Below are 57,671 nucleotides of genomic sequence, written 5' to 3' on the forward strand. Positions count from 1 at the left end.
GTGGGCGTCGGCGTGGGCTTCGGGACCTCCGTGTAGGTGTTGGTCACCGTGACAAGGGTGGCGCTGGCAGCGCCCTCCTTGATCGCGAAGGCTCCGTTGTCGATCTTGGTGTCGACCGTGTAGCCCTCGCGCTCAGCGCCGCCGTCAGCCTGCTTCTCCTTCTCGGTGACCTCGCACTTGGTACCCACCGGTACGGACGGGCCGTCGACGGGCGTGCCGTCGCCCTTCACCTCAAGGGTCCCTTCGGAGCCGTTCTCACACGTGTAGGCGATCTGGAAAGTCTCCTTGGAGAAGGCCTCCTTGTTGCTTCCCTCGACCTTCTTCACGACGGAGAAGGAACCGGTCTTCTGAATGACCTCGTTGTACAGGCCCACAGCCTGCACGGAGGAATCGACCGAGAACGTCACGGTCTCCGGCGTCTCAGTGCCGTTGACGGAGAAGGTCTTGCCTCCCCAGCCAAGGGCCCCGGGAAGGGCCGCTGCGGACGTGTCCTCCGTCAGCGTGATCTTGGTTCCCTTGGGGAACTCGCGCAGGGTGTCCCCGGCCTGCTGCTGGCCCGCAGCCACCTCAACGGTGTAGGGGTTCGACGTCGGCTTGTTGGCCCAGTTTGGGTATTCGGCCTCGGTCGTGCCGTTGGGGAGCTCGTAGGCGACGTTCACGCGGATCTTGGTGTCCGCAGGGACGTCGTTCTGGTGAGCGCCGGTGACGTACTTCTTGACCCCGAAGGATCCGAAGCCCTGCGTCAGCTGCACGTCGTAGGAGATCGGGTCCTTGTAGGCCATCTGTGCGGACACCGTGGTGTTCTTACCGCCGTTCAGGGTGGCGCTGTTGGTGTAGACCTTGCCCGGGACGATCTTGCCGCCCTCGGCCAGGGACTGGTAGACGATCTCGTAGTTCGCGTTCTTGGCGAAGTTGCCGTCCGTACGGGACAGGGTGATGGACGCAGTGGTCCCGTCGGCGCCGATGGTCGGCTTCAGGGTGAACTTCCCGTGGTCGGTGTTCATGGCTGTGCCATCGGCCTTGGCGACGTCGAAGTAGCCGTCGGCGCCACCGCCGAACTCCTCGGGGTTGACCCGCACGTACCAGGAGCCGAGATCCGAGTTGAGCTTCTGCCCGCCCCCGGAGACGTCGTTGAAGGTGACGGTGTTGACGTTACCCGCCTCCGCTCCCAGGTGGTTGGCGATGGTCGTACCACTGAACTGGATGTGCCAGGTCAGGCTGCTGGACTCGCGCTTGAGGGAGTTGGCGTACTTGCCAAGGTCCTTCTCAACCCATGCGATAGGGAGAATCCGCTCGTTGTTGGGGTGGAAGACCTCGACCTCGGTGCCGTTGGCGTCGAAGGTGGTCTTGTTGTCCTGGGTCACCTTCTGGGCCACGATCATCTGGTTGCCCGAGCCCTTGAGCTCGGTGGCGGCGCTGATCGCGGCGTTGAAGGTGCAGGTGAGGGTCTCGGTGGTCGTGACGCAGTCACCCACCTTGGTGCCGTTCCCGAGAACAAGATCGTCGTGTCGACCGATCTCGCGGTACCGGTACTCCGCCGGAAGGCCGATGCTGAAGGACTCGTCCGGCTGCGGATTGGCGGTAGAGGCGTCCCAGGCGAACTTCATGCGAACCGGGTCCTCGAGATGCGCAGTCTTGTTCGGAAACTCAGTTCCATCCTTGTCTGCGAGGATGAGCGGACTGAAGGACACCTTCACTCCGGTATTCTGGTTCGCGCTCGCATGAGGTGCTAATAGCGCGACAAAGCTACCCAGTGCGACCAGCAGTACGCCGGCGAGCAGGGTCGCCACGTACTTGCGATGCACAGAGAGGTGCTGTAGGTGCATTCGTTATCTCCATCTTCATGGGTTGACATTCCTGTGTTGTGGGGAAATACAGGAATCCGTCGAGATACTATGGGGTGAACCTTAATGGCGGACGCGCAAATTACGTTTCGTGACCATTGTGTTGCCGTATTGGTATATTCGTTGATCGGATGATTGTGCGCGCGTACCGGGCGTCGCCGTGTCCAGGAGGTCGGGCAGGCCTGAGCGCGGTCCGGTCGCCGGGGAGATATCTCCATGGACTGCGGCACGGTTCTGCGTTCATCGTGACGCCATGAGTTCCATGGTGGTGAGTCGTCGTGCGCTTGCGGGGCTGGTCGCGCTCGGTGGTGCCGGCGTGGTGCTCCGCCGCGATGGTGGCGCCTGTCCCCGGCCGGTGCGGGATCCGGGGGTTGAGACCAGGATTCGCAATGATGGTGATGACGTGGACGGTCGTCTGTGGGAGACGGTGGCGGCGAGCTGGCGGACGGACATGAGGCTGCGGTTCACCGGTTCCTTGAGCGGGGACTACCTCGACTACGACGGTCCTGAGGGGCTCGGTTCATCCCGCCAGGATTTTGCGGAGATGCCCAAGCTGGTGCATGAGGATGACAACTGTGTGGTGGTTCAGGCGGGGGCGGGGGTGTGCGCGCTTGAGCGTGCCGATGGGCGGGTGCGTTGGTCGGTGGCGTTGGAGGCTCCTCAGGGGGTGGTGGCCGGGGGCGTGTCGTGTGGATTGGTGTGGACTAATGCGGGTGCCGTGGATCTGGGGACCGGTGAGGTCAGGAGAGTGCCCGAGGCGGTGTCCCGGGCGGTCAACCTGGTGGCCGGTGAGGGCGTCGTCGTGACCGTCGTGCCCGGCTACGGTGGCAGAAGTGAGCTCGTCTGCCTGGAGTCCCGTGGCTGCTCGGAGAGGTGGTGCACCGGCATCGACGACCCGGGTACGGCGTCACTGATGCTCGACTACGAGGACAACGAGGTTTCCATCGGGCTGTCGGACCGCTACGACCTGGACAGCGGCGAGTACAACCTGGTGCTGGTGGACGTCCGACGCATCGGGCCCCGGGAAGGGGTCTTCGTCGTCGTCGACACCGAGGCCGGCAGGAGGATGCGGGTAGTGGTCGACGACGACGGGACGGCGGTCGCGGTCCGTGCGTTCGCGCCGCAGGAGGGAATGAAAGACGCGGGCTACCGGGAGGAGCATACCTCCGGCGAGGAGCTGTGGTCGGTGCCGTTGGAGGCCCGCCCGGGCGCGGTCGTGGCCGTCGACTCCGCCCTGGGAGAGCTGGGGTCCTCCTTCTGGGTCATGGACCTGGACGATTCCGGTGCGCTGCACCTGGCGCACTGGAGGCCTGGCCCCGCGTGAGCGCGGAGCCCCTGCCGACGATAGGTGCCGGTGACCGCACGTTAATCGGCTCCGCCCCCGCGGCGGGCCCGGCAGCGCGATCGGTACCCTGCCGGGGATCCTTCAGGCTCTGTGGCATGTTGACGCGGGATGACGGAGCGTCGTCTAGCGTGTGTCGCGGCCTGATCGGGCAGGCTGGCTCCCGCACCCCGCGGGCGCTTGGCGGCCCGTCCCCTTGTGCAGAACAGGAACGACGTTGACAAGCCTCGACACCTTCCACTCCCGCTCCATCCTCGACGTGGACGGCCGCGGTTACGAGATCTACCGCCTCGACGCCATCCCCGGCATGGAGCGTCTGCCCTACAGCCTCAAGGTGCTGGCCGAGAACCTGCTGCGCACCGAGGACGGCGCCAACATCACCGCTGACCACGTGCGCGCCCTGGCCGCCTGGGACCCGGCCGCTGAGCCCGACACGGAGATCCAGTTCACCCCGGCCCGCGTCGTCATGCAGGACTTCACGGGTGTGCCCTGCATCGTCGACCTGGCCACCATGCGTGAGGCGGTCGCCGACCTCGGCGGCGACCCCGAGGTCATCAACCCCCTCAACCCCGCTGAGATGGTCATCGACCACTCCGTGCAGATCGACTCCTTCGGCCTGCCCGGCTCCCTGGAGCGCAACAAGGAGCGTGAGTACGAGCGCAACGCCGAGCGCTACCAGTTCCTGCGCTGGGGGCAGGGGGCACTGTCCAACTTCCGCGTCGTCCCGCCGGGCACCGGCATCGTTCACCAGGTCAACATCGAGTACCTGGCCCGCATCGTCTTCACCCACGAGGCCGACGGCGTCACCCAGGCCTACCCCGATACCTGCGTGGGCACCGACTCCCACACCACCATGGTCAACGGCCTGGGCGTCCTGGGCTGGGGCGTGGGCGGCATCGAGGCCGAGGCCGCCATGCTGGGCCAGCCCGTGTCCATGCTCATCCCCAAGGTCGTGGGCTTCAAGCTCTCCGGCGCCATCCCCGCCGGCGCCACCGCCACCGACGTGGTCCTGACCATCACCGAGATGCTGCGCGCTCACGGGGTGGTGGGCAAGTTCGTCGAGTTCTACGGAGAGGGCGTCGCCGAGGTGCCGCTGGCCAACCGTGCCACCATCGGCAACATGAGCCCCGAGTTCGGTTCCACTGCTGCGATCTTCCCGATCGATGAGGTGACTCTGGACTACCTGCGCCTGACCGGCCGCTCCGAGGAGCGCGTGCGCCTCGTGGAGGCCTACACCAAGGCCCAGGGCATGTGGCACGACCCGGCCCGCGAGCCCGTCTACTCCGAGTACCTCGAGCTGGACTTGTCCACGGTGGTGCCCTCGATCGCCGGCCCCAAGCGCCCCCAGGACCGCATCGTCCTGTCACAGGCCAAGGAGTCCTTCCAGGAGGTCCTGCCCACTTACGCCTCCCAGCCATCCAAGCCGACGCCGGTGACCCTGGCCGACGGTACTGCCACCGAGCTCGACCACGGGTACGTCGCCATCGCCTCGATCACCTCGTGCACCAACACCTCCAACCCCTCGGTGATGATGGCCGCCGGCCTGCTGGCCCGCAACGCCGTGGCCCGGGGCCTGCGCTCCAAGCCCTGGGTGAAGACCTCCACCGCCCCGGGAAGCCAGGTCGTCACCGACTACTACGAGAAGGCCGGGCTGTGGCCCGCCCTCAACGAGCTGGGATTCAACGTCGTCGGCTACGGCTGCGCCACCTGCATCGGCAACTCCGGGCCCCTGCCGGCCGAGGTCTCCCAGGCGGTCAACGACGCCGACCTCGCCGTGGTCTCGGTGCTCTCGGGCAACCGCAACTTCGAGGGGCGCATCAACCCCGACGTCAAGATGAACTACCTGGCCTCCCCGCCCCTGGTCATCGCCTACGCCCTGGCCGGGACCATGGACATCGACTTCGCCACCGAGCCGCTGGGCCAGGACTCTGAGGGCCGCGACGTCTTCCTGTCCGACATCTGGCCCGACCCCACCGAGGTCCAGGCCGTCATCGACGCCACCATCGACCGCGAGATGTACACGCGCGACTACGCCGACGTCTTCGCCGGTGACGAGCGCTGGCAGGGTCTGGACACCCCCGAGGGGGACACCTTCGCCTGGGACGAGGAGTCCACCTACGTGCGCAAGGCCCCCTTCTTCGAGGGTCTGACCATGGAGCTCACCCCGGTCACCGACATCGAGGGCGCCCGGGTGCTCGCGCTGCTGGGCGACTCGGTGACCACCGACCACATCTCCCCGGCCGGCGCCATCAAGGCCGACTCCCCGGCCGGGCGCTACCTGGCCGAGCACGGCGTGGCCCGCGCGGACTTCAACTCCTACGGATCGCGCCGCGGCAACCACGAGGTCATGATCCGCGGCACCTTCGCCAACATCCGCCTGCGCAACCGGTTGCTCGACGGCGTCGAGGGCGGCTACACCCGCAACTTCCTCACCGGCGAGCAGGAGTCGATCTTCGACGCCTCCCAGGCCTACCAGGCCGCCGGAATCCCGCTGGTGGTCCTGGGCGGCAAGGAGTACGGCTCGGGATCCTCGCGCGACTGGGCGGCCAAGGGCACGGCCCTGCTGGGCGTCAAGGCCGTCATCGCCGAGTCCTTCGAGCGCATCCACCGCTCCAACCTCATCGGCATGGGCGTGGTGCCCCTCCAGTTCCCTGCCGGCCAGAGCGCCGAGTCGCTCGGCCTGGACGGCACCGAGACCTTCTCCATCACGGGCCTGACGGCGCTCAACGAGGGCACCACCCCGCGCACCGTCGCGGTCACGGCGCAGAGGGCCGACGGCTCGGAGACCTCCTTCGACGCCGTCGTGCGCATCGACACCCCCGGCGAGGCCGACTACTTCCGCCACGGCGGCATCCTGCAGTACGTGCTGCGCCAGCTCGCGAGTTCTTGAGAGCTGGTGCGCTGATGGCGCGGGGCGATCGCGGATCGGCGATCGCCCCGCGCTTCAGTTGGTGGGCACTGTGGGGAGAGTTCTCTCGTTGGACTGCAAGCAGGTCTGGAAGGAGTCTGCTTGCCCTCGGGCGCGAATGTCAGTAACTTCATGGCTATGACTATTAGCCAACTTGGGGTGCCGGGCGGCACCATCGCCTACGAGGTGCATGAGCCTGCCGGTGCAGGTACCGGATCGGACGCAATGAGCCGCCGGCCGCTTGTCGTCTGCTCACCGGCCATGGGGGACGTGCGGGACGTCTACGCACCGCTGGCGCAGTCCCTGAACGAGGCGGGCTTCCGCGTTGTCACTGCGGACCTGCGCGGTCACGGGGACAGCTCAGCAACCTTCACCGCCTATGGTGACGAGGCCACAGCATCCGACCTCATTACCCTGATCGAGGCTCTCGACGCCGGCTCCGCCGTCGTCGTAGGAGCCTCCATGTCCGGAGCCGCTGCGGTGATCGCAGCCGGGCGCCGCCCCGACCTGGTGTGCGGGCTCGTCCTCGTCTGCCCCTTTCTGCGTGGGCCGCAGAGTCGAGTCAAGACTCTCGTGCAGCGCACCATGCTTGGGATCGCGCTGATGCGCCCTTGGGGTCCTGCTGTGTGGAACAGCTACTCGGCCAGGTTGTGGCCGGGACTGCCCGACGCTCGGCAGCGAGCCACGAGCCTGGTGGACCTGCTGCGCCGCCCGGGGCGCTGGCGCGCCTTCTGGGCCACGACTCGCACCGACCACCGCGTCGTCACCCCCTGGCTGGACAAGGTGGACTGTCCCGTCCTCGTGGTCATGGGACAGAAGGATCCTGATTGGAAGGACCCCGTGGCCGAGGCCGCCTGGGCCGCTCGTGCCGTTGGTGAAGGGATGGGAGAGGTCATGATGGTTCCCGACGCAGGGCACGCCCCGATGCTGGAACGCTCCGACGTCGTCGGGCCGCGTGTGGTCGACTTCGCCCGGCGTATGATCGCCGGCAATGCTGAGGCGAGGCCGGCGAGGGGGAACTGAGGAGGGCGGGATGCCGCGAGCAGGGCTGAGTGCCGAACGCGTCGTGGAACGGGCTGCGCAGATCGTTGACGAACATGGTCTTGAGGCGCTGTCCCTGAGTCGTCTGGCCGCCGATCTGGGAGTCGCGCCGCCGAGCCTGTACAAGCATGTTTCCGGTATGGGTGACCTGATCCGAGGAGTCTCCGTGCGGGCGGTGGACGAGCTCGCCGACCGCCTGGCGGCCTCCGTCATGGGACTGGCCGGACGTGACGCCCTGCGTGCCCTTGCTGAGGCTTACCGAGGCTTCGCCCATGAGCATCCCGGGCTCTATCCGATGACCCAGGTTCCCGTCGAGATGTCGGACGGGAGTCCGAGTCCGCTACGTTCATCCGCGGCTCAACGCACGGTTGCCATTGTTACCGCGGCGCTGGCCGGCTACCGCATTCCCGATGAGCGGGTCGTCGATGCTGTGCGAATGACCCGGGCATCGCTTCATGGCTTCGTGGATATCGAGGTCCACGGGGGCTTCGCCATGGACGTACCCATTGACGTGAGTTTTGCCACGCTCGTCGACTCTCTGGATGCCGCATTGATTGCTCTTGGTGGACAGCAGGGTGGCTAGGTATCAGTGAGGGCAAAAGGATAAGTCGCTTCAATGACCGGTTGGAAGGAGGTGCGTTGCGTGAGGCTTCCCCGGGTGCTGCCGGTGATCCGCTGAAGGCTCCCGCAGTCGCCCTGGAATAGGGCCCCCTCGCTTCCCGTTGCCCTGGCGTTCAGATCACGCCGAGTGGCGACCGCCTAAGGAGATGCGCACCCATGTCCCAGCCCACCGTCAATAGCGACGCACTCAACCAGACAGACGTCCCGGTCGAGGAGGTCGATCTTCTCGTCGTCGGAGGCGGCAAGGCAGGCAAGTCCCTGGCGATGCTGCGCGCCAAGGCCGGCGACAAGGTCGTCATGGTGGAGCGGGACAAGGTGGGCGGCACCTGCATCAACGTCGCCTGCATCCCCACCAAGACCCTCATCTCCGCCGCCCGCGTCCTCCGGGAGGTCCAGGGCTCACAGGCCTACGGCGTCACTCTGCCCGAGCAGGACGGTGGCGCTGACGCCCTGGCCCAGGCCCGCATCGAGCTGGCCTCCTTCCGCGCCCGCAAGGAGGCCGTCGTGGGCGGCATGGTGGCCGCCCACGAGAAGATGTTCCCCGCCTCCGGCATGGACTTCGTCAAGGGCACCGCCCGCTTCGTGGGGGAGCGTACCGTCGAGATCGCCCTGAACGACGGCGGCCTGCGGCGCGTGCGCGGCGCCAAGGTCCTCATCAACACCGGCACCACGCCGTCGGTCCCCCCGATCGAGGGCCTGTCCGACGTGCGCTACTGGACCAGCGAGGACCTGCTCACCCTGCCCGAGCTGCCCAGTAGCCTCATCGTCCTGGGCGGCGGTGTCATCGGCGTCGAGATGGCCTCCCTGATGGGGCTCCTCGGTGTCCCGGTCACCATCGTCCACGCCGGGCCGCATATCCTGGACCGCGAGGACGAGGACGTCGCCGCTGAGGTGACCGCCGGCCTGGAGGCCCTGGGGGTCACGGTCCTGGCCGGAGCGCCCGCCTCGAAGGTCGCCGCCGCGGCTGACGGGAACGGCGTCGTCGTCACCACCGCCGACGGTCACGAGGTGAGCGGATCCCACCTGCTCGTCGCCCTGGGGCGCACTCCTGTCACCGCCGGCCTCGGCCTGGAGGCCGCGGGCGTGGAGCTGACCGAGCGCGGCTTCGTGCGCGTCGACGACCACCTGCGCACCACCGCCGAGAACGTCTACGCCGCCGGTGACGTGGCCGGAACGCCCCAGTTCACCCACGCCTCCTGGAACGACTTCCGCGTCCTGCGCGACCTCTTCGCCGGCAAGGAGGCCGCCACCACCGGACGCCTCATCCCGTGGGCCGTCTTCACCACGCCCGAGCTCGGGCACGTGGGCATGAGCGAGGCCGAGGCCCGCGAGGCCGGCTACGAGGTGCGCGTCGCCAAGACCCCGACGGCGGCCGTCCCGCGCGCCAAGACCCTGGGTCGCACTGAGGGCTTCTTCAAGGTCATCATCGACGCCCGCACCGACCTCATCCTGGGTGCCGCCATCATCGGCGCCGAGGCCAGCGAGGTCGTCACCAGCATCCAGATGGCGATGCTGGGCGACCTGACGTGGCAGCAGGTGCGCGACGCCGTCATCACCCACCCCACCATGAGCGAGGGACTCAACATCGTCTTGGACTCCCTGGGCTGAGAGCCTTGAGGGATGGCCCCGCCTGAACGGTTCGACCGACCCACTCAGGCGGGGCGTACCCCCAGGTCCTCGACGCGCTCGGCCCCCGGCAGCGCCACCAGCAGTGCCCCGGGCACCAGGAGCTTGGAGTGGCGCACGCCCGAGCCGATGAGCACCGTGGCCCGCTCCGCCACAGCGCCGTCGATGAAGAGCCGCCAGTCCTCGGGCAGGCCGACCGGGGTGATCCCGCCGTACTCCATGCCACTCATCTCCACGGCCCGCTCCACCGGCAGGAACGAGGCCTTACGCACGTCAATGCGCTTCTTGACGACGTGGTTGACGTCGGCGAAGTCGGTGGCACGCACGACGCAGGCGGCGATGCGCTCCTGGCCGGTCCGTTTACCGGCCACAAGTACGCAGTTCCCGGTCGCCTCAGGATCCAGGTCGTAGTGAGCGTTGAGGGCGTCGGTGTCGGAGTGGGACGGATCAATGGGCACCACCTGCGCCTGACGGGCCAGGTCCGCGCCCTCGGGCGAGGCCGCCTCCAGCGCCCGCAGCGCGGCGGCCACGGGCTCGGCGAGCAGGTCAGTACGCTCCAGCGCCGGCTGCCAGCCGATCTCCGTGGCGAAGACCTCAGCCGGATCACGCAGCTCAGTCATTCCTTCTCATCCTTTCGACGACGTCGAGCGCCTCTCGATGCGCTCCACCAGACGGGTCCTGACCCCGGGCCACTGCTCCGGGGTGATGGCGAACATGGCCGTGTCGCGCGTGCGCCCCTCCTCACCGGGAGCCAGGGAGGGCTGCCAGGCGCGCAGGACCCCCTCGAAGGTCGCCCCCAGTGCCACGATCGCGCCGCGAGCCACCTCATTGCGTGCATCGGTCTTAATGTCCACGCGGTCCACGCCCCAGTCCTCGAGGGCCTGCGCCAGCAGCAGGAGCTTGGCAGCCGGGTTGACGGCGGTGCCACGAACAGTGGGGGAGAGCCAGGAGGAACCGACCTCGACGGCGAAGAGCCGCCCGTCCGGCATCCATCGGGGCGTCAGGTAGGCGGTGTGACCGACGACGCGGCCGGTGGCGACCTCCACCTGGGCGAACGGCGCGTAGGTGCCCGTGGACCGACGGGCCAGACTGCGGGTCACGTAGTCCTCGACCTCGCCAGGTGCCGGCACCGTGGCGAAGGGAGTCGTGGTGGCGTCCTCGGCGGCCCGCTGCAGACCCGGCACGTGCTCGGGCGTCAGCGGCTCCAGGCGCACGATGTTGCCGGCCAGCGCGCCGCAGGTCAGAATAGGGGAGGTGGTATACGACTCAGTGGTGCTCATGCTGCCGATCATGGCATCCGTGGCGCAGTCGCCGCCCAGACGCCTCAGCATGTGGTCTCATTGTCCCTGTGCTGTACGTCATCTTCGAATCTTGACTACATGTCAAGTGTTGCGAACTGTATTTTTGATACGTAAAATATCTTATATAAAGGTGCGAGTATTTGCCGGCATGATGACGGGATGGAATCACGGCCGGCAGTCGGCGCAGTCATGTTGGATGACGCATGTCTTCGTGCACATGAATGGCCGCTGAAAACGTCGGTAATGCGGGGCGATCTGCTCTTGAAGGATTTGTGCATCGACCTGATCTTGCTGATCTAAGGCATGCAATTGATGCATTCATTTTATTCTTTGGCGACTATAAGGCTGAGAGGGTGGCTGACGTTATTGATCGTGATCCTTTGGAAGTGGAGGGGCTCTATGGTATTGCTTAATGGGGATTCGCTGCTGCGTGCCTCCCACCTGGTTCGCTCCTTCGGGAAAAAGGACAAGACCTTCGTCGCCGTGGAGGATGTGTCCCTGGACGTCGGGGCGGGGCAGGTCCATGGTTTGCTGGGGCCCAACGGTGCCGGTAAGACGACGACGGTGCGGATGTGCGCCACGCTGCTGGCTCCGACGTCGGGTGCGGTCTGGGTCGATGGCATCGATGCGGTGCGCCATCCGGAGCGGGCCAGGTCCCGGCTGGGCCTGGTCCTGGGCGGTGAGCTGGGGTTCTACCCGCGGGCTACGGCACGCGACAACCTGCTGTTCTTCGCCGATATTCAGGGTCTCGACGCCCGACGGCGACACAGCGCGGTCATGGACGCCCTGGAGCGTGTGGGGCTGGTCGAGGCGGCGTCCCGCAAGGCGGGCGAGCTGTCTCGAGGGATGCGGCAGCGTCTGCACCTGGCCCGGGCGCTGCTCGGGTCGCCGGCTCTTCTGCTGCTGGATGAGCCCACCACCGGCTTGGACCCGGACGTGGCGCTGCAGGTGCGCGACCTGGTGCGTGAGCTGGCGCAGCGGGGAACCGGGGTGCTGCTGACCTCGCACTCGATGCCGGAGGTCGAGGAGCTGGCCGACATCATCTCGGTGATCGGGGCGGGCCGGATCGTCGTGCGCGGCGGCGTGGGTGACGTGTCCGCCTTGGCCGGGGTGAGTGCCACCACGACTTTCACGTTACCGGCCCGCCACGGGGGCGCCGTCGAGGCGCTTCGCAGTGGTCTGGGTTCGCCGGCGACGGTGAAGCAGCGCGCCTCCTCGGCCCGGTGGGCCGTGACCATCTACTGGGCTTCCGAGGCTGCCGGCACTACCGACGCCGACGAGCGGGTTCGCCAGGTCCTGGCCGAGGCCGGCGTGGGAGCGCCGTCGGATCTGCTGACGCGGCCGGTCTCCCTGGAGGAGGCCTACTTGGCCCTGGCCGACAGGCTCGCCCGATGAGGCGTCAGGTGAGGATGACGGTCTTTCACATCCGTCAGTTCGTGTCGGTTCCCTACTTCATCCAGCTCATGGTCATGACCACGACATCCACCACGCTGGTGCAGTTCCTGGCGGCCTCGGCCTGGGGCGGGATCACCCCGACGCAGGGCTGGGTGCGCGGGGGCGTCGTGGGGATGTGGACGACGACGACCTGCGCGGCGGGGATCATCGGATTCGAGCGGTACAAGGGCACGCTGGTCCATCTGGTCATGGCTCCGGTAGGGGCGCTTAGGTCGTTGGCGGCCGTAGTGTGTGCGGCGGCGTCCTTCGGTCTGGTCGCCTTCCCGGTGGCGTGGTGCACGTGGGCGCTGCTGTCGACGTCAGTCTCCTTCACGGGGCCGGGGTGGGAGGTCTGGGCGCGCCTGACAGCAGGGGCCCTCATGCTGCTGGTCGGCTGTCATGCCCTGAGTCTGGTCATCGCGGCGCTGTTCGTGCTCACCCCCAACGCGATCCAGTACGAGGGGCTGCTGCTGGTGCCGGTGCTCGTGGTCTCAGGCATCGTGTTCACTTCGACGACGCCGCCTGCCTGGCTGGCTGTGGTGAGTCGGTTCCTGCCGTTGTCGGTGCCCTTCGAGCTCCTGCTGGGCCGGGCGACGTCGGCAGTGGCCCTGGGCGCTTGGCTGGTGTGCACGGCCGCGTGGCTGGGGCTTGCTGCCTTCCTCGGCCGGCGGGCGCTGCGTCTGGCGACACGGACCGGCACCCTGGAGGTGGTCTGATGCGCGCCCGGGCTCTGGCCTTCGCCTACCGGTTCTCGTCAGGGGTGCGTGTCTCGTGGGCCTCGTCGACGGCCTTCGCGACCCTGGGCACGGCCGTGGTCACGCTGCTGGTGCTGCCGCTGCTGGACGTGCTCTTCGATGTCCTCATGGGCTCGGACCTCTCCGCGCCTGACCTGGTGCGCACCGGATACGCAGCGGCTCTGGTGGCACTGGCCGTCTCGGTGGCCTCCGGAGTGGTGGGGACCGTGGCCACGGACCGGATGCTGGGCGTCTTCCAGGAGGTCCATACCCGCAGGCGCCTCGACGTCGCCTACTGGCTGTCCGTCGCCGTCGTGCCGGCGCTCCTGGCTGCCTCGACCGCCATCGTCGCGATCGGCGTCGTCTTCGCGCTCTCACCGCTGCACGACGTTGGAGCGCTGGGGCGTGTCATCACACTGGCAGCGCCGACCATCGTGTGCGGGCTGCTCATGGGGATCATGGCCGCCGGTGTCGGAGTCAACCTGCCCGATCCCTACCTGGGTGCCACGATCATCGCCACGTTCCTACCGCTGTTGACCGGCGTCATCGTGCCGCTCGAGCAGTGCCCTACCTGGTTGCAGGCCCTGGCCCACCTGGTTCCGGTCAGCGGCACCCTGACGGTCCTGGACGCACCGGCAGCTGCCGTCCCGGCCCTGCTAGGTCGCGACCTCGCGGTCGCCGCCGTATGGGCCGGGATCGGGCTGGCCGTCACCCGTCGCGCCGTCACTCGACTCCGTCAGGGCCAACGCACCGACACCATCTGAGTCTGAGGAGGAGGTCTGCCTCAGCATGTGGTCTCATTGTCCCCGTGCTGCACGTCATCTTCTTCGAGCCGCGCATCCCGGGCAACACCGGGGCGGCGATCCGCCTGAGCGCCAACACCGGCTCCATGCTCCACCTCGTGGACCCCCTGTTCGACATGGATGACGCCAAGCTGCGCCGCGCCGGCCTGGACTACCACGACCTGGCCAACACGCGCGTTCACGCCACCTGGAAGGAGTGCCTCGAGCAGGTCCCCGGACGCATCTTCGCCTTCACCTCCCACACCGAGCGCCTCTACACCCAGGTCGACTGGCGCGGCGACGACGCACTCCTGTTCGGTCCCGAGCCCACTGGCCTGCCCCAGGAGATCCTCGACCACCCGAGGGTGAGCGCCCACCTGCGCATCCCCATGGTGGAGGGAAACCGCTCCCTCAACCTGGCCAACTCCGCCGCCATCGGCCTGTACGAGGCCTGGCGGTCCCTGGGCTTTGCCGGAGGGGACTGAGCCCCTGCTTCAACCGTCTTCTCAGAGCATGCCGGCGGGTCGGATCGCCAGGTCCTCCACCACCGCGTCCAACGGGGTGTTCACGGCCAGGCGCACGGCCGCGGCCACCGACTGCGGCGCCATATGGTCCGCAGCCCGGTAGGCGGGGGTGGCCATGATCCCCTCGGTGCGCAGGCGCGCCGCATTGAAGGCGTGCAATCGCTCCTGCATGGGGGTGTCCACCCGACCCGGGTAGATCGAGGTGACTCGCACCTTGCCCGCCTCCTCCTGGCGCAGCGTGTCAGCCAGGGACTTCAGCCCCGCCTTGGAGGCGGAGTAGAGGACGTTGCCCGAACGGGGGGTCACTCCGGCGCCGGAGTTGATGAACACCGTCAGCCCGCGGGCCTCCCGCAGCGCCGGCAGCAGCAGACTCGTCAGATACGCCGTCGCCACCAGGTTGAGGTTCAGGACCGCCCGCCAACGTGTGGGCGTGATCTTGTCAACGGCACCGGGTGCCTCCATGCCGGCGCTGTGCACCAGCACGTCGAGGCTCTCAATGTCGATCCGGCTGACCAGTCTGGCCAGGGCCGTGTCATCGGTCAGGTCGACCGGGCAGATGAGAACTGCCGTCTGGGACTCCTCCTCCAGTGCGAGCGCCAGCTCCTCCAGGTCGTTGATGGAGCGGGCCAGCAGGATGAGGTTGTGGTCCCGGGCCAGGTCCCTGGCCACGGCCAGGCCGATCCCGGAGGTCGCTCCGGTGATGAGCGCGATGGGGCGGCGTTGGTGGCGGCCGGAACCGGCGCGCGTGAAACCATGGGCGGGAGTGAAGGGGATGGACTCCCCCTGACGGCGACGTCGGCCCGCCTTGGAGGACGAGGCGTCGACCTGGGCGATCTGTGGGCTCACTGGCCGTCCCTGAGGAAGGCGGCGGATCCGGGCTCCCCGGGCACGGAGTAGGTGGCGGTGAGCGTGGCCCGGGCGATGCAGTGAGGTGCCAGGGTGAAGGCCGCCTTGGCGGGACTGGCCTCGTCGTTCAGGCCCAGAGTGTCCACGTCCAGGGCGGAGACGGTGAAGACGTAGCGGTGGTCGCCGTCGCCCGCCGGCGGGTAGGGGCCGAACCAGGCGTGGTCGCCCGAGTCCCCGGCCAGGTGGAAGGCGGCACCGTCGAGCTGAAGGTCGCTGGCCCCCGCGCCCCGCTCCAGCGAGGTGACCGAGGCGTCCAGGTCCACGATGGTCCAGTGCCACCAGCCCGACATGGTCGGAGCGTCCGGGTCGAAGCAGGACACGACGAAGGACTGCGTCTGCTCGGGGAAGCCCGACCAGCTCAAGGCGGGGGAGACGTTGTCGTGGATACCGGTGAAGATGTCCGGGATCCGACCCTGCTCGGTCAGATCCGCAGAGGTCAGCGTGAAGGAGGGGACCGAGGGCAGGAGGCCGGTAGGGGCCGGCGGGCGGGGGCGAGTGAGGTCGGCTGTCATAGGTGTACCTCCAGGCAGGTGATGGATAGGGGTGGTGGCCTTCCATGAGGGCACAGCCCCAACTGTAGACGCCCCTCCGCAGGCCCGTCCCTGTGGATCTCCTGTGGGATGGGTCGGTGGACTCATCACGCCGTGAGACCTCCTTGTGACCGGCACCCCCGATTGATGTCGCAGTGGAGCGTTATCCTGAACCACATCCGTCGAACGTATGTACAGAAACGGGGGTGTCATGGGAGCCTCGACAACGCGTGCGCCATCAGGCGCCCAGAACCGCCTCAGTCGAGCCCGCCTCGCCCTGAGACTGGCCGAGGAGCGTACCGGACTGCGTGACTCAGCGGCCCTGAAGGTGCAGCGTGCCCTCTCCTCGGCATCGACCAGCACCCTGTTGAGCGCATCAGTCGACTCGTCTCGGGCAGTACCCCCCACTTCTCCCGCATCCTCCACGGCGCTCTCGGCCTGGCAGGACTCCGGCGTCCTCACTCTCCAAGGATCCACCACCCTCCTCCTGGCCGCTCTCGCCCTGCGCCAGGGAGAGGGCGGCTGGTGCGGCGTCATCGGGGGAGACGAGCTGGGCTGGTGCGCAGCCACTGAGGTCGGACTCGACCTCAACCGGGTCCTCACCGTTCCAACATCCCTCCTCGAGGACGGCTCCATCCTGACGGTCACCGCCACTCTGCTCGACGGCGTTGATGCCCTACTCATCGGCGCCGCCGTCGCCGCACGCCTGCGCCCCCAGCACCGCAGACGCCTGCTGGCCCGGGCGCGCGAACGCGGCCACCTCATCCTGACCTCCGCCCACTGGGAAGGCGCCCGCAACCTCCATGCCGGCCCCCTGGTCCCCGACACCGGAACCAAGAACACGCCTCCCGCTCAGGCTCCGGTGGAGGCTCCCGGAAAGCCCTCCACCGACGCCGTCGTCATTCCCATCGGGCGAGGAGACTCACCCGCCCCGGTGCGAGCCGTCGAGATGCCGGCCGGATACCTGCAACGCCTCAGGTGGACCCTGACCGACCCGCAGCGCCCCCGACTCACCGCGACCGAAGAGCTCACACTCTCACTGTCCGCCGAAGGACTGCGCACGGGCTCCCGCAGCACCGTCGACACCGTCGGCCCGGCCTCCAACCCGCAGGAAGCGGCCGGATGAACCCGCCACAACCGACCTCGCCGTCCGGGCCGCCCGCCTCCAGGCTCGTGGCCATCTGGGTCCCCGACTGGCCCGTCGTCGCCCTCACCCTGGAGGCCCGCCAGCAGCGTCGACACTCCCGCGCACGCCAAGAAGCCCCTCATCTGCCGGACCCGGCCACCGAGCCCGTCGCCGTCGTCGGTGCTCGCGGAGTCCTCGCCGCCTCAGCCCCGGCTCGCCGCGCCGGCATCGCCACCGGCATGCGACTGCGCACCGCCCGGTCCCTGTGCCCCGAGCTCACCGTTCTGCCTCCCCAGGAGGAACGCCAAAGCCGCGCCTTCGAAACCGTCATGGAGGCCCTCAGCTCGCTCCTGGCGGACCCCATGGTGGTCCGCCCCGGGCTGGCCTTGTCCGGCGTCAGAGGACCCGCCGCCTGGATCGGCGGAGAAGAACCTCTCGCCTCAGCCCTCGTGGAGACCGTCACCCAGGAGGCCGATGTCGAGTGCCAGATCGGCATCGCCGACTCCCTGTCCGGAGCCGTCCTGGCCGCCCGCCGAGGCGTCATCGTCGAACCAGGACGGACCCCGGAGTTCCTCGCCCCCTGGCCCCTGAGCGCACTCCTGAGCTGCCTGCCCCTCAGTCGTCTACGGCGCGACGCCCGCCCCCTGCTGGAGACCTTCACCCGACTCGGCCTGCGCACCTTGGCGGACCTGGCGGCCCTGCCCCGAAAAGACGTCACCACCCGCTTCGGCCCCCTGGGGGAGAGACTCCACCGCCTGGCCGCCGGCACCCACCACGAGGCCCCCGCCATGCCCCGGCCGGTTCAGGACATCACCGTCGCCTCCGAGCTCGACCCTCCCGTGGAACGCGCGGACACCGCAGCCTTCGCCGCCCGCCACCTCGCCGAGAACCTGGCGGTCCGCCTCCTGTCCGCAGGGCTCGCCGTCGGACGCCTCTGCGTTGCCGCCCGCTGCGAGGACGGCACCGACCTGGCCCGAACCTGGATGCTGGAGGACACTCCCACCCCCACCGAGCTCACCGACCGCGTGCGCTGGCAGCTCGAGGGGTGGCTCTCCGGACGCTCCGGACGCCCGCCCTCCTCCGGACTGACCCACCTGAGCCTGACGGCCCTCGAGCTGAGCCCGGCCACGACCTCCCAGGCAGGACTGTGGCAAGCGCCCGGACAACAGGCCCAGGCGCGCGCCCGCCGCGCCGCCGAGCGTGTGGAGTCCCTCCTGGGAGCCGGAAGCATCCTGGTTCCCAAGGTCGTTCCCGGGCGCGACCCGCGCTCGCGGGTACGCATGATCCCCTGGGGTGAGAGTGAAGGTGTAGGCGGGGCCGCGGGTGATGAACCGGCGCCCTGGAGTGGTGCTCTGCCCGAGCCCTCGCCCTCTGTCGTCCTGCCCCGGCCGGTTCCTGTGTGCCTCACCGATATTCGGGGGAGGGAGCTCGGCGTCGACATCCACGGTCAGCTCGACGGCGTCCCCGGCTTCCTCAGCGTCGACGACGGTGCGGATGACGCTGAGGACGATACTGTTGAGAGTGCGCCCCGGATGGAGTCCGTGCTCCTGTGGGCCGGTCCCTGGCCGGTCGACGAGGGCTGGTGGACTTCTCGAGGGCCTTCGCGCCGTGCCTACCTCCAGGTGGTTACCGACGTCGGGCCTCCCCGCCTGCTGGTGCGATCAGGCCGGTGGTGGCTCGATGCCGTCTACTCCTGAGAAGGTATCTGATGGTGTGGTCGCAGGGGCTGGGCGCCGTCGCCCCTTCATCCACAGAAGCGCCAGAGTCGCCAGGCACAGCCAGGCCAGTCCCAGGGACCAGCCGGCCAGAACATCGGTCATCCAGTGGTAGCCCAGGTAGACGCGGGAGGTCCCCACCAGCAGGGTCGCCCCTGCCGCCGCCATGATCGCCAGGGCCCGGTACAGGGTCGCCGCAGTGGATGTCAGAACCATCCCCGCCAGCAGGCCTGCGAAGACGGCCGTGTTGAAGGAGTGCCCCGAGGGGAAGGAGGTGGTCAAGGCAGGATCGCCCAGAAGAGTGTCTGTCGAGGGGCGTGTACGCCTGAAGGTCTCTTTGAGCGCCACCGTCAACAGACTGGAGCCGACCATCGTGAGGGTCAGGATCAGTGCGCGCACACGGTGGCCCCGCATGAAGAGGAGGACGGCGCAGATCGCGGTCAGGATCGTCAGTCCCACGGTGGATCCCAGGGCGGTGAACACCTGCATGATGACGGTCAGAGCCGGGTGGCGCTCATCCACGGCCCAGGTGGTGACACTCTGGTCGTGAGGCGCCAGCCCCGTCCCGGAGCTCGTGGTCAGGGCCAGCCAGGAGAACAGCGACAGTGTGATGACGGCGGTCGCGGCCAGTGTGCCGGCTTGCCTGGTGCGCCAGGTGTGAGGCAGGTGGTCGAGTGAGAGCATGAGGGGAGGTTATCCGTGCTGGTCTGGACGAGGCTATGCGTGCGCCATGGGCCGGCTGAGTGACGTCGTGGTGTGTTGCCTGTGTCTGGCTCGCTTGGCGGGTAGCATCCGGCCCGAGTGATCTGATCCGGTTCAGGAGGACCCGCGTGGCCAAGCTCTACTTCCGCTACGGAGCCATGAACTCCGGTAAGTCCACGGGATTGCTCCAGGCCGCCTACAACTACGAGGAGCGCGGTCAGCGCGTCCTGATTCTCAAGGCGGTAGTCGACACCAAGGGTGAGGACTCGGTCGTCTCCCGGCTCGGGGTGTCGCGTCGTGTCGACCTTCTCGTCGACACCGACGACGACCTGCGCACCCTGGTGCACCGGCATGCTCTGGCCGGTGCACGGCCCCTCTGCGACGAGGTTGATGCTCCGCAGGAGGCCATGCCCTTGCGAGAGGTTCTTGACTGCGTGCTCGTCGATGAGGCCCAGTTCCTCACGGCCCCCCAGGTGGACCAGCTCATGGAGATCGCGTTGATCGACGACGTGCCCGTCCTGGCCTACGGGATCCGCACCGACTTCCGCACAGTCAGCTTTCCCGGGTCGCGAAGGCTGCTGGAGATCGCCCACTCCCTGGAGGAGCTCAAAACCATCTGCCGTTGCGGGCGCAAGGCCATCTTCAATGCCCGCAAGGTGGGGGAGTCATTCGTCTTCGACGGCGATCAGGTGGCCATCGACTCCGGGGACGTCACCTACGAGTCGCTGTGCGGCAAGTGCTACCTCGCTGCCGGTGGGAGCCTTCCCGGTCGGTGAGCCGGGTTCCGGGACTGTGCTTGTGCTGGCGGGAGTACAAGGCTCACCGAGGGGGCGGGCCCCTCACTCCGAGATATTCCTTGTACTTAAGGAGTTACAAGCGTTATCGTGAAACTGTGAATGTCTCCTACGCACTCATCGCAGACATCATCCGCTCGCGCGACCTCCCTGATCGCAGGCGCGCTCAGCACGTCATTCACGAGACTCTGGACCGGGCCGCTGAAGGTCTGGCGTTGACGCAGCGCCCGTATGCCACGGTCGGTGATGAGCTGCAAGCAGTCTCGACGACTCTCGCCGACGCGCTTGCTCTCACCCTGCGCACACACCTCCTCCTGCCCGAAGGGTTGGGCCTTCGCTTCGGTATCGGTGTCGGAACGATCTCCGAGGTTGAGGGTGTGGCGGGGCGTCTGATTCAGGACGGCTCGGCGTGGTGGGCTGCACGTGAGGCGATTGAGAGCGCGCATCGCCTCCAGGATGAGGGGAGGGCATTCGTGCGTACCTGGCTGCGCATTCATCCGGATGTGGTCAGCGGCTCAGGAGGGGGGCAGAGCGAGCGAGAGGGGCTCGTTAACTCCGTCCTGATCCTGCGTGACCAGGCGGTATTCCGCTTTCAGCCACGTCAGCGCCGCATGATGGCCGGACTTCTCATGGGGATGACCCAGGTTGAGGTGGCCCGTCAGGAGAAGGTGAGTCAGCAGGCCGTGTCTGAATTCGCTCGTAGTGCTGGTTCCTCCTTGCTGGAGGTTCAAAAGCTCCTCGATGGGTTGAGTGGGAGGGGTGGGGGAGAATGACGGCCCTGCTCGTTCTGCTGCTTGCCGCCGCCTCCGTGGTTGACAGCTCCGCCTGGGCGGGTGGGAGGTCGTCCCGGATGCCCGCCGGGGTGAGACTGCTGGTGGGGGTGTCTGCGGTCGCTGCTCTTGGCGTCCTGGTCGGGTGGCCCATTCTTCATCTTGGGGCAGGAGGCATTGTCGTCATCATCCTGGTGGTCACCGCATGGATGTGCTGCGGCCTGGTTTCACAGGCCCGGTGGGAGAACTTGTTGAGGTCCCGCCGGCAGGAGCAGGTGGGGCGGGGCGCCTCCGAGGGCGGTGCGAATCGGCTGGGACCGCATGTCCGCCTTGTCCACACGGGCCTGCTGCTCCTCGCTGTGGGGCTCTGCGTCGTCGTGTCTCAGCCGGTTGGATCTCGGGCCGCCAAGATGAGCGCCGCCGTCGGAATCATCGTCCTCCTGACTGCTCCGGCCAATCGAGTCGTCGCCGACATCCTTGCTGCTGCTCGCCACTCCTCGCGGGAGGGCGGGGAGGCTGTTGCGGCTGGTTGCGAGCCTTCGCAGGAGAGCGGGAGGCAGGATGAGTCGGGGAGCTCGATGCGTGGTGGTCGCTGGATCGGTCCGCTTGAGCGAATCCTCATTCTCCTGCTCGCCTCCGTCGAGGCGCCTGCTGCCATCGCCGCAATTGTTGCCGCCAAGGGTGTGATCCGATTCCCCGAGATCAGCGAGGACAAGGCGGGGCAGAAGGCTGAGGAGTTCCTCATCGGCTCCTTCGCCTCCTGGATCCTGGCGGTCCTGGGTGCCGTCGTCATTCACGTCTCCTGAACGGGAGGGCGGGGGAGTTGGGATGTCGGCGCTCTGGCTCTGTCCGGAGGTTCTCGAAAAGGAAGGTAGACAGTGCCCATATAGTGCACTATTGTGCACTATATGGAAGTGAGTGCGGAGTCGCTGGCTCGCGAGATCGGTGTGCGGATCAAGCAGGAGCGCAGCAGTCGTAGTTGGACTCTCGACCATCTCGCAGAGGTTGCCGGGGTGAGCCGGCGAATGCTCGTGAAGGTTGAACAGGGAGCGGTCAATCCGAGCATCGGCACGCTGCTGCGGCTCTCGGACGCGCTCGGTATCGGGCTTCCGACACTCGTCGAGCCCCCGATGTCACGCGCGGCTAAGCTCGTGCGCCGCGGTGAAGGGGCTCGTTTGTGGAGCGGCAACCATGGAGGAGCCGGTGTCCTCGTCGCCGGCACGCAGCCGCCCGACGTTGTTGAGCTGTGGGACTGGACCCTCAATCCAGGGGAACGCCATGTGAGCGAGGCCCATGCTGCTGGTACTTGCGAGCTGCTGCACGTCCAGGCCGGATCGATCCTCGTCACAGTCGCCGATGATGTCTACGAGCTCCACGTCGGAGACGCTCTGACGTTCTACGGCGATGTCAACCACTCCTATGACAACCCGAACCAGGAACCCGCACGGTTCTCACTCGCGGTCTTCGAGCCGGGGGTTGGAACCATGCCCAGAACGGAGACCTTGAATGACTAACCCCATGAGCCCGAACGAGTTCCTTGACGCCTGTGCCATCGATCCGGCTGTGCTCGAGCTGCGCCCCGACTATCGCGTGCAGTTACTTGTTGTCGATGGCCTTTCATCGAACCTGGGATCCGATGTCGCAGATGACCTCATCCGGGCCGCCCAGAATCATGCCCAAGCCCTGCTCGCCGAGTCGGCGGTCGATCAGCTGCCGCACATCGCGGCCTGGCGTGAGGCCTACCGGGCATTCGGAGCCAAGCCCCAGCGTACCCGCAACAGCCTCGAGGCTCTCACCCGTCGTGCGGACAAGGGGCTGCCTCGGGTCAATGCACTCGCCGACATCTACAACGCGATCTCGGTGCTGCACCAGATCCCGCTCGGTGGTGAGGACTTCGCCCTCTACAAAGGGCCGGCGCGCTTGGTCCGCGCCACCGGCCGGGAAAGGTTCGACACCACCGCGAACGGTGAGGTTGTCGTCGAGCACCCCGATCCCGGAGAGGTCGTGTGGTGCGACGACGGAGGAGTGACCTGCCGACGCTGGAACTGGCGGCAGGCCCGCCGCACCGGTCTGAGTGTTGCTACCCGGACGGCCTTCTTCATCCTCGATGCTCTCGCCCCGGTCGCCGACACCGAGCTGAGCGCTGCTGCTGACGCTCTCGTTCAGGCGCTCAGTGCCCTCGGCTCAGACGTAAGTGTCTCCCGACGGGTGATTGGCGTGCCATGAAGCAATCGCACCAGGAGGGCGGTCCCGCCCCAAGCCGTCTCGCCGGGCTGAGCGCCTTTCCCCTCACACCGCTTCGCGACGACGCCGTTGATGAGCGCGCCTTCATAGGCCTCATCAAGAGGTTGACTACGGCTGGAGTTGACTCCATCACCGCCCTCGGTTCGACCGGGTCCTATGCCTACCTCACACCGGCCGAGCGTGCCCGGGTGGCCCGCCTCGCCGTTGAGTACGCCGGACCGACTCCGGTGTTCGTCGGGGTCGGCGATCTGCGTACCTCTCGCGTCCTCGCTCATGTGGACAGTGCGCAGGAGGCTGGTGCGGTCGGCGCGCTGCTGGCCCCGATGACCTACCAGCCCCTCAGTGACGATGAGGTGTTCGGGCTATTCCGCACTGTCACCGAGCACACCGACCTCCCGGTCATCGTCTACGACAACCCCGGCACCACGCACTTCACGTTCACCGCGGAACTGTATGCCCGCATAGCCGAGCTTCCCGGAATTGCATCGATCAAGATCCCCGGCGTCCCCGTCGACCCCGCTGCAGCGCGTGAGCACGTCGCGATGATTCGGGCCGCGATTCCTGAGCACGTCACGATCGGCGTGTCCGGCGACGCGTTCGCAGCCACCGGTTTGAATGCCGGCTGCGACGCCTGGTGCTCGGTGATCGGGGGAACCCTCCCAGCTCCTGCGCTTTCGATCACCCGAGCTGCTCAGGCGGGTCGGGCCCAGGAGGCTGCCGTGGAGTCACGACGACTCGCGCCTCTGTGGGACCTATTCGCTGAGTTCGGCGGGAGCCTACGCGTGACCGCGGCGATCGCCGAGCACCTCGGTCTCGTTCCACCGTCCTGCCTGCCGCTGCCGATTCGGGGGCTCACCGGCTCACAGCGCGGGCGGGTCATCGACGTGGTGACCGGGCTCGATCTTGTCTGAACGTCGCGAGGATTCTGGCGCGCCAGGTCGGACGACCTGGGCGCTGGCGCGGTACGTGTTCGCGGCCACGCTCGTACGCTTGGCTGATGGAGGTGCGGTAGTCGCCGTCGTGCTGCTCGCCCAGTCCTCCGGGAAGCCCGGATGGATGTCCGGCATGCTGGGAGCGGCAATCATCGCACCGCATCTGCTCGGTCCGTTCATCGCCCGCCGCCTCGACACTGCAGATGACGGCAGGAGGGTTATCGCCATCTCGGCCCTCGCTCACGGACTGCTGTTCGGGACTGCCGGGCTGCTGCTGCCGGTGACGTGGACCGTCGTCCCGGCAGTGCTGCTGGTCCTCTCGGGAGTATTCGGGCCCATGCTCACCGGAGGGGTGAGTAGTCGGCTGCCGTCAATCACGGGGCCGTCGCAAGAGAGCCAGCGGCGTGCACAGAGCTGGGACGTCGCCAGCTACGGCGTCAGCGGTACGCTTGGGCCCGCTGTTGTCGCGTGGATCTCGGCCGCTACTGGCCCGCTGGGAGCGATGTTGATCCTTGCCGCCTCGGCACTCGTTGGATCCGGGGTTGTGCTCGCGCTCCCGAAGCAGGCGCCGGCTGCTGAGCCGGGTGCCGTGACTTCGCCAGCACGCGTCCTGATGACGATCTGGCGATCCAGGCCGCTGCGCTGCACGCTGGGACTCACGGTCGTGGTCGCGTTCTCGGTCGCGGCGCTACCGATTTATGCCGTCGCCGTCGCCCCGACTCTTGGTGGGACTGCTTTGGTCGGCGCCCTGGTTGCTGGGTATGGAGGTGGTGGTCTTGCTGGATCCGCGCTGTTGATGGTGTGGCCGCTCAAGGGAGACGCCGACAGGCTCACGTCGCTGCTTGCCGGAGTGGTCGCCGTGGCGCTGGGTGTCGTCATATCGGTGTCGAACCCCGTCCTGACGATGATTGCGTTCATCGTTGTCGGCGTTGCTAACTCCCTGTTCTTCGCTGCGACATTAGCGGCTCGCAGCGAGTACTCGCCTCTTGAGCTGCGGGGGCAGGTGTTCATCTGGGTTGGGGCCCTGAAAATCGCGGCGGGATCGGCTGGTACAGCGGTTGCCGGTGCACTTGCCGGCGCTGCAGCGTGGCTTCCGATCGCTGCCGCTGCCGTCCTATCGGCCGCAAGTTCCCTCTGGTGCGTCATGGAGCGCCGGCGGGCTGGGGTGGGCTGACAGGGACAGTGGTTTCGGTTTCCCGATTATTCGTTGTTATCGCAGCGGTTTCTCGGGGCTGTTTCGCCGTGCGGTTGGTGGGGAGTGCGGCTATACTGTACATATGTTCGAAGCTGGTGTGCTTCCTCGTGTCCCGGTCGGTGGTGCGGCCGGGATGCTGGGTGCGCTCGTCGGGGAGCTGACGGCGGCTTGCCTGACCGGGTGCGCCGAGCTGTCGACGCATCCGGGTCAGTGGGGGCCAGACGGCCGGGTCTCGGCGGCGGTGGGTTATGAGGAGCGCAGGTTCAACGCCACCTGCCTGCTCTCCGCTCGCCTGGGCCTGTCACGGAGCCGGGCCGGCCAGATCATCGATCACGGCAGCGCCCTGATGAGCATTGGTTTCGGTCCCACTGAGGTGATGAAGCGTTGCGGGGTGCTGGACTCAGCCAAGGCGTCGCTGGTGACTCGCCGCCTGGAGGTTGTGCCGACTCCGGTGGCGTTGGCGGTTCAGGAGCGGGTGCTGCCTCAGGCGCCCAGGCGCAGCGTGTCCCAGGTGGGGCGCGACAATGAGCGGGCCCTGATGGAGGCCGACCCCGCCGGCCACACTGAGCGGGTCAGGGTCAATGTCTCCAGGCGGTGCGTGTCGTGTCCCAGGCCCGCCGGTGAGGGTGTGTCCCAGGTCCGGCTTGTGCTGCCCACCATGGATGCGCTGCTGCTGGACGCGACCCTGGACGCGATCGCCGCCAGTGCGTGGGCCTGCGGTGAGCAGCGCACCCTGGGCCAGCTGCGCGCTGACGCGCTGAGCGCGATGACCCTCTCCACACTGCGCACCAGCCAGCAGGCCGTCTTCGTCCAGCCTGTCCTGAAGGAAGCCTCGCATTGCGGCGAGGCCCAGGGTGAGGCTAATGGCTCCGAGTCGGCTACCGCGGCGCAGTTGCTGCCTGACGGGGTGCCTCTGGAAGGGCTTCTGGGGGCCTTGAGCTCCCTGGTGGGCTCAGCCAGCCCGTGGTGGACCCCCTCAGGCTCCGGACACCTCCCCCTGTCCAGAAGCATCCACATCAACGTCCAGGTCACCGTCCCCCTGAACAGCCTCACCGACCCAGGCGGCCTGGCACAGATAGAAAACGCCACCGATCACGCGCCGGCCACACACGATCCCGGCGGCCACGACCCCGGCACCAGATCCGAGGGCAACCGGCTCCACAACGGCGCCCCAGAGGGACGTCATCCCGGGGACAGTGGTTCTGGAAGCGGTAGCCCTGGGGGCAGTGAGTGTCCCAACGCCCCCTGCTGCCTTGAATCCGGCGGAGCCGGCCCTGGCGAGAACCCCGCTACTACGCCCGAGCCGCTCAACAGCGCAGCATCCCCAGGCGGCAGAAGAAGCCTGCCCACCGCCGGCGGGAGGACTCTGCCCGGCCCTAGCGGGAGGAGTCTGCCTGGACCCGCCCCGGCTGCTCCCGCCGCCTCGTTGTCCGCCACGCCGGCTGAGGTTGCGGAGGTGCAGATCGGGGCGCGCAGCGCGGCGGTGCCGGCTATGACTGCCTGGGCCCTGGCCGCCGGCGGCACCTGGAGGCGCCTGGTGACCGACCCGGTCAGCGGCACCGTCGTGGACGTGGGCCGCACCAGGTACCGTCCCCCGGCGGGTCTGGTCGACCTGGTGCGCGCCCGCGACCGGGCCTGCGTCTTCCCTACCTGTCAGACCCCGGCCTCCCGGTGCGACATCGACCACCTCACCGCCTGGGGCCAGGGCGGGACCACCAGCCTGGACAACCTCGTCACCCTGTGCGAGGCCCACCACCGCCTCAAGCACACCCCCGGCTGGACCCTTACCCGCGACCAGGCCAACGGGACACTGTCCTGGCACACCCCCGACAGGACCGTCTACCAGCGCCACCCAGACGGCACCATCACCCGCCACCCCAAGAGGGTCGGGCCCCACCAGTGCTACGTCCCCGGCACCGTCGTACCGGGGGATCTGAGCAAGCAGATCTCGACCGCCTCAACAACACCAGCACCGGCAACAGCACCAGCCCCCGCCTCGAGACCCGCGGCCCCCAACCCGGCCAGAAAGCCGGAGCCTACGAGACCACCCCCTACCCCAAAGCCACCCACACCCTCGGACTCGCACCCCTCATCGACGCGGCCCCACCCTTCTCACACTCCAGATGCCACGGACAGACATGACCAGTCGACACCGCTATGCCGAGCTCCACGCCCATTCCGCCTACTCATTCCTCGACGGGGCCAACGAGCCCGATGACCTGGCCTCGGCCGCTGTCGAGCTCGGTCTGGAGGCCCTCGCCCTGACCGATCACGACGGCGTCCCCGGTATCGTCAAGCATGCCCAGGCGGGTCGTACCCACGGACTGCCCACCATTCACGGCACCGAGCTCACCCTGTCCGACGGCTCCCACCTGCCCGTCCTGGCTCGCAACCCCACCGGTTACCGTCGCCTGGTATCCGCCATTTCTCAGCACAACCTGGACACAGGGGAACGCCGAGAACCGGCCCACGACCTGCCCACGCTCGCCTCGGCTCTCCGCACTGACCCCACCGGCCGGACCGAGGGAGCCGCGGGAACCTGTCTCATCCTCACCGGCACCGCCAACGGTCCCCTGCGTCGGGCGCTGGGCGACCCTCGCCGCCCCGGCACCTGGGACCTGAAGGCGGCAGACGCCTGCCTGGGTCACCTCGCCAATCTTTTCGCCGCTCCTGACCGAGGCACCCCCTTAGGCGCCGGATCCACGACCGGTCGCCCACAGGTGGAAGGGGACGCCGCTATCGGCCTGGCCGTTGAGCTCACCCTGGATGGAGGCCCCACCGACGCCGCCCTCACCGAGGCCCTGACCCGCCTGGCTCACGACCACCGGCTGCCCCTCGTGGCCACCGGAGCGGTGCGCTGCGCCCACCCCACCGACGCCCGTCTCGCCGACGTCCTCACCTCAACCCGCCTGGTCACCGACCTGGAAGGCGCCCGCGGGCATCTACCCGCCATCGGCCGCTGGCTACGAGGAGCCCAGGACATGGCTCTGCTCCACCGCCGCAGTCCCGACGCCGTCGATCTGGCCGCCGAGCTCGCCGAGGACCTCGCCTTCGACCTGTCGCTCATCGCTCCGGGCCTGCCCGATGCCGATGTCCCGGAGGGACATACTCCAGTCAGCTGGTTGCGCGAGCTCACCCGCCAAGGCGCCACCCGCCACTACGGCACCCCGCAGGAGCACCCCCGGGCCTGGGAGGTGCTCAACCACGAGCTCGAGGTCATCGAGTCCCTCGGATTCCCCGGCTACTTCCTCATCGTGCACGCCATCGTCGAGTTCTGCAGGCAGTCGGGAATCCTGTGCCAGGGGAGAGGGTCGGCGGCCAACTCCGCAGTCTGCTACGCCCTGGGAATCACAGCCGTCGACGCCGTCAGGCACCAGATGCTCTTCGAACGCTTCCTGTCCCCGGGGCGAGCCGGCTACCCGGACATCGACCTCGATATCGAGGCCTGCCGCCGCGAGGAAGTCATTCAACACGTCTACTCCCGATACGGCAGAGAGCGTGCCGCCCAGGTCGCCAACGTCATCTCCTACCGGCCCCGATCCGCAGTCCGTGACGCCGCCCGAGCCCTCGGCCACCCCGCCGGCGTGCAGGACACCTGGGCCAAGCAGATGGAGCGATGGACCTCGGTGCGCCCCGGAGGGCTGACTGGGCAGAGCGACGAGGTTCCCGAGCCGGTCCTCGATATCGCGGAGAAGCTGCTGCGGCTGCCCCGCCACCTGGGGGTCCATCCCGGAGGCATGGTCCTGTGCGGCCGCTCTGTCACCGAGGTCTGCCCGGTGCGCTGGACCGCTATGGACAATCGCTCGGTTCTCCAGTGGGACAAGGACGACTGCGCCGAGGCCGGGCTGGTCAAGTTCGACCTTCTGGGCCTGGGAGCGCTCACTGCCCTGCGTCTGGCCTTCACCACACTGGCAGAGCGAGGACAGACCGTTCCCGACGCCGTGACGGAAGGAGAGGCGCGCACCTCCCAGTCCGGCCGCCCCTGGGGGCTGCACACTCTCCCCGAGGAGGATCCGGCCGTCTACAGACTGCTCACGGCCGCGGACACGGTCGGGGTCTTCCAAGTCGAGTCGCGTGCCCAGATGGCCACCCTGCCCCGACTTCGCCCCCAGACCTTCTACGACATCGTCGTCGAGGTCGCCCTCATCCGCCCCGGCCCCATCCAGGGCGACGCCGTCAACCCCTACATCCGCCGCCGGCTGAAGCGTGAGGAGATCACCTACCTGCACGACTCCCTCAAACCCGCCCTGACCAAGACCCTGGGAGTGCCCCTCTTCCAGGAACAGCTCATGCAGATCGCCGTCGACGCCGCGGGGTTCAGCCCCGCCGAGGCCGACACCCTGCGTCAGGCCATGGGGGCCAAACGATCCATCGAGCGCATGGATGCCCTCCGCGACAAGCTCATAGCCGGAATGAGGTCCCAGGGCATCGACACGCCCACCGCGGAGCAGATCTACAGCAAGCTGCGGTCGTTCGCCGAGTTCGGCTTCCCCGAGTCTCACGCCTTCTCCTTCGCCTACCTGGTCTATGCCTCGGCATGGCTCAAGGTGCGCAAGCCCGAGGACTTCTATGCCGGGGTCCTGGCCGCTCAACCCATGGGCTTCTGGTCCCCGCAGTCCCTTGTCGCCGACGCCCGCCGCCACGGTGTGCGCGTCCTGCCCGCAGACATCAACCGCTCACTGGCACAGGCCACCGTCGAGCAGCGGGAGAACCACCGGGATGCAGATCGATCAGGCCAGTGGGAGCCGCTGAGCCCTCATCCCGCCGCCCCATCCGCCCTCGATGTCCACGATGACCTCGCGGTGCGTCTGGGCCTGGCCCCGATCAAGGGCCTGGGGGAGCGGGCTGCGCACGCCATCGTTGCCGAGCGCCGTGCCCACGGCCCCTACCGGGACCTGGCCGATCTTGCTCGACGCGTGAGCCTGAGCCGCTCCCGCCTTGAGGCGCTGGCCGCCTCAGGAGCCCTGGACGGCTTGGGGACGGAGCGCCGCCAGGCCCTGTGGGCTGCCGGGGTCCTCTCCGACGAGCACGGCCGCCGTCGCGACTCCTCCCGTCGAGGTCAAGGCGCGTGGTGTCAGCCCACGCTTCCGGGGACCGCTGTCGGCGCCCAGGCCCCGACCCTGCCGACCATGACCGACCGTGAGCGCCAGGCCGCCGACCTGAGCCTGACCGGAGTGTCCACGCACGGCTCGCCCCTGAGGCTGCTGCGCCCCGCACTGGCCACCGACGGCGTGCTGAGCGCAGCCGATCTCTCAGGTCAGGAGCATGGGAGCCGGGTGCGGGTCGCCGGCGTCGTCACCCACCGGCAGCGCCCCCACACGGCTTCCGGCATGATCTTCCTCAACCTGGAGGACGAGACCGGTCTGCTCAACGTCGCCTGCAGAGCCGGCATGTGGCGCCGCTACCGCAGCGTCGGCAGACGTGCCGTGGCCCTCATCGTGCGCGGCACCGTGGAGAAGGGAGACGGAGTCGTCGCGCTCATGGCCGAGCACCTCCAGGTCCTCCCCGGTGTCCCCGGCACCGGCAGCCGGGACTGGTGCTGACAGCGGCTCCTCTCACTCCTTGCGGGAGGAGTACGCGGGCAGCTCACCCGTGACCGGGGCGTCCTTGGTGTGCAGCTCGGAATAGACGGACCAGAGCACGCTGATCAGCGGAACCGCGACGATCGCGCCGAGCAGACCGGCGGCGTAGGTCCCCAGGGCGACGCCGATGATCACCACCACGGGATGCAGCGAAACCTGACGCCCCATGATGAGGGGCTGGAGGATGTGCCCCTCGATCTGGCCGATCCCCGCCACCCCCACGCCGACAACGATCATGGTGACGAAGCCGCCGGAGGCCAGGGCCACCACCATGGCCACGATCATCGCCAGAGGAGCGCCGATGATCGGGATGAAGGCGCCGATGAATACGAGCACCGCCAGGGGTGCCGCCAACGGGATCCCCACCAGCTGTAGGAAAATCCCGGCCATGATGGCGTCGGTGAGTGCCACCAGCACGGTGCCACGGGCGTAACCGGCGAAGGTGTACCAGCCGGCGCCCGCGGCCCGGTGAGTCGACTCCCGCATCGTGGCAGGCAGCTCGTTGAGGAACCAGCGCCACATCCTGCCCCCGGAGGCGAGGAAGAAGATGGTGACGAACAGTGCCAGGGCCAGGACTGTGAGCACATCGACGACCGCACTCGCGTTGGAGAGCAACTCCGAGGCCAGGGAGGGGGCATTGGACTGCAGATAGTGCTGCCCCTGACGCAACCAGAGCTGGAACTGGTGATAGATCTGCTGCTGTGTCAGGTGCAGCGGCCCGTTCTCCAGGAACTCCATGATCGTGTTGAGGCCATCACCGAACTGGGATGCCAGGGAGTTCCACTGACTGGTGACCGAGGTGACCACGTACGTGACCAGTCCGGCGATGGCACCGATGGTGCTGAGCAGTGCCAGGAAGGTTGCCGGGTAGCGGGGCATGATCCTGGCGAAGAGGTTGACCATCGGTTGGAGGATCGAGGTGAACACCAGCGCCATGAACAGGCCGACGAAGACCGGGATCACCTGTGAGGTGGCGTAGAAGACAAGACCGATGACAATGATGATGCCGAGGCCCAGCCAGGCCCCCATGCCGCCCCGCACCAGCCAGGCGGGCAAGGAGTCCATGATCGTGGAGCGGGTCGTCACCGTCTCCGGGAAGGAGACCGAGGGCGCCACGCGCACATGGGTGGTGGACACCGGGGGAGTGGTCGGCCTCGCCGCTACGTCCTTGTCCGAGTCCGACTCCCAGCGCAGCTGGTGGTCGCGATCCGCCTGCCTGCGTCTCTCCGCCCAGTCGATACCCCGGTCCAATGCTGTCCGGGCATTCTTGAGCCGGCTCAGCAGGCCGCTGCTGCTGAGGATGTCCCGGGAGGACTTCTTCTCCGAGTCGGGTCCCTGAGCCGCCTGCTGGGAGCCGGGGCTCTGTGAGGACTCGGGAACCTCGGTCGACGTGTCCTGCGTCGGATCCTGTGACGGAGAGCTGTTTGTTGTCATGGGGTGAACGTTCAGTCCTTCGCTGGTCATCGGGCTGACGAAACATCTTCAGCCTACTAGCGTGGCCCCATGACCGCCCCGAATGTCGGCAATCCGACGCGCCCCACCTCTACGAACCAGATGCGTCTGCCTCGCACCGCCGCGTTGGGGCCAGGGCGGGGAGGACAGCAGAGACTTCTCATCGACGCTCCTGCCGGAGCCGCGGAGATCTACCTCCACGGTGCCACCGTGACCTCCTGGGTGCCGCGCGGTGGCTCGGAGGTCATCTTCACCTCACGGCAGGCGGTCTTCGATGGTTCCACCGCCATCCGTGGAGGAATCCCCCTGTGCCTGCCGGAGTTCGGCGTCGGCATCAACGGTGACGCCGTACCGAAGCACGGGTGGGCTCGCATCGCCCCCTGGCGGCTGCGCACGGTGACCACCACCGACGGCGGCGGTGTCCGCGCTCTTCTGAGCGTCAGCCGTGACCGCCTGACGGCGCTCTATGAGGTCGAGGTCGGTGAGACTCTGCGCCTGGGACTCAGCTTGCGCAACGAGGGGACCGAGCCCCGTACGGTGGAGGCGGCCGCCCACACCTACCTCTCAGTCCACGACGTCACCGCCAGCGTCATCAGCGGGCTCGCCGGCGCCTCCTACAGTGACAATCTGGCTCGCAGTCCCAAGGAGGCCCGCCACGTCCAGGAAGGCGATGTGACAATCTCCGGACCCGTGGACCGCATCTACGACTCCGCCGAGCCGATCACCGTGACTGATCCCGGGCATCAGCGCACCATCCGCGTAGACAAGCGCAACGTGCCCTCAACGATCGTGTGGAACCCCTGGTCCACGTACAGTGCCCCGCTGCCGGACATGGCTGACGACGAGTTCCCCGCCATGGTGTGTGTCGAGAGCGGAGCGGTGCGTGAGCACGCTCCGACCATCGCTGCTGGGGCGAGCTGGTCGATGCAGGTGACCTTGAGCGTCGAGAGTACCGGAGTGTGATGGGAAGCACTTGAACGTGACTTGGTGGCCTCGGTGGCCGTCATGCTAAGTTTCTCTGCGTCGCCGGGGCGAGGTCCTGGCGAGGCCGCTGAAAGGCGGAGGAGACAACACAAGTCCGAGTGGCGGAATAGGTAGACGCGCTAGCTTGAGGTGCTAGTGCCTTATTAAACGGGCGTGGGGGTTCAAGTCCCCCCTCGGACACCACCAACATATGATCCCCGGAACCAGAGGGTTCCGGGGATCATCGCGTCTCCGTCAGGAGACCTCGGTCAGCTCCATTCGGGACGGTAGAGGTCGGGGCGGGGAGGCATGCAGCACATAATGAGCGGCACGATTCCCAGTCCAACGCAGTAGAGAAGCAGGAACAGCCCCGACTGCCCGGTGTCATGAAGGCGACGGACCATTATTGCGAGCGACGGAATAATGATCGCGAAACCGTAGAGTATGAGCAGACCCAAGATGATGAGCGGTGCTAAAGGCATCTCTTCAGCGCCAGACATTGCTGCCGAAGCACCGATGGCCACTGCCAGTATGTAGAGACCAAGGGGGATGAGCACCTGGAACAGTAGAAATGACCACCAGAACTCGGCCTGAGATGCATAGCCTCGGAACTGGGCGTAGCGCTGGAAGTAGCGCTTGGCGGCCTCGCCGATGCTTGCGCCAGGCAGTGGGGCGACGTCGGGGGCTAATGACGTAGCCCCGAACTGGTTGGGGGTGCCGTAGGGTGCTGGGCCACCCGGGTAGGGGGCTGGGCCGCCATAGGGTGCCTGGCCGCCGTAGGACGGCTGCTCTCCGTAGGGAGCGGGGCCGCTTCCGTAGGACATGAATCCTCCAAGTGAGACGGGGTAGGGAGTTGTGAATGCCTTCATGGTCGAGGCATCCGAGTGGATGCGTCTTCTAGTTTCAGAACGGCATGCGTCCAACAGCCTAAGGGAAGGGAACTGGGCACGTCATCTTCGTCGTTGCTACCACGGTGGGGAGTAGTCCCTATACCGAATCGCAGGGCGGCCGTCCCGGTAGAGTGAGCCTTTATGCGCTCTGTTACCCCAGTGAGCACTCCTCCGGGCGCGCAGCACCGTCCCGAGCTGCTACGTGCGCGCGCCGGGGTCTGTCTGGTGTTCCTGGCCAATGGCCTGGGATTCGCCAACCTGGTGCCGCGTTTCCCGGAGATCGTGGCGGGGCTGGGGCTGAGCAAGAGTGCCTTCGGACAGGCCGTGGCCGCAGCCGGTGTCGGGGCTCTTGTGGCGGGGCTGGCAGCGTCATGGCTCATCTCCCGCCTGACCTCGGCCAAGGTCGCCAGCCTGGGCATGATCGTGGTGGCTCTGGCCCTCCTCGGAGTGGGGCTGGCTCGGTCGTGGGTCGTCCTGGCGGCCTGCCTGCTGGTTATGGGAGGGACGGACTCCATTGTCGATGTCGCACAGAATGCCCACGGGCTGCGGGTCCAGCGCCGTTGGGGAACCTCCATTGTGACGAGCTTCCACGCCTCGTGGTCACTGGGGGCGGTCCTAGGAGCAGCCATGGGTCAGGCCATGGCCGGAGCCGGAGTGGGACTGGGAACTCACATGGTGCTGACGGCGGCGGTGCTGTTAGGCCTCTCGGGAGGTCCCCTGCTCGCGGGCTGGTTCCTGCCTGGGCACGACCGCGCTGATCGCGCCCCCGATCCGTTTAAGGATCTCGACGACACCCCCGAGATGAGGTCGGCGCCCTTGCCTCGTGGCGCCCTGCCGGCCACGGTCCTCGTGCTCATCGTTGTCAGTCTGCTGTGCGCCGCCTCGATGTTCCCCGAGGACGTCGCCATGAACTGGTCGTCCCTGCTTCTGTCCGAGCAGGGTGCTGGCGCCGGTCGGGTTGGGCTGGGGCTGGTGGCACTTCAAGGAATGATGATCATTGGGCGTCTGGTGGGCGACCGCATCATCGACGCTGTCGGTCAGCGAGCCGTGATCGCCTGGGGCGGGGCGCTGGTCACCCTCGGAATGAGTATCGCCCTTCTGCTCTCCTCCGTTACCGGGACGCTGCTGGGGATGGCGATCTCCGGGGCGGGGTGCGCCGTCGCCGTACCCGTGGCCTACTCCGCCGCCGACGACGTCGAAGGGCTTCCGCCCGGGCTGGGACTGACCATCGTGTCCTGGCTGGCCCGTCTGACAGGCCTTCTGGCGCCTCCGGTTGTCGGCCGGCTCGCTGACGACCACGGACTGTGGGTGGCTCTGGCCTACGGCCTGCTGGGAGGCCTCATCATGGTCACCTGCTGGCCGGTCCTGCACCGCAGGTCTGCCGGGGACGAGGAGACAGGGCGGATGCGAGGGTCAGGCCAGTCCCACGAGGCGTCGTCGTCCGGCGTCCCGGCGACGCGCCCAGACAATACTGACCACAACGGTGGTGGCCGTGGCGATCACGGTGAGTCCGATGTACACGGGGAGACTCAGGAACAACGCTGATACCGCTGAAGCGTCGGTTGAGCGTTCTGAGTGGCGTTGAATGAAGACCAGGACGCCTCCGGCCGCACACAGGACCCAGAAACCGGCCGCTGCCGCGTTCCAGTAGTCCTGTCGAAGGCGCGCCGCGCACCAACCGGGAAGATTGTCAACATCGACATCTCGAAGGCCTATGCGGCGAGGCGCGTCGTCTCCGGGAACCTGCGTCGGGTAAGCCACCAGGAGCCGGTCGCAGGCCTGTAACGACGGTATCAGGCCTATTCCGACCATTCCTGTGCAGACCAGAATGGCGAAGATCGTCCGGTCGGTGCTGAGAACTGCCCCGACTCCACTGAAGACGTAGATCAGGGCAAAAACGAGGATCATGAGGGATGAGGTGAGCAGGAGTTTTACTCTGCCTCTTCTGACGGTCTTGGTGACACTGTAGGCGTCGGGCCAGGCCGGTCCCATACGGCCATCAAGAGTGACTCCCCGCCTGCGCGTCTCACTATGAGGGCGGGTGATGAGGTCGGGACGTAGCCCCGCTTCAACGTCGAGCGGGCGCGACGATCCTGGCTGCTGCCCAGTTATCTGGGTGAGGACTGAGCGTAGGAGCTGCCACTGCTCCTCGGCGACGAAGTCCGGTGTCCGCAGGATCCAGGTGCTCCGGAGCCCAATAACCGTGATGAGCACGCCCAGGACGATGAATCCAGCAGGTATGAGCAGTAATGGTGAACCGAATGCGAAGGAATGGCCGTAAGCCTCATCGTCGATTCTCATCATGGGTGTGGCTATGATGAGAATGGAGAATGCGATGAAGGAGAAGAAAACTCCGAAGCCGGTTATAGCCAACCTGCTCCACATTCCCGGACCCCACTGCCGGCCAGGCGCCGCAGTGCCCGGATCGTAAGAGGAGATGGCGGCCTTGACCGCCTGCTCAATCTGCTCTTGGCCGGCAATGGATGCCGGCACTGTGAGCCGTTCACGAACCAGGGGGAGCCTGGAGGCGGAGCCGAGCCCGGACTCGTAGTAGTACGTGCGCGTGGTCCCGCCATCAGACGAGGCGCTGACCGAGATGTTGCTGACGCGGGCCGGGACCCTCTGCTCGACCGTGACGACTGCGCCTTCCTGACGTACTCGCACGGCAGGGAGCTTCCAGCGTGCGATTGCGGGGCCATGACGACGACTTGCAGGTACGGGGCTGGGCATACTCATGTGGGCTTGTCTCCGTGGGGTGTGGGCAGAACTCAGATGAGTCCTGCCTGGTGGCGCAGTTCGCTGTCCTTCTGCTGTATCCAGTGCCTGCCGATCACAACGGTGGCGAGTGCTACAGCGATGACGACCAGCGCAAGGACCGAGTTCTGTATCAGTGCGTAGGTGTGAGCCTCCTGCGAGGAGGGGCTGGTCGAGAACGCAGTCTGATTCAGCATCACAGAGGCGAATATGGCGAGAATAGCCACGACGAACTCAATGATGAACACGATCGCAGCAAGGTTCCAGTAGCGTTCGCGCCGGCGCGCATCGCACCACGCGGGTAAGGAGGCGGTGTCGACATCCTCCCAGCTGAGCTCTCGCGGTTCTTCCTCTCCGGGCATCGTACTGGGATAGGAAACGAGAAGGCGGTCGCACTGCCGGGAGGTGTGGGAGAGGATCGCACCGAAAACGCTGACGCCGCCGAGCAGAGGAATGAGTGTGAGCTGTCCGGCGGCGATGAACAGCAGGAAGATCAAAACCCCCACGGTCAGGAAGACTGAGGCGAAGACGGTCATGCCGATGAGGGTGCGCCGGCCCTGCCTCACGCGCTTGGCGACGTCGTAGGCATCCGGCCATGGGGGACCCATGCGCCCGTCACGGGTGACTCCTCGCGTGAGGGAGTCTCCGTTCGGGTGAGTAATGAGATCCCGGCGCAGGCCGGCCTCAATGTCCAGGGGGCGCGACGAGCCGGGCTCCTGCCCTGCCAACTGGGTCAGGGTCTGACGCAACAGCCCCCACTGCTCCTCGGCCACGAATTTCGGGGTGCGCAGGGCCCATGCTGCACGAGCGCCGACGACTGCAATGGCGAGTGCAACGAGGGCGAAGACGCTGGGAAGAACTGTCAAGACCTTCTGAATGCCGGCGAAGGGATCGCCCGGATGCGAGATGGAGGGGCTTCGGTGGAGGGAGACGGCGAGGTACAGGCCGAATCCCGCCATTCCTAGCGCGGCGACGGTCTGCAGCAGCCGCAGCAGCGCATCCCCACTGAGCTGAACGGACAGCGCTGCCGTGCCCGGGTCGTAGGCGGCGATGGCGTGGTTTACGGCTTGACGAACCTGCTGCTTACTTGCCGCACTGGCCGGAATGGTCAGACGCTCCTTGACGAGTGCCACTGATGTCGGAGATCCCAGTCCGGCTTCATAGATCGGAGTCTGATGCTCGTCGTGGAGGCTACTGGAGTCATCCCTGCGACTCGTGTGAATGCTCTCCACGCGGGCGGGAACCCTCTGCTCGACCGTGATGACATCGCCGCGTCTGCGTACCCTCACTGAGGGCAGCATCCAGCGGGGAATGGCGGGACCGTGACGGCGGTTCTCTGACAAGGGGGTGGTGCTCACGCAGGCTCTTCTCTCCTTGGTGCTTCGCCTGTGAGCATAGGGCAGGAATCGTCCTGGGAGATGATTTTGGGGAATCCATCAGGAGCGCAGACGGGGGAGGCGTTAGCATCGTCTCCCATGGATCCCTTTGAGATGACTGTTCCTGCGGATGCCGGTCTGCCCGCTCTTGTCCTGTCGGTTCCGACCGGCGACGACCTCGACCGCATCACCGAGATCTGCCAGGACGCGGACATCCAGGAGTGGACCTTCGTCCCCCGCAGCTATCAGCGCAGCGACGCAGAGTTCTTCGTCGAGCAGGTCGTGGCCAAGGGCTGGAGCGAGGGGCGCGAGCTCACCTGGGCGATCCGCGAGGCAGACGCCGGCGCCTCTCCGCACCTGGTGGGCATGCTCGGCATCACCCTGAGCGGCCCTGAGGACGCTCGGACCGGCGAGGTCGGTTACTGGCTCGCTGCTGCGGCGCGCGGGCGCGGCACCATGACCCGTGCCGTCGCCGCCCTCATCGATATGGCCTTCGACCCGAAGGGCCCCTTGAACCTGTCCGCGCTGAGGTGGCGCTGCGACATCCATGAGACGAGCCGCGGCCCCGTGCCCAACTGGACCTCCTGGAAGGTCGCCTGGTCCCTCGGCTTCCAGCGGGAAGGGCGAGTGCGCCGCTTCCTGCCCAACGACGGTCGCCTCCATGATGGCTGGATCGCCACCCTGCTGCCCGAGGACCCGCGTGAGCCGCAAGCTCCCTGGGACGGGCCCGTTGGCGCAGACGACGTGCTTCCCCTGGTGGCGCACAACGGCGTCGGAGAGCGGGAAGGTGACGACCCCGAGGCCCTGGTGCGCCGCTTCCACCATGTCTACGGGCTTCCCGTCCAGACCGACGGTGCCAGCCTCGAGCGCGAGAGCCTCGACATGCGCATGAGCCTCATCGCCGAGGAGTTCGCCGAGCTCGTCGGCGCCGTCTACGGGCGGGCGGCACGCAGTGAGATCGAGTCGAGCTACCGCCGCGCCGTGGCTGCCGACGACGGTGCTCGTGACACCGTCGAGACCGCCGACGCCCTGGCGGATCTCATCTACGTCATCTACGGCATGGCCCTGGAGACGGGGATCGACCTGGCGGCCGTGCTCGCCGAGGTGCAGCGCTCCAACATGTCCAAGCTGGGCGCCGACGGCCGGCCGGTCTACCGCGAGGACGGCAAGGTCCTCAAGGGGCCGGGCTACTTCGCTCCGGACGTGGACGCAGTGCTGCGTCATCGCCGCCTGCGCTGAGAAAGAGCCATCGGTGCGACCATAACTTTACTGTGCATATAGTAAAGTTATGATCGTGACTCGTACCCCCGGACTTCGCGCCTGGGCGGCCCTGGCCGTCCTGACTCTTGCCGTCACTCTGCTGGCCATTGACTCCACGGTGCTGGCGCTGGCGATCCCCTCACTGAGTGCCGACCTGAGCCCGACGGCCAGCCAGCTGCTGTGGATCGGCGACATCTACTCCTTCACCCTGGCCGGCCTGCTGGTCACCATGGGTAATGTCGCCGACCGCATCGGTCGGCGACGCCTCCTGCTCGTCGGGACGCTCGGCTTCGGGGCCGCCAGCATCATGGCGGCCTTCGCGCCGAGCGCGGGAGCCCTCATCGCCGCTCGAGCCCTGCTGGGTGTCGGTGGCGCCACAATCATGCCCTCCACCCTCTCGCTCATACGCAACATCTTCCCCGATGCCCGCCACCGCACCACCGCCATCGCCATCTGGTCCGCCGGCAGCTCCGGCGGCACCGCCCTGGGGCCGTTGGTTGGCGGAGTCCTGCTCGAGCACTTCTGGTGGGGCAGCGTCTTCCTCATCAACGTTCCCGTCATGGCGGCCGTCATCGTCACGGGCCTGTGGCTCCTGCCGGAGTCCAAGAACGAGCAGGGTGCCCCGGTTGATTTGGCCTCCGCGGTCCTGTCGGTCCTGGCCATCGTGCCGATCACCTACGCCGTCAAGTCCTTCGCCCACGACGGCCTGACGGCCGTTGCCGTAGCGGCGCTGGTGGGCGGTCTCGCCGCCGGATGGCTGTTCATCAGGCGTCAGCGCACTCTGGAAACACCACTGATCGACGTCGAGCTCTTCAGCCGCCCCGCGTTCACCTGGGCGATTGCGGCCACTGTCCTGGCGATCTTCGCCTTGGCCGGTCTGCTGTACTTCTTCTCCCAGTACCTCCAGCTCGTTCGAGGCTACTCCACGCTCCGAGCGGGCCTGACCGAGCTGCCCACATCACTGGCCTCCATCGTCGTTGTCGCGGTCGTGGCCGCGGTGGTGCGCCGACTCGGCAACGGTCGGGCGCTGGGAAGCGGCCTGCTCATAGCCGCGGTGGGGCTGGTTGTGGTCGCTCTGGGGGAGTCCTACGGCGGAATCGTGGTGATCTGCGTCGGCCTGCTCATCATCGGCGCAGGCATCGGCCTGGCCTTCACGGTCTCCACCGGAGCGGTCCTGGGGGCGGTGCCGGCGGACCGCGCCGGAGCGGCCTCCGCCATCTCCGAGACCGGACTCGAACTGGGAGTAGCCCTGGGGATCGCGGTGCTCGGCACGATTCAGGATGTCGGTTACCGGCTCCTGCTCGGACAGGCCCCCTCCGGGATCCCGGGGCGGGTCGCCGACGCCGCCGAGCAGTCCCTGGCCACCCTGGCGGGTGTCATCGATCCGGGTGACCCCGGGCAGGCCGAGCTGATGGTTCAGGCCCGAGAGGCATTCACCCGCGCCATGCAGGCCACCGCCGTGATCGCTGCCGGTATCCTCCTGTTCGCGGGTGTGATGGCTGCGCGTCATATCCCAGCGGCAAGTGAGGAGAGCTCATGAGAACCTCGAAACGGGACCGCATCATCACGGGGGCGCTCGAGCTCGCCCACCGTGACGGTTTCGATGCACTCACCTTCGACACCCTGGCTGAGCACGTTGGTCTGAGCCGCGGCGGAGTCATCTATCACTTCCGCACCAAGACCGAGCTCCTGGAGGGGATCGCGGCAGAGTTCCTGGAGCGGTGGCGGACTGAGGCCCTGGCTGCGCTGGGCGGGCCCCTGGAGGAGGCGAGCCGGACCGAGCGCATCGAGGCACTGACTCGCTCAGTCCTCGACGGCGAAATCCTGCCCGGCGAGGTCAGCTTCATGCTCTCGGCCACGCCGGAGGCGGAGATGCTCAAGGATGCCTGGAACACGCTGCGCAGGGAGTGGGTGGGTGAGCTCCGTGAGCTCACTGCCACGCAACGCGTGGCGCTGCTGGCCGTGGACGGATGGTGGGCCAACCGCGCCGTCGACACTGACAGTCAGGACCCCGACGATCCCGAGATCGCTGATCTCATCGTATCCCTGGCCGCCGGGAACGTGCCGTGAGCAGAAGCTCTTCACTGCCTGCGACACGGACGAGATAAGGACTAATGACCCACACGAGTCTGCTTGTTGTTCTTGAGAAGCTCCGGTCACATGGCACGATGGGCCCATGAGCGAGACCACCGACGCTACCGACCTCCCGGAGTCGAACGTCTTCGCCAGGCCATGGCCGCTCGACCTGGGACTACCCGGCTTCACAGCCGTTGACCACGCCGACATCGAACCGGCCATTCGTGCTGGAATGGCGGCCGAGCGTCAGCAGTGGGAGGCGATCGCCGCCAATGAGGATGAACCCACCGTTGCCAATACCGTCGATGCGCTGGAGCGATCCGGTGAGCTCTTGGAACGTGCGCTGACCGTTCTGGATGCCCTGACCTCCGCCACCGACTGCCCGGACCTCGACGAGCTCGAGGAGGCCCTGGCTCCCGAGCTGGCGGCCCACTCCGACGCCTATCACCTCGACTCACGTCTTTACCGCCGCTTCAAAGCCCTCGACGACCTCGTTGCCGCAGCCCCTGACGGACAGGACGCGTGCGACGCCGACGGCACCGTCATCGACGCCGAGGCCGCCCGCCTCATCCGCTTGACTGTTGAGGAGTTCGAACGTAATGGCGTCGGCCTGGAGGAGGCGGAGGCGCATGCGCTCAAGGAGATCAACGCCCGCGTCAATGCGCTCAAGATGCGCTTCTCCGTCCTGGTCACCGAGGCCATGCATGCCGCCGGGGTCACCAACGTCACGGTGCCACCGGCCCTCGCCACCACCCGGCCCCACAGCGCCAGGCTCGCCCTGTTGGACAAGTCCATGAGTCGAGGGCTGGGGGAGCAGGGCGCCTCCGGCGACACCCGCAGCATCGTTCTGGAGCTCGCCCTTCTGCGCGCCGAACGGGCCGCCCTCCTGGGCTTCCCGCATCACGCCGCCCTCGTGGCCGCGGAGTCCGCCGCCCGAACCACCGAGGCGGTCTCGGAGCTGCTGGGACGGCTCACGCCGCCGGCCATGGCCAACGCCCGCAGAGACGCCCGGATCTACGCCGCCCGTATGGACCTGGATCCGCAGACCCAGGCGGGTGAGACCTTCGGCCCCGCCGACTGGCCCCTCTACGAGGCCGCTGAGCGCAAGGAGCGCTTCGGCGTCGACGACGAGGTCCTGGCCCCCTACCTGGAGCTGTGGAGCGTCGTTACCAAGGGGGTCTTCTACGCCGCCAATCGTCTTTACGGCATCACCTTCCACGAGCGCGAGGACCTGGCCGAGCACATGTACGCCCCGGGCGTGAAGGTCTGGGAGGTGCGAGACGGCGAGGACTCCCAGGCACCGGTTCTGGGACTCTTCATCGGCGACTACTACGCCCGAGCAGGCAAGTCCGGCGGCGCCTGGATGGACAGTCTCGTCACCGGCTCAACACTCACCGGCCGTAAACCGGTCGTCATCAACTGCTGCAACATCGAGCGACCCACCTCCGGTCCGGCTCTGCTGACCTGGGACGAGGTCATCACCTGCTTCCATGAGTTCGGGCACGCCCTGCACGCGCTGTTCTCCGAGACCCGCTACCCCTCGGCCTCCGGAACCGCCGTACCCCGTGACGTCGTTGAGTTCCCCAGCCAGCTCAATGAGAAGTGGGCGCTTCACCCCGAGGTGCTGGCCGGCTACGCGCGCCACGTGGACACCGGTGAGCCCCTCCCGCCCGAGCTCGCCGAGCAGCTGCGTGGTCAGGGCACCTTCGGTCAGGGCTATGCCACCACCGAGTACCTGGGAGCGGCCCTGCTCGACCAGGCCTGGCACACCCTGGCCCCCAGCGAGATCCCGAGGGACGTTGCTGAGGTGGAGGACTTCGAGCACCGGGCTCTGGCCGAGGCCGGAGTCGATGACGCGCTCGTGCCTCCCCGCTACCGCACCACCTACTTCTCCCACGTCTTCGCCGGAGGCTACAGCGCGGCCTACTACGCCTACATCTGGAGCGAGGTCATGGATGCCGACGCCATCGAGTGGTTCACCACCGATGGCGCGATCAGCGGAGACCTCGGCCTGAACCGCCGTACCGGAGAGCTCTTCCGCCGCGAGTTCCTCTCCCGCGGCGACTCCCGAGACCCTCTGGCCTCCTATCGCGCCTTCACCGGGCGCGCCCCCGGCATCCTGCCCCTTCTTCAACGTCGCGGACTGGCCTGATGGACGCAGTTCGCATCTTCACCCTCTCATCACCGGAAGGAACATAATATGGCTCGCGTCACCATCGTCGGCGGTGGATACGGTGGCATCACTGCTGCCAAGGCCCTCGACGACGTCGCCGAGGTCACCCTCGTGGAGCAGAAGGACACCTTCGTCAGCCATGCCGCAGCGCTGCGCGCGGCGGTCGACCGTGACTGGGCGGAGAAGATCTTCCTGCCCTACGACCGGCTTCTGACCAACGGGCACGTCGTTCACGGAACGGCGTTGACTGTGCGAGGCACCACCGTCGAGGTCTCCGGTCACGGGCAGATCGAGGCCGACTACCTGGTGCTGGCCACCGGGACCGCCTACCCCTTCCCCGCCAAGCACATGGAGTCCCCCTCCGTCATCGCCAAGGCCCGCATCGAACGCGTTCACGCCAACCTTGAGCAGTCCTCGCGAGTCCTCATCGTGGGTGCCGGCGCCGTCGGTATCGAGCTGGCCGGCGAGATCACCTCGGCCTTCCCTGACGTCAAGGTGACCATGCTGGAGGCCGCCGACAGGATTCTTCCTGCTGGCGACTACAAGCCGGAGATCCGTGAGGCCATCTCCGACCAGCTCACCCAGCGCGGGGTGGAGATCGTCACCGGTGACTCCCTCAGCTTCCTGCCGCCGGTCGACGTCGGCGTGCTCTCGCCCTTCCGGGTCACCACCCAGGGCGGGCGTCAGCTCGAGGCCGACATGTGGTTCCGTGCCTACGGATCGGCGGCCGCCACCGGATTCCTCAGTGAGGACTACGACGAGGTGCGCCACTACGACGGCACAATCCGCGTCGACGAGTACCTGCGGGTGGTGGACCACCCCGGTGTCTGGGCCATCGGCGACATCACCGACGTGCGCGAGTCCAAGCGCGCTGACGCCGCCCGGGCCCATGCCCGAGTCGTCGCCAGCAACATCGCCGACATCATCGCGGGCCGGGAGCCCTCCGCGACCTACACGCCCGCAACCGAACGGATCATCCTGCCCCTGGGGCCCGACGGCGGTGCCTCCCAGATCCTGCGTGACGGTGTGCGCGTGGTCGTCGGCCCCGAGGAGACCAGCAAGATCAAGGGGGAGGACCTCTTCCTGGGCTTCATCCGCCAGGAGCTGGGAGTCGAGCCGGAGGCGTGATCGGAGACGACGCGGTCCGGCAACGCCGTCCACCTGTGCGCTGTGCGGGGGATAGCCGGTAGTGTGTCCCACATGACGAACGATCCGCGGTCCGCGCTCAACCGACTCATCGCCGCCTTCGAGGCGCATCTGGATGCTGCCGCGACCGGTGACGAGCTCTCCCCGGCCGTGGTCTCGGCTGAGAACGCCCTCCAGGACGCCTTCTTCACCTACGACGACTCGCTGTTCACCGCTTACGGCATCGAGCTCCCCTTTGAGGCCTTCGACTCCGACGGCGACGAGGAGGATGACGATGACGACTATGACGACGACGGTGAGTACGACGAGGATGACGATGACTACGACGATGACAGCGATGATGACGAGGACTACGACGATGAGGACTGACTACTGACTGAGGTCCGTCGACTGGCCATCGTTCAGTGCGGGGTCTGCGCCAGGTGCGCGGACCCCGCACTTCTCTGTGCTCAGAAACGCTCGGGGTAGCCGAGCTGCAGGGAGGTGACCTCGTCCAGGGCATGGCGGATCTGGACCGGAAGCTCCAGGTCGTCGGCTGACAGCACGCCCTGGAGCTGAGCCGGAGTGCGCGCCCCCACAATGGTCGAGGCGATCCCGGCGGCGTCGCGGGCCCAGGCGAGCGCGACCTCGGCCGGCTTACGGTCCAGGCCCGAGGCGGCAGTGGCCACAGCCTCGACCACGCCCCGGTGCGGGTCGCTCAGGTAGGGGGACACGTAGGAGCGCAGGTGGGGCGAAGCTGCCCGTGAGTCCGGTGGAATCGTCGCCCGGTACTTGCCGGTGAGCACGCCCCTGCCCAAGGGCGCGTACCCCAGGATGCCGAAGCCCAGGGCCTGCGAGGCGGGCCTGAGCTCGCGCTCGATGCCCCGGGAGAGCAACGAGTGCTCCACCTCGACGGCCGCCAGCCCCGGACCTCGGCCGCACTCGCTGAGTAGGTCGTGCATGCGCACCGATGCCCAGGCCGGATGGTTGGCGATGCCTACGTAACGGGTGCGTCCGGAGGAGACGGCCAGGCTCAGAGCGTGGGCCGTCTCCTCCAGGGAGGTGCTGGGATCCGGCACCTGGACCAGTAGGAGGTCCAGGTGGTCGGTGCCCAGGCGGGCCAGACTGGTGTCGAGCGTGTCCAGCAGTGAGCCGCGGGAGGCATCGGCCACTGAGGACCGCTCCCCGGTGCGCCAGGTGCGCACCCCGGCCTTGGAGACCAGGACGAGGTCCTGGCGATCCACGTGCTCGCGCAGGAGCGCACCGATCACCTCCTCGCTGACGCCCTCGCCGTAGGAGGCGGCCGTGTCCACGAGCGTGCCCCCGGCATCGAGGAAGATGTCGAGCTGTTCCTTGGCCTCGAGCTCATCGGTGTCCCGGCCCCAGGTCATCGTGCCCAGGCCCACGGAGGACACTCGCAGGCCGGTCCGGCCGAGTCTCCTGTGCTCCATAGGCCTAACCGTAGCGGCTCGGCCTACTTGCGCACGGTGATGGTCCAGGCCGCGTCGCCGGTGCGCTCGAACTCGGTGACGGTGTAGCCGTTGTCGGCGGCCCAGGCGGGCAGTGTCTGGGTTCCCTGGGTGCAGTCGAAGCCGATGACGAGCTCGTCGCCGATGCTGAGCTCTTCCATGGCCTCTTCCGCCTCGATGACGGGGAAGGGGCAGACCTGGCCGGTGGTCTCCAGAACAGTGCGCATGAGTCTCTCCTTGATGCGGTGCGATGAGAATGCGGAGGGCGGTTGGGGGTGAGTGAGATGGTCACGGAGGTGCTGATGTGACCTCACACGGTGGCGGGCACACGGGAGGCGGCGCGTTCGGTGCGACGACGCTGCCGGGGACGGATGAGCAGGAACCAGGCGGCCGCCCCGACCCCCAGCACCTGGAAGACGAGCGCGATCCAGCCCTGCCATGACAGGAGCGAGGTCTGCACCAGGGCATTGCCGATGGAGCAGCCACCTGCCCAGACGGCGCCGATCCCCATGAGGATCCCGCCGGCGATGGAACGCTGAATGACCTGGGCACTGGGCACTCGAACCCGGAACTCGCCGGAGGCCTTGGCCGCGACGTAGGAGCCGAGCAGGATGCCCAGGACCAGGAGCACACCCCAGTCGAGCCGCTTGGTGTCACCGGTGACGATGAGGTTCACCAGGTTCGACGACGGCGTCGTGATCCCGAGCCCGTCCGGGCGCCCTGAGGCCCAGGACGTGGGCCAGGCGACGATGGCGACGACGCCCACGAGGAAACCGGTGACCAGAGGGTTCCACTGCTTCTCCAGCAGCAGGTGAGCCAGTCCCGTGCGCTGCGCGGGCAGCTGGATCTGCGTGGGACGGCTGCGCTCCAGGACGACGAAGCGGTGCACGATGACTCCGGTGATGCCTGCCAGGATGACGACTCCGCCCCAGCTCGGCAGACCGATGGTGGCCGGGATGGTGGTGAGGTCGGTGACCCACAGCCCTTTGACCCAGGTCGTCACCCCTGACAGGAGTCCCGTCTTCGACGCGGCCGCAGTGGTGGCATAGGCCACGAGCGCGAACCAGGAGCCCACCAGGCCCTCGCCGGCGCGGTAGTAGGTCCCGGTGGCGCAGCCTCCGGCCAGGACGATCCCGACTCCGAAGAGGAAGGAGCCGGCAACGGTGGCGACCACCGACAACCTGGGGATCTCTGGGGTGATGGAGCCCGCTCCGGTCAGGGCGGCGACTCCGACCGCCTGAACGGCGATGGCCAGCAGGAAGGCTGTGAACCAGCGCCAGGAGCGGGAGACCCACAGATCGCGGAAGGCTCCGGTGATGCAGAAACGGCCCCGTTGGAGGATGAAACCGAGGACGGCTCCAACGACGAGCCCAGTGAGAATGGTGGGTGACGGCACGGTGTGGTCCTTGTCCGGCTGCTGCTGTCGGGTGCGAGCAGCCTGTGTGGGGGACCGGTGACGCAGCACGGGTGAAGAAAGTACAGAGACAGGCCACGTCATCCGGTGGGGGGAGTGAGGTGGAGGCCTGGCTGGACGTGGCTGATGGGGCGCCGTCTCAGGAGCGCCGGGAGCCGGGGAGAACGATCTGTCTGAGACCGCCTCAGAACGCCCGAACCAGGCAGCGCATACACATGCCGGCTCCGCGCGAGGCGGTGCGGGCTGTGTGGGCCTGGACGACGTTCATGTGCTTCTCCATGGGAAGTGGTTGGTGACGGTTGTCAACCGCCACGGACTGTATCCGACGGCTTCTCGCCGTGGCAATTCCAGGACGGTGGCTGAGATCAGGCGGCAGCGCGGCGGGCGCTCAGAAGACGGGCGATCCCGTCGTCGGGCACCTGCGGTGTGCTGCCACCGAAAAGCGGGCACTGGGCCTGGAAGGCGCACCAGTCGCACAACCGGGAGCGGCGGGGGCGGAAGGAGCCGGTGCGAGCGCAGTCCTCGACCTCGTCCCACAGGTGCGTCAGGCGCGTCTCGGTCCGTTCCAGCTCGGGCAGGCGAGGATCGTGAGTCAGAACCCGTCCGTCCTTGAGATAGACCAGCTGGAGACGGGCCGGCGCCCGCCCGCGCAGGCGCCACAGGACCAGCGCGTAGAAGCGCATCTGGAACAGCGCCTCCTCCATGAAACGCGTGCCGGGGCTGCGGCCGGTCTTGTAGTCGACCACTCGCATGGCGCCGTCGGGAGCCACGTCCAGACGGTCCACGAAGCCCCGCAGGAGCAGGCCGTCACCGGTCTCGGTCTGGACGAAGAGCTCGCGCTCGGCCGGTTCCAGGCGCTGGGGGTTCTCCAGGGTGAAGTAGGTGCGGATGAGGCCGCGAGCCTCCTCCAGCCACGTCTCCACCTGGCCGGTGTCCTCGAACAGGTCCATGACCTCCGGGTTCTTCTTTCGGTGAGAGGCCCACTGGCCGGGCAGGAGCTCAAGCGCCGCCTCAGGGAGGCGATCTGAGGCCGGAAGATCGTAGAGACGTTCCAGCACGCCGTGAACCACGGTGCCCTTGTGCGTGGCCAGCGAACCGGGCTCGGGGAGGCGGTCGACCGTGCGCAGACGGAACATGAGCGGGCACTGCATGAAGTCCTTGGCTCGGGAGGGGGACAGGGCTGCGCGGTGCCCACCGCTGGAACCTCTTCTCGGACCACCACTGGCGCCCGGACCGGTGGGCTTGACGCCGGCCTGAGGCGATGAGCTGGAGACGGAGTGCGGCTCGGGGGACATGGGCACGACGCTACCGCGAGGAGGTGACGTGTTGCCGGATCTGGCCGGAGGGGACGAGCCCTCCTCCACAGACCGCGCCCGCCGGCGCAGACATCCGCGGCTGTGGCCCCCGAGTGAATGCGGCAACCGGCTTCCGACGGCGTTAGGCTCGCGCCCATGCCTGCCTCCACATCCACCGGCGAGTGGGTCATCGCCCGCATCGGCGGCGCCCCCGTCGTCATCTCGCCGACCTCTCTCCTGCTCGGCCTGCTCATCGCCGGCAGCTGGTACCCACTGGTCTCTGCGGCCCTGGGCGCCTTCGGGACCACGACGGTGCTGCTGGTGGTGGTCTCCACGGTCCTGGGCGTTGCGGCATCGGTCATGCTGCACGAGCTCGCCCATGGACTGTCCGGCACCCTCATGGGCAGGCGCCCCACCCGCTACGAGCTCTACCTGTGGGGCGGGCGCACATCCTTCGGACCCGCTCACGAGTGGAACGCCTGGAAGGACCTGGTCACCTCCCTGTCGGGACCTGCCACCAACCTGCTCCTGTGGCTTATCGGAACCCTGGTGCAGGAATCCGTCCCCCTGTCGGTCCCGGTGGCCTTCACGGTGTGGGCCGTGACCCTGGTCAACCTGGCCCTGGCCGTCTTCAACGCCCTACCGGGTCTTCCCCTCGACGGCGGCTACGCCCTAGCGGCGCTCGTGGTCCAGGTGACCGGCAGCCGTAGGCTCGGCCTCAAGGCTGCCGGCTGGGGCGGGCTGGTCGTGGTCGGCGGCGTCGTATGGTGGTGGATCCTGCGCCCACTCGTGCTCTACGGCCACCGGCCCGACATCTTCAACCTGGTCCTGGTGCTCATGGTGAGTGGATCGATCGTGGTCTCCAGCTGGCAGGTGCTCGAGCTCGGGGGAGGAGCCCGAGCGGCCTCCAAGCTGGACCTGCGCGAACTGGCCCGACCCATGCGCGTCGTCGGTCCCGACACCCCCGTGTCGCAGGTGCGTGAAGCACTTTCACAGGGAGCCGCACTCGTCCTCGTCGCTGACGGATCCGAGCTCGTCGGCACGGTCGACGAGGCCGCCCTCAAGGAGCTCGGGCTGTCGGCCCCCGTGGACGGTGTGACCGCGAGACAGGTCTGCACGGTGCTGCCGGCCGCAGCGGTGACGACTGACCTGAACGGGCAGGCGGCCGCCGACGCCATGAAACAGGCCCGGGAGGTCTCACGCTGGCTGGTGCTCGTGGACGCGGGGAGCCTGGCCGGCGCGGTGCCCACTGGCGCGCGCTGAGAGGCAGCGGTAACTGCGGTGACCACGACGACCAAGCCGCCCGACCAGGTCACCGGAACATGATGCCCACCGGCTCCGACACCACTGAAAGTGCTAACCTTCATAGAGGATGAAATGCCTCCGGGCATCGGTATCAACGTCATCTTCGAAGGTGAAACCATGAGCGACGTCAGCCCCCAGGACCTCTCTCAAGAGATTCTGGCCTCGCCGGCCAAGGCATCGATCTTCCTCACGGTGACAGTACGCAGCGGGGGCGAGTCCGTCGTCATCGATCTGCTGACTGCTGTGTCCGGGCTGACCCGGGCCGTTGGTTTCCGTTACCCCGAGACGATGCTCAGCTGCGTCGTCGGTATTGGGGCAGGCATGTGGGATCGTCTCTTCGACGTACCTCGTCCCGAGTACCTGCACGATTTTGAGGCACTTCAGGGAGGAAAGCACAGTGCCCCCTCGACGCCGGGAGACCTGTTCTTCCACCTGCGCGCCTCAACTCTCGACATGTGCTTCGAGTTGGCGCGCCAGATCATGCGCCGACTGGGCCCTGCGGTCAGTACCTACGATGAGGTTCACGCCTTCCGCTACCTCGATAATCGGGACCCTCTGGGCTTCGTCGACGGCACTGAGAGTCCGCGGGGGCAGGCGGCCGTTGCCGCGGCGCTCATCAACGAGGGCGCGTGGGCGGGCGGCAGCTACATCATTGAGCAGAAGTACGTCCACAACCTCACCGCTTGGGACTCATTGAGTGTCGAGGAGCAGGAACGCGTCATCGGTCGCACCAAGCTCGATGACACCCAGCTCCCCGATGATGAGCAGCCCACCAACAGCCACGTCACCATGAACACCATTGAGGACGCCGACGGTAACGAGCTCCAGATCGTGCGTGACAATCTGGCCTTCGGTGAGGCCTCTGGGGAGCAGGGCACGTTCTTCATGAGCTACGCAGCAGACCCACGCGTCACTGAGCTCATGCTCCGGCGTATGTTCCTGGGGGAGCCCGAGGGCAACTACGACCGCATCCTTGATTTCTCCACGCCTCTGACAGGATGTCTCTTCTTCGCTCCGCCGGCCGCCTTCCTCGACGACGCCGACCAGTACGCGAGGCCTTCTGTCCGACCTGAGGCGGGACCGCAGGACCCGACCCAGCCCGCCACTGAGCTGAGCGCCGCCAAGGACCTAGGGTTCAACGCATCGTCTGAGGCGCCGCGTGACCAGACACCAGATGACCACAGCAATGGTGCGGGTTCCACTGCCGCACCGTCCGATGGATCCCTCGGGATCGGAAACCTGAAAGGCCGAGTATGAACAATCTGCATCGTCAGCTGGCCCCCATCTCCGAGGCTGCGTGGGGTGAGATCGACCAAGAGGCGCGGCGCACCTTCATCCGCTGGATCGCTGGACGACGCGTCGTCGACGTCGTTGGACCCGACGGAGAGGAACTCGCGGCAGTACGCACCGGTCACCAGGTATGTGTGGACACCCCCTTCGAAGGCGTCCAGGCCCACCAGCGTCAGGTCCGCCAGATCGTCGAGCTGAGGGTTCCCTTCCGGGTCAGCCGCGAGGCCGTCGACGCCGTCGACCGCGGAGCCCAGGACTCCGACTGGCAGCCTGTGAAGGACGCCGTTGCTCAGATCGCCAGGGCCGAGGACGGCATTGTCTTCGACGGGCTGGCGAGCGCAGGCATCGAGGGACTGTTTCCCTCAAGCTCCAACCCTGCCGTATCGCTCCCACAGCCGAAGGATCTTCCTGACGCCGTTGCCGCTGCCCTCAAGGAGCTCCGCCTCGCCGGAGTTGAAGGCCCCTACGCCCTCCTGCTCTCCGCCGAGCTGTGGACCGCCGTTGCGGAGACCACTGATGACGGTTACCCCATTCGCAAGCACATCGATCGTCTCTTGGAAGGTGAGGTCCTGTGGGCTCCCGCCATCCAGGGAGCTGTCCTGCTGAGCACGCGGGGCGGCGACTACGAGCTGCACCTCGGCCAGGACCTCTCCATCGGATATCTCTCACACGATGCCGAGTCGATTGAGCTCTATCTCCAAGAGACGCTCACATTCCTCCCGTACACCTCTGAGGCGAGTGTCGTGCTGACGCACTGAGGTCGCACACCGGTCCTACACTCGCCCTGATGAGCGAGCAGACTGAGCACACGGTGAACTCACCCACGGAGTCCTCCCAGCGCCCCGCCCCCCAGGAGAACCTGGGGCAGGCCGGTCGCCGGGGCCCCTTCCGCTACGGCGAACGCATCCAGGTCACCGACACCAAGGGCCGCAAGAACACCTTCCTGCTCGACCCCCACGGCTACTTCCAGTCCGTGCGCGGCTCCTTCCACCACCGGGACGTTGTCGGCATGGACGAGGGCAGCGTCATCCAGACCGACACCGGCCACGAGCTGCTCCTGCTGCGCCCGCTCCTGGCCGACTACGTCCTGTCCATGCCCCGCGGCGCCCAGGTGGTCTACCCCAAGGACTCCGGACAGGTCATCGCCATGGGGGACATCTTCCCCGGCGCCCGCGTTCTGGAGGCCGGCGTCGGCTCCGGCGCGCTGACCATGAACCTGCTCTCCGCCATCGGGGAGGGCGGCCACCTGCTGTCCATCGAGCGCCGTGAGGACTTCGCCCAGATTGCCGCCTCCAACGTCGACGCCTGGTTCGGCCGCCACCATCCCGCCTGGGAGCTGCGCACCGGGGACTTCGCCGACGTCGTTGCCGCCCAGGTGGAACCCGGCAGCATCGACCGGATGGTCCTGGACATGCTCGCCCCCTGGGAGAACGTCGAGGCCGCCTCCCAAGCCCTGGCCCCGGGCGGGCTCTTCCTGGCCTACGTGGCCACCGTCACCCAGCTCTCCCGCACCGTGGAGGCCCTGCGTCACAGCGGCTTGTTCACCGAGCCCGAGTCCTGGGAGTCCATGGTGCGCACCTGGAACGTCGACGGGCTCGCCGTGCGCCCCGACCACCGCATGGTGGCGCACACCGGCTTCCTGCTGACCGCTCGTCGCCTGGCCGCAGGCTCCCGGCCCTTGACCCGCAAGCGCCCGCCCGCCCGCGGCGCCTACGACGAGGGCGGCTACTGGCTGCCCGACGACGTCAAGGAGCGCACCAGCACCGATAAGAAGGTCCGCCGCGTTCTGCGAGACTGCCGGGCCAAGCAGCCCTCCGACGCCACGCCCGTTCTCAGCGGGAGCGCGGACGACAGCCAGGACGGCGCCAACCATGTCTGAGACGACTGCCGCCGACGCCGGCACACCCCAGCCACTGGGGATGCCGGCCACGGACTTCACCAGCCACCAGCTGCGTGAGGCCCGCGCCCGGGCCGTCAGCCTGGCGGCCAAGAACGAGCGTCTCGTCGCGGCGCTGGGCACCGCCCGCGAGCGCATCACCGAGCTCGGTCAGCAGCTCGACGCCGTCACCCACCCTCCGGTCACCCTGGGACTGCTCACCGGTCTTCCCGGCACGAGAGAGGCTGCAGACGCTGCAGATGCCACCCAGGCCCGCGAGGTCGCCGTGAGCCTGTCGGGCCGTCAGATGCTCCTGCACGTCCACCCCGGCATCGATGACACCGAGCTGCAGGTCGGGCGGCTCGTGGCGGTCAACGACCAGATGCTCGTCGTCGCCGCTCTTCCTGAGCCCCGGACCGGTGAGGCCGTCACCCTCGAGGAGACTCTTGACGATGCCCGCGTGCTGGTGACCACCGGCGCAGGAGGCACCCGGATCCTCACCCTGTCCTCGGCCCTTCGCCGTATCGCCGGGGTCGGTGAGGGGCTCAAGCCCGGTGACACCCTGGCCGCCGATCTGCGCGCCGATGTCGCCACGACTCTCATCGAGCGCACCAGCGTCGAGCAGCTCGTCGTTGCTGAGACACCTGACGTCTCCTGGACGGACATCGGGGGCCTGGGACCGCAGATCGAGCAGATCCGCGATGCCCTCGAGCTGCCCTTCACCCACCCCGAGCTCTTCCATGCCTACGGCCTGCGCGCCCCCAAGGGGCTGCTGCTCTACGGCCCACCCGGATGCGGCAAGACCCTCATCGCCAAGGCCGTGGCCACCTCACTGGCCGGTTCGCCCAACGCCTCCGGCGTCACAGGGCGCCCGCCCGCGTTCCTCAACATCAAGGGCCCCGAGCTGCTGAGCAAGTTCGTCGGTGAGACCGAGCGGCAGATCCGCGCCATCTTCGACCAGGCCCGCAAGGCCGCTGCCGAGGACCGGCCGGTGGTCATCTTCTTCGACGAGATGGAGGCCCTCTTCCGCACACGCGGCACCGGCGTGTCCTCCGACGTCGAGACCATGATCGTGCCCCAGGTCCTGGCGGAGATCGACGGCGTGGAGTCTCTGCGCAACGTCGTCATCATCGGTGCCTCCAACCGTGAGGACATGATCGATCCCGCCATTCTGCGCCCCGGGCGCCTGGACGTGAAGATCCGTATCAACCGGCCCGATGCGGCCGGTGCCGAGGAGATCCTCGCCCGTCACCTCACTGCCGACCTGCCCCTGGCTCCGGGAGAGCTCGCGGCTCACGGGGGAGACCGCGAGGCCACCGCCGCCTCCTTGCGCCGAGTCGTCATCGAGGCCCTCTACGCCCGCAACGAGGCCACTGCCGTCCTGGAGATCACCGAGGCCCACGCAGCCAGTGGTACCTCCACTCGTGTCCTTCACCTGGCCGACCTGACCAGTGGCGCCATGCTGGCCGCCATCGTCTCCCGCGCCAAGACCGCCTCGATCAAGGATGAGCTCGCCGGGGGAGAGGGCGGGCTGAGCGCAGCCAGGCTCCGCTCGGCCGTTGAGACCGAGGCACGGCAGAACGAGGAGATCACCGGCGCCACCACACCTGAGGGGTGGGCCCGGCTCATCGGCGCCCGCACCTCGCAGATCCGCAGTGTGCGCAGGCTCGGCAAGGAGGGCACATGAACAAGGAGGGCACATGAACGACGTCGGCTTTCAGCCCGGTCCGGTGACGCGTCCCGTCGGCCTGGAGACCGAGTTCGGGGTTCTGCACCCGGGCGACTCCTACGCCAATCCCGTGGTCCTGTCCACCATGGTGGTGGAGGCCTACTGCACCGGCGCCGGTGTGCCCACGGCGCGGTGGGACTACGAGGAGGAGGATCCACTGGCAGATCTGCGTGGCGGCAGGCTCCGGCGCTCCGCCGCCCACCCCAGCCAGCTCACCGACGACCCCGCTCGCCCGGCGCCGTCGGGTGACGCACCACCGGCCGCCGCCGGGGAGCCGGCGGATCCTCCGCCGGCACCCTGGGGCTCACGCGCCCGCCCCAGTGCCGCCGAGGCGGCGCTGCCCCGGGCGACGACGGCGGTTCTGGTCAATGGCGCACGCTTCTACGTGGACCACGCCCACCCCGAGTACTCCTCACCCGAGGTCCTCAACCCCCGCGACGCCCTGGTCTGGGACCGCGCCGGTGAGGTGGTCGCCCGGCGCGCCATGACGGTCCTGGACAACGGGGACGATGGGGCCGGGGCGCCGGCGGAGATCGTCCTGTACAAGAACAACGTGGACGGCAAGGGCGCGGCCTACGGTGCCCATGAGAACTACCTCGTGCGGCGCGATGTGCCCTTCGACGAGCTGGCCGCGGTCCTCACCCCCTTCCTCATCACCAGGCCCGTCATCGTCGGCGCCGGCCGGGTCGGGATCGGACAGCGCAGTGAGCGTCCCGGATTCCAGATCAGCCAGCGCGCCGACTACGTCGAGTCCGAGATCGGCCTGCAGACCACCTTCAACCGCCCCATCATCAATACCCGCGATGAACCGCACGCCGACAATGCCCGCTGGCGCCGCCTCCACGTCATCAATGGCGACGCCAACCGCTTCGACGTTCCCATCTACCTCAAGGTCGCCACCACCGACCTGCTTCTGTGGTTCCTGGAGCAGGCGTACGCCGCGGGCTCCGGCCGATTCAAGGAGGCCCTGACTCGCCTCAGCGCCCTGGCCATCACCGGCGACCCCGTCGAGGAGCACTGGACCCTCTCCCACGATCCCACCCTCTCCCATGAAGTGCGCACACAGGGCGGGGCCATGACCGCCCTGGCGATTCAACGCGCCTTTCTCGACGCCGTCAGCCCGGCCGTCACACGTTCCGAAGACGCCCAGGCCCGGCGTGCGCTGACTCTGTGGCGGCAGGCCCTTGACGCCCTCGAGCAGTGGCGCCACGACGGATCCGGTCCGGCTGCACAGATGCTGGAGTGGATCGCCAAGTACGAGCTCTGTGAGGGACTGCGACGCCGGTCAGGAACCGGGTGGGACGACCCCCGTCTGGCCGCACTCGATATCCAGTGGGCCGATCTGCGCCCGGGACGCTCCGTCGTCGACAAGCTCGACGCCGCCGGCAGGATCCATCGGCTGGTCACCGATGCGGAGATCCAGCGCGCGGCCGACGAGCCTCCCGAGGGCACGCGTGCTGCCGTCCGTGGAACCGCCATTCGCCGTTACCCGCAGATCGTGGGCGCTTCCTGGACCTGCCTCCTCCTCGACGTCCCAGGCGCCCCCGAGCTGGCGCGTCTGCGCCTGCCCGACGACGTGGTCGTCGGCTCCGATGAGACGGCGACCATCCTGGAGGAAATTGGTCGCCGGGCGGCACCTGAGAGACACTGACTCTCACAGTGCGCTCACCAACGGTGCGCTGCTCGAGAAGACGAGTGAAGGAGCAACACATGACGCCGCAGCACGCCAGTCAGTCCCACGGACAGGTCCGTCGCGCCGGCGTCGAGACCACTGGCGCGGACACTGACGAGCAGATCAGTGCCGGGAAGCAGACCTCGTCGACCACACAGGTCAGTGACGTTGACAGCATCCTCGATGAGATCGACTCGGTCATTGAGACCAACGCCGTAGCCTTCGTCCAGGGCTTCGTCCAGAAGGGCGGCCAATGAGCATGAGCGGCTCACGTCCCGTGGCTCGGCGCATCATCGGGGTGGAGACCGAGTACGGCATCACCTGCGCCCCCGCCACCGACGGCCCCCCTCCCATGGACGCCGACCACGCTGCTCGTGAGCTCTTCGAACCCGTGGTTCAGCGCTCGCGCTCCTCGAACGTCTTCACTCGCGGGGGCGCTCGCCTCTACCTGGACGTGGGCTCCCACCCCGAGTTCGCCACCGCCGAGTGCGACCGCCTTGAGGACGTGCTCGCCCAGGACCGCGCCGGCGAGCTCGTCATGGCCGATCTCGCCGAGCAGGCCAACGCCCGCCTGGCCGCCTCAGGTGTTCCCGGGCGGATCCATCTGCTGAAGAACAACCGCGATGCTGAGGGCAACGGCTTCGGGTGCCACGAGAACTATCTCGTGCGCCGTCGTGGAGACTTCTGGAACGATGCCCGTACTCTCGTACCCCACCTGGTGACCCGGCAGATCCTCGTCGGTGCCGGCCACATCGCAGAGGACGGGGAAACGCGCCCCGCAGGCAACGGGCTCAGGGGCTACGTCTTCTCCCAGCGGGCCGACCAGATGCGGGACGCCGTTTCCTCGGCCACGACCCGAGCCAGGCCGCTGATCAACACCCGGGACGAGCCGCATGCCG

At 67.6% G+C, this 57,671-nt stretch carries 49 protein-coding genes and 1 tRNA gene (1 of these 50 running past the window's edge); 37 read left to right on the forward strand and 13 right to left on the reverse strand.

Annotated features, from left to right (window positions below):
• Positions 1–1,607: DUF7926 domain-containing protein (locus tag RIV12_RS00005; RefSeq protein WP_256695474.1), on the reverse strand; the 1,607-nt coding region annotated here is incomplete at its 3' end.
• 490 nt (positions 1,608–2,097) lie between these two features.
• On the opposite strand from RIV12_RS00005, the gene RIV12_RS00010 reads away from it, so the two are divergent.
• The 5 genes from RIV12_RS00010 to RIV12_RS00030 all read left to right on the forward strand — a co-directional run bounded on the left by RIV12_RS00010 (position 2,098) and on the right by RIV12_RS00030 (position 9,364).
• Positions 2,098–3,168: a hypothetical protein gene (locus tag RIV12_RS00010; RefSeq protein WP_309321446.1), complete on the forward strand. Its 1,071-nt coding sequence runs from the start codon at positions 2,098–2,100 to the stop codon at positions 3,166–3,168.
• Positions 3,169–3,403: 235 nt separating this feature from the next.
• Positions 3,404–6,076 (forward strand): aconitate hydratase AcnA, encoded by a 2,673-nt coding sequence (gene acnA, locus RIV12_RS00015; RefSeq protein WP_309321447.1) that lies wholly within the window; start codon positions 3,404–3,406, stop codon positions 6,074–6,076.
• A gap of 156 nt (positions 6,077–6,232) precedes the next feature.
• Positions 6,233–7,117: an alpha/beta fold hydrolase gene (locus RIV12_RS00020; protein WP_309321449.1), complete on the forward strand. Its 885-nt coding sequence runs from the start codon at positions 6,233–6,235 to the stop codon at positions 7,115–7,117.
• Between the two features lie 10 nt (positions 7,118–7,127).
• Positions 7,128–7,718 carry a TetR/AcrR family transcriptional regulator gene (locus RIV12_RS00025; RefSeq protein ID WP_075417629.1) on the forward strand — a complete coding sequence of 197 codons (591 nt, stop codon included), beginning with the start codon at positions 7,128–7,130 and terminating at the stop codon, positions 7,716–7,718.
• A 194-nt stretch (positions 7,719–7,912) separates the two neighbouring features.
• On the forward strand, positions 7,913–9,364 hold the full coding sequence (locus RIV12_RS00030) for a dihydrolipoyl dehydrogenase family protein (protein WP_309321451.1): 1,452 nt from the start codon (positions 7,913–7,915) through the stop codon (positions 9,362–9,364).
• Positions 9,365–9,408: 44 nt separating this feature from the next.
• Here the strand turns inward: RIV12_RS00030 and RIV12_RS00035 are convergent, their stop codons facing one another.
• Positions 9,409–10,002 carry a YbaK/EbsC family protein gene (locus RIV12_RS00035; RefSeq protein ID WP_141110816.1) on the reverse strand — a complete coding sequence of 198 codons (594 nt, stop codon included), beginning with the start codon at positions 10,000–10,002 and terminating at the stop codon, positions 9,409–9,411.
• A gap of 6 nt (positions 10,003–10,008) precedes the next feature.
• Positions 10,009–10,662, reverse strand: a complete 654-nt coding sequence (locus tag RIV12_RS00040) for a GNAT family N-acetyltransferase (protein ID WP_309321453.1) — start codon at positions 10,660–10,662, stop codon at positions 10,009–10,011.
• 420 nt (positions 10,663–11,082) lie between these two features.
• Here RIV12_RS00040 and RIV12_RS00045 point away from each other — a divergent pair, with 420 nt between their 5' ends.
• From RIV12_RS00045 to RIV12_RS00060, 4 genes are read left to right on the forward strand one after another with little or no spacing between them, the layout of a single operon-like run.
• Positions 11,083–12,078, forward strand: a complete 996-nt coding sequence (locus RIV12_RS00045) for an ABC transporter ATP-binding protein (RefSeq protein WP_309321455.1) — start codon at positions 11,083–11,085, stop codon at positions 12,076–12,078.
• A 14-nt stretch (positions 12,079–12,092) separates the two neighbouring features.
• Positions 12,093–12,833 (forward strand): ABC transporter permease, encoded by a 741-nt coding sequence (locus RIV12_RS00050; protein ID WP_309321456.1) that lies wholly within the window; start codon positions 12,093–12,095, stop codon positions 12,831–12,833.
• Positions 12,833–13,615, forward strand: coding sequence for an ABC transporter permease (locus RIV12_RS00055; RefSeq protein ID WP_309321458.1), 783 nt, complete (start codon positions 12,833–12,835; stop codon positions 13,613–13,615). Before RIV12_RS00050 ends, RIV12_RS00055 begins: the two co-directional genes overlap by 1 nt.
• 44 nt (positions 13,616–13,659) lie before the next feature.
• Positions 13,660–14,118: a tRNA (cytidine(34)-2'-O)-methyltransferase gene (locus tag RIV12_RS00060; protein WP_309321460.1), complete on the forward strand. Its 459-nt coding sequence runs from the start codon at positions 13,660–13,662 to the stop codon at positions 14,116–14,118.
• 21 nt (positions 14,119–14,139) lie between these two features.
• Here RIV12_RS00060 and RIV12_RS00065 read toward each other — a convergent pair whose 3' ends face one another.
• Both RIV12_RS00065 and RIV12_RS00070 read right to left on the reverse strand, forming a co-directional pair.
• Positions 14,140–15,003, reverse strand: coding sequence for an SDR family oxidoreductase (locus tag RIV12_RS00065; RefSeq protein WP_075417625.1), 864 nt, complete (start codon positions 15,001–15,003; stop codon positions 14,140–14,142).
• Entirely contained in the window at positions 15,000–15,575 is a 576-nt protein-coding gene (locus tag RIV12_RS00070; RefSeq protein ID WP_309321462.1) for a YbhB/YbcL family Raf kinase inhibitor-like protein, read from the reverse strand. Before RIV12_RS00070 ends, RIV12_RS00065 begins: the two co-directional genes overlap by 4 nt.
• Positions 15,576–15,804: 229 nt before the next feature.
• Here RIV12_RS00070 and RIV12_RS00075 point away from each other — a divergent pair, with 229 nt between their 5' ends.
• Positions 15,805–16,719, forward strand: a complete 915-nt coding sequence (locus RIV12_RS00075; protein ID WP_309321464.1) for a hypothetical protein — start codon at positions 15,805–15,807, stop codon at positions 16,717–16,719.
• A complete protein-coding gene (locus RIV12_RS00080) occupies positions 16,716–18,416 on the forward strand; it encodes a DNA polymerase Y family protein (RefSeq protein WP_309321465.1) in 1,701 nt (566 codons plus the stop codon). Before RIV12_RS00075 ends, RIV12_RS00080 begins: the two co-directional genes overlap by 4 nt.
• Here RIV12_RS00080 and RIV12_RS00085 read toward each other — a convergent pair.
• Complete coding sequence (locus RIV12_RS00085; RefSeq protein WP_309321466.1) at positions 18,381–19,118, reverse strand: phosphatase PAP2 family protein; 738 nt, start codon at positions 19,116–19,118, stop codon at positions 18,381–18,383. The genes RIV12_RS00080 and RIV12_RS00085 overlap by 36 nt on opposite strands.
• Before the next feature lie 146 nt (positions 19,119–19,264).
• Here RIV12_RS00085 and RIV12_RS00090 point away from each other — a divergent pair, with 146 nt between their 5' ends.
• The 9 genes from RIV12_RS00090 to RIV12_RS00130 all read left to right on the forward strand — a co-directional run bounded on the left by RIV12_RS00090 (position 19,265) and on the right by RIV12_RS00130 (position 30,614).
• Positions 19,265–19,912 (forward strand): thymidine kinase, encoded by a 648-nt coding sequence (locus RIV12_RS00090; protein ID WP_309321468.1) that lies wholly within the window; start codon positions 19,265–19,267, stop codon positions 19,910–19,912.
• A 116-nt stretch (positions 19,913–20,028) separates the two neighbouring features.
• Positions 20,029–20,703, forward strand: a complete 675-nt coding sequence (locus RIV12_RS00095) for a SatD family protein (protein ID WP_309321632.1) — start codon at positions 20,029–20,031, stop codon at positions 20,701–20,703.
• Positions 20,700–21,506, forward strand: coding sequence for a hypothetical protein (locus RIV12_RS00100; RefSeq protein ID WP_309321470.1), 807 nt, complete (start codon positions 20,700–20,702; stop codon positions 21,504–21,506). Before RIV12_RS00095 ends, RIV12_RS00100 begins: the two co-directional genes overlap by 4 nt.
• Positions 21,507–21,608: 102 nt before the next feature.
• Entirely contained in the window at positions 21,609–22,214 is a 606-nt protein-coding gene (locus RIV12_RS00105) for a helix-turn-helix domain-containing protein (protein WP_309321472.1), read from the forward strand.
• 4 nt (positions 22,215–22,218) lie between these two features.
• Complete coding sequence (locus tag RIV12_RS00110) at positions 22,219–22,926, forward strand: B3/B4 domain-containing protein (RefSeq protein ID WP_309321473.1); 708 nt, start codon at positions 22,219–22,221, stop codon at positions 22,924–22,926.
• Complete coding sequence (locus tag RIV12_RS00115) at positions 22,923–23,855, forward strand: dihydrodipicolinate synthase family protein (RefSeq protein ID WP_309321474.1); 933 nt, start codon at positions 22,923–22,925, stop codon at positions 23,853–23,855. Before RIV12_RS00110 ends, RIV12_RS00115 begins: the two co-directional genes overlap by 4 nt.
• Before the next feature lie 109 nt (positions 23,856–23,964).
• On the forward strand, positions 23,965–25,050 hold the full coding sequence (locus tag RIV12_RS00120; protein ID WP_309321476.1) for a YbfB/YjiJ family MFS transporter: 1,086 nt from the start codon (positions 23,965–23,967) through the stop codon (positions 25,048–25,050).
• A 103-nt stretch (positions 25,051–25,153) separates the two neighbouring features.
• A complete protein-coding gene (locus RIV12_RS00125) occupies positions 25,154–27,289 on the forward strand; it encodes an HNH endonuclease signature motif containing protein (RefSeq protein ID WP_309321478.1) in 2,136 nt (711 codons plus the stop codon).
• Positions 27,210–30,614 carry an error-prone DNA polymerase gene (locus tag RIV12_RS00130; RefSeq protein ID WP_309321481.1) on the forward strand — a complete coding sequence of 1,135 codons (3,405 nt, stop codon included), beginning with the start codon at positions 27,210–27,212 and terminating at the stop codon, positions 30,612–30,614. The genes RIV12_RS00125 and RIV12_RS00130 overlap by 80 nt, the downstream gene beginning before the upstream one ends.
• 12 nt (positions 30,615–30,626) lie before the next feature.
• Here the strand turns inward: RIV12_RS00130 and RIV12_RS00135 are convergent, their stop codons facing one another.
• Complete coding sequence (locus RIV12_RS00135; protein WP_309321483.1) at positions 30,627–32,087, reverse strand: AI-2E family transporter; 1,461 nt, start codon at positions 32,085–32,087, stop codon at positions 30,627–30,629.
• Positions 32,088–32,156: 69 nt separating this feature from the next.
• Between RIV12_RS00135 and RIV12_RS00140 the strand changes: the two genes are divergently transcribed.
• Complete coding sequence (locus RIV12_RS00140; RefSeq protein ID WP_309321485.1) at positions 32,157–33,068, forward strand: D-hexose-6-phosphate mutarotase; 912 nt, start codon at positions 32,157–32,159, stop codon at positions 33,066–33,068.
• Between the two features lie 113 nt (positions 33,069–33,181).
• Positions 33,182–33,272, forward strand: a tRNA-Leu gene (locus RIV12_RS00145).
• 65 nt (positions 33,273–33,337) lie between these two features.
• Here the strand turns inward: RIV12_RS00145 and RIV12_RS00150 are convergent.
• On the reverse strand, positions 33,338–33,892 hold the full coding sequence (locus RIV12_RS00150) for a DUF805 domain-containing protein (RefSeq protein ID WP_075417614.1): 555 nt from the start codon (positions 33,890–33,892) through the stop codon (positions 33,338–33,340).
• A gap of 207 nt (positions 33,893–34,099) precedes the next feature.
• Here RIV12_RS00150 and RIV12_RS00155 point away from each other — a divergent pair, with 207 nt between their 5' ends.
• On the forward strand, positions 34,100–35,503 hold the full coding sequence (locus RIV12_RS00155) for an MFS transporter (protein WP_309321487.1): 1,404 nt from the start codon (positions 34,100–34,102) through the stop codon (positions 35,501–35,503).
• A gap of 1,223 nt (positions 35,504–36,726) precedes the next feature.
• Here RIV12_RS00155 and RIV12_RS00160 read toward each other — a convergent pair.
• Positions 36,727–38,070: a hypothetical protein gene (locus RIV12_RS00160; RefSeq protein WP_075417612.1), complete on the reverse strand. Its 1,344-nt coding sequence runs from the start codon at positions 38,068–38,070 to the stop codon at positions 36,727–36,729.
• 117 nt (positions 38,071–38,187) lie between these two features.
• On the opposite strand from RIV12_RS00160, the gene RIV12_RS00165 reads away from it, so the two are divergent.
• From RIV12_RS00165 to RIV12_RS00190, 6 genes are all read left to right on the forward strand, one after another.
• On the forward strand, positions 38,188–39,327 hold the full coding sequence (locus RIV12_RS00165) for a GNAT family N-acetyltransferase (protein ID WP_309321489.1): 1,140 nt from the start codon (positions 38,188–38,190) through the stop codon (positions 39,325–39,327).
• A 49-nt stretch (positions 39,328–39,376) separates the two neighbouring features.
• Positions 39,377–40,888, forward strand: a complete 1,512-nt coding sequence (locus tag RIV12_RS00170; protein WP_309321490.1) for an MFS transporter — start codon at positions 39,377–39,379, stop codon at positions 40,886–40,888.
• Complete coding sequence (locus RIV12_RS00175) at positions 40,885–41,418, forward strand: TetR/AcrR family transcriptional regulator (protein ID WP_075417609.1); 534 nt, start codon at positions 40,885–40,887, stop codon at positions 41,416–41,418. Before RIV12_RS00170 ends, RIV12_RS00175 begins: the two co-directional genes overlap by 4 nt.
• A 106-nt stretch (positions 41,419–41,524) precedes the next feature.
• On the forward strand, positions 41,525–43,576 hold the full coding sequence (locus RIV12_RS00180) for a M3 family metallopeptidase (RefSeq protein WP_309321492.1): 2,052 nt from the start codon (positions 41,525–41,527) through the stop codon (positions 43,574–43,576).
• Positions 43,577–43,624: 48 nt separating this feature from the next.
• Positions 43,625–44,725, forward strand: a complete 1,101-nt coding sequence (locus RIV12_RS00185; protein ID WP_075417607.1) for an NAD(P)/FAD-dependent oxidoreductase — start codon at positions 43,625–43,627, stop codon at positions 44,723–44,725.
• Between the two features lie 72 nt (positions 44,726–44,797).
• Positions 44,798–45,112 (forward strand): DNA primase, encoded by a 315-nt coding sequence (locus tag RIV12_RS00190; protein ID WP_309321494.1) that lies wholly within the window; start codon positions 44,798–44,800, stop codon positions 45,110–45,112.
• Positions 45,113–45,192: 80 nt separating this feature from the next.
• On the opposite strand, the gene RIV12_RS00195 is transcribed toward RIV12_RS00190, so the two are convergent.
• The 4 genes from RIV12_RS00195 to RIV12_RS00210 all read right to left on the reverse strand — a co-directional run bounded on the left by RIV12_RS00195 (position 45,193) and on the right by RIV12_RS00210 (position 48,900).
• A complete protein-coding gene (locus RIV12_RS00195) occupies positions 45,193–46,173 on the reverse strand; it encodes an aldo/keto reductase (RefSeq protein ID WP_075417606.1) in 981 nt (326 codons plus the stop codon).
• A 23-nt stretch (positions 46,174–46,196) separates the two neighbouring features.
• A complete protein-coding gene (locus RIV12_RS00200; protein ID WP_075417605.1) occupies positions 46,197–46,418 on the reverse strand; it encodes a sulfurtransferase TusA family protein in 222 nt (73 codons plus the stop codon).
• Positions 46,419–46,501: 83 nt separating this feature from the next.
• The gene (locus tag RIV12_RS00205) at positions 46,502–47,587 is read right to left on the reverse strand and encodes a YeeE/YedE family protein (RefSeq protein WP_309321495.1); all 1,086 of its coding nucleotides are present in this window, start codon (positions 47,585–47,587) and stop codon (positions 46,502–46,504) included.
• A 383-nt stretch (positions 47,588–47,970) separates the two neighbouring features.
• Complete coding sequence (locus tag RIV12_RS00210; RefSeq protein WP_309321496.1) at positions 47,971–48,900, reverse strand: RecB family exonuclease; 930 nt, start codon at positions 48,898–48,900, stop codon at positions 47,971–47,973.
• A gap of 156 nt (positions 48,901–49,056) precedes the next feature.
• Between RIV12_RS00210 and RIV12_RS00215 the strand changes: the two genes are divergently transcribed.
• The 8 genes from RIV12_RS00215 to pafA form a co-directional block, all read left to right on the forward strand.
• On the forward strand, positions 49,057–50,163 hold the full coding sequence (locus RIV12_RS00215; RefSeq protein WP_309321498.1) for a peptidase M50: 1,107 nt from the start codon (positions 49,057–49,059) through the stop codon (positions 50,161–50,163).
• 159 nt (positions 50,164–50,322) lie between these two features.
• Positions 50,323–51,462 (forward strand): Dyp-type peroxidase, encoded by a 1,140-nt coding sequence (locus RIV12_RS00220; RefSeq protein WP_101587554.1) that lies wholly within the window; start codon positions 50,323–50,325, stop codon positions 51,460–51,462.
• The gene (locus RIV12_RS00225) at positions 51,459–52,253 is read left to right on the forward strand and encodes a family 1 encapsulin nanocompartment shell protein (protein ID WP_309321500.1); all 795 of its coding nucleotides are present in this window, start codon (positions 51,459–51,461) and stop codon (positions 52,251–52,253) included. Before RIV12_RS00220 ends, RIV12_RS00225 begins: the two co-directional genes overlap by 4 nt.
• A 29-nt stretch (positions 52,254–52,282) precedes the next feature.
• Positions 52,283–53,374, forward strand: a complete 1,092-nt coding sequence (locus tag RIV12_RS00230; protein ID WP_309321502.1) for a tRNA (adenine-N1)-methyltransferase — start codon at positions 52,283–52,285, stop codon at positions 53,372–53,374.
• Positions 53,367–55,058, forward strand: coding sequence for a proteasome ATPase (arc, locus tag RIV12_RS00235; protein ID WP_309321504.1), 1,692 nt, complete (start codon positions 53,367–53,369; stop codon positions 55,056–55,058). The genes RIV12_RS00230 and arc overlap by 8 nt, the downstream gene beginning before the upstream one ends.
• Positions 55,059–55,071: 13 nt before the next feature.
• Entirely contained in the window at positions 55,072–56,751 is a 1,680-nt protein-coding gene (locus RIV12_RS00240) for a proteasome accessory factor PafA2 family protein (RefSeq protein WP_309321506.1), read from the forward strand.
• Positions 56,752–56,810: 59 nt separating this feature from the next.
• Positions 56,811–57,029 carry a ubiquitin-like protein Pup gene (locus RIV12_RS00245; RefSeq protein WP_075417599.1) on the forward strand — a complete coding sequence of 73 codons (219 nt, stop codon included), beginning with the start codon at positions 56,811–56,813 and terminating at the stop codon, positions 57,027–57,029.
• Positions 57,026–57,671, forward strand: the start of a protein-coding gene (pafA, locus tag RIV12_RS00250) for a Pup--protein ligase (protein WP_075417598.1). It continues 800 nt past the right edge of the window; only the first 646 of its 1,446 coding nucleotides appear in the window; the start codon lies at positions 57,026–57,028; its stop codon lies off the right edge, out of view. The genes RIV12_RS00245 and pafA overlap by 4 nt, the downstream gene beginning before the upstream one ends.

This window comes from Actinomyces stomatis (assembly GCF_031292835.1).
GTDB classification, from domain to species: domain Bacteria; phylum Actinomycetota; class Actinomycetes; order Actinomycetales; family Actinomycetaceae; genus Actinomyces; species Actinomyces stomatis.

Excerpts from the sequence above, each read along its gene's own strand:
- RIV12_RS00010 (WP_309321446.1), top strand. The coding sequence starts at position 2,098 with ATGAGTTCCATGGTGGTGAGTCGTCGTGCGCTTGCGGGGCTGGTCGCG.
- RIV12_RS00020 (WP_309321449.1), top strand. The coding sequence starts at position 6,233 with ATGACTATTAGCCAACTTGGGGTGCCGGGCGGCACCATCGCCTACGAG.
- RIV12_RS00025 (WP_075417629.1), top strand. The coding sequence starts at position 7,128 with ATGCCGCGAGCAGGGCTGAGTGCCGAACGCGTCGTGGAACGGGCTGCG.
- RIV12_RS00030 (WP_309321451.1), top strand. The coding sequence starts at position 7,913 with ATGTCCCAGCCCACCGTCAATAGCGACGCACTCAACCAGACAGACGTC.
- RIV12_RS00035 (WP_141110816.1), bottom strand. The coding sequence starts at position 10,002 with ATGACTGAGCTGCGTGATCCGGCTGAGGTCTTCGCCACGGAGATCGGC.
- RIV12_RS00040 (WP_309321453.1), bottom strand. The coding sequence starts at position 10,662 with ATGAGCACCACTGAGTCGTATACCACCTCCCCTATTCTGACCTGCGGC.
- RIV12_RS00045 (WP_309321455.1), top strand. The coding sequence starts at position 11,083 with ATGGTATTGCTTAATGGGGATTCGCTGCTGCGTGCCTCCCACCTGGTT.
- RIV12_RS00050 (WP_309321456.1), top strand. The coding sequence starts at position 12,093 with ATGACGGTCTTTCACATCCGTCAGTTCGTGTCGGTTCCCTACTTCATC.
- RIV12_RS00055 (WP_309321458.1), top strand. The coding sequence starts at position 12,833 with ATGCGCGCCCGGGCTCTGGCCTTCGCCTACCGGTTCTCGTCAGGGGTG.
- RIV12_RS00070 (WP_309321462.1), bottom strand. The coding sequence starts at position 15,575 with ATGACAGCCGACCTCACTCGCCCCCGCCCGCCGGCCCCTACCGGCCTC.
- RIV12_RS00075 (WP_309321464.1), top strand. The coding sequence starts at position 15,805 with ATGGGAGCCTCGACAACGCGTGCGCCATCAGGCGCCCAGAACCGCCTC.
- RIV12_RS00080 (WP_309321465.1), top strand. The coding sequence starts at position 16,716 with ATGAACCCGCCACAACCGACCTCGCCGTCCGGGCCGCCCGCCTCCAGG.
- RIV12_RS00085 (WP_309321466.1), bottom strand. The coding sequence starts at position 19,118 with ATGCTCTCACTCGACCACCTGCCTCACACCTGGCGCACCAGGCAAGCC.
- RIV12_RS00100 (WP_309321470.1), top strand. The coding sequence starts at position 20,700 with ATGACGGCCCTGCTCGTTCTGCTGCTTGCCGCCGCCTCCGTGGTTGAC.
- RIV12_RS00105 (WP_309321472.1), top strand. The coding sequence starts at position 21,609 with ATGGAAGTGAGTGCGGAGTCGCTGGCTCGCGAGATCGGTGTGCGGATC.
- RIV12_RS00110 (WP_309321473.1), top strand. The coding sequence starts at position 22,219 with ATGAGCCCGAACGAGTTCCTTGACGCCTGTGCCATCGATCCGGCTGTG.
- RIV12_RS00115 (WP_309321474.1), top strand. The coding sequence starts at position 22,923 with ATGAAGCAATCGCACCAGGAGGGCGGTCCCGCCCCAAGCCGTCTCGCC.
- RIV12_RS00125 (WP_309321478.1), top strand. The coding sequence starts at position 25,154 with ATGTTCGAAGCTGGTGTGCTTCCTCGTGTCCCGGTCGGTGGTGCGGCC.
- RIV12_RS00130 (WP_309321481.1), top strand. The coding sequence starts at position 27,210 with ATGACCAGTCGACACCGCTATGCCGAGCTCCACGCCCATTCCGCCTAC.
- RIV12_RS00135 (WP_309321483.1), bottom strand. The coding sequence starts at position 32,087 with ATGACAACAAACAGCTCTCCGTCACAGGATCCGACGCAGGACACGTCG.
- RIV12_RS00140 (WP_309321485.1), top strand. The coding sequence starts at position 32,157 with ATGACCGCCCCGAATGTCGGCAATCCGACGCGCCCCACCTCTACGAAC.
- RIV12_RS00150 (WP_075417614.1), bottom strand. The coding sequence starts at position 33,892 with ATGTCCTACGGAAGCGGCCCCGCTCCCTACGGAGAGCAGCCGTCCTAC.
- RIV12_RS00155 (WP_309321487.1), top strand. The coding sequence starts at position 34,100 with ATGCGCTCTGTTACCCCAGTGAGCACTCCTCCGGGCGCGCAGCACCGT.
- RIV12_RS00165 (WP_309321489.1), top strand. The coding sequence starts at position 38,188 with ATGGATCCCTTTGAGATGACTGTTCCTGCGGATGCCGGTCTGCCCGCT.
- RIV12_RS00170 (WP_309321490.1), top strand. The coding sequence starts at position 39,377 with ATGATCGTGACTCGTACCCCCGGACTTCGCGCCTGGGCGGCCCTGGCC.
- RIV12_RS00175 (WP_075417609.1), top strand. The coding sequence starts at position 40,885 with ATGAGAACCTCGAAACGGGACCGCATCATCACGGGGGCGCTCGAGCTC.
- RIV12_RS00180 (WP_309321492.1), top strand. The coding sequence starts at position 41,525 with ATGAGCGAGACCACCGACGCTACCGACCTCCCGGAGTCGAACGTCTTC.
- RIV12_RS00185 (WP_075417607.1), top strand. The coding sequence starts at position 43,625 with ATGGCTCGCGTCACCATCGTCGGCGGTGGATACGGTGGCATCACTGCT.
- RIV12_RS00190 (WP_309321494.1), top strand. The coding sequence starts at position 44,798 with ATGACGAACGATCCGCGGTCCGCGCTCAACCGACTCATCGCCGCCTTC.
- RIV12_RS00195 (WP_075417606.1), bottom strand. The coding sequence starts at position 46,173 with ATGGAGCACAGGAGACTCGGCCGGACCGGCCTGCGAGTGTCCTCCGTG.
- RIV12_RS00200 (WP_075417605.1), bottom strand. The coding sequence starts at position 46,418 with ATGCGCACTGTTCTGGAGACCACCGGCCAGGTCTGCCCCTTCCCCGTC.
- RIV12_RS00210 (WP_309321496.1), bottom strand. The coding sequence starts at position 48,900 with ATGTCCCCCGAGCCGCACTCCGTCTCCAGCTCATCGCCTCAGGCCGGC.
- RIV12_RS00215 (WP_309321498.1), top strand. The coding sequence starts at position 49,057 with ATGCCTGCCTCCACATCCACCGGCGAGTGGGTCATCGCCCGCATCGGC.
- RIV12_RS00220 (WP_101587554.1), top strand. The coding sequence starts at position 50,323 with ATGAGCGACGTCAGCCCCCAGGACCTCTCTCAAGAGATTCTGGCCTCG.
- RIV12_RS00225 (WP_309321500.1), top strand. The coding sequence starts at position 51,459 with ATGAACAATCTGCATCGTCAGCTGGCCCCCATCTCCGAGGCTGCGTGG.
- RIV12_RS00230 (WP_309321502.1), top strand. The coding sequence starts at position 52,283 with ATGAGCGAGCAGACTGAGCACACGGTGAACTCACCCACGGAGTCCTCC.
- arc (WP_309321504.1), top strand. The coding sequence starts at position 53,367 with ATGTCTGAGACGACTGCCGCCGACGCCGGCACACCCCAGCCACTGGGG.
- RIV12_RS00240 (WP_309321506.1), top strand. The coding sequence starts at position 55,072 with ATGAACGACGTCGGCTTTCAGCCCGGTCCGGTGACGCGTCCCGTCGGC.
- RIV12_RS00245 (WP_075417599.1), top strand. The coding sequence starts at position 56,811 with ATGACGCCGCAGCACGCCAGTCAGTCCCACGGACAGGTCCGTCGCGCC.